The organism is Paenibacillus naphthalenovorans (assembly GCF_900099895.1).
Lineage (GTDB): Bacteria > Bacillota > Bacilli > Paenibacillales > NBRC-103111 > Paenibacillus_G > Paenibacillus_G naphthalenovorans.
Window position 1 is genome coordinate 109817 of record NZ_FNDY01000007.1, and the last position, 57671, is coordinate 167487.

Here is a 57671-nt window from a genome sequence, read left to right on the forward strand (position 1 = left end):
GGCGTTTCTCGCGGCGGTCTTCGCTTTTGCCGATCTTGAGATTTCCCGGTCGCTTGCCGATCCGCGATCAGGCTGGGCTTATTTTTTCGAGGCGTTCGGCGAACACCCGGCACTGCTCATTCTATTTGCAGGGACGAATTTTTTATGCCCTACAGCGCGAACGTATTCTCCCACGGTCCGGTTCGCAGTAACCGCCATCAGCGGGGCGGCCGCCATCCTGACAGGCTGTGTAATCGCTTATTTAACGGCTCATCGGTGGATGAACATAGAGCTTACCTTTCTCTCATCCTTGATGATCCTGCTCATTGCCGGCCTGGCGATGGCCGCCGTTCAACTGCTGCTCCATCGCATCCCGCAGCAAAAGCTGCTGGAGCATCGGAAAGCCGTCTGGATCACCCTTGCGCTCATCATCGGCGAGCTGCTGCTTGTCCATACGCTTAAGCTGTCTTGGGGAAGAATCCGGTTCCGGGATTTACTGCCCGATTATTCGAACTTCATGGCATGGTATGCTCCGCAAGGCGCCGAGGGACACCGGTCGTTTCCATCGGGGCATGCGGCTAATGGATGGGTGCCGTTATCCCTCATGTTCTTCGTCCCGCTGCACCGGAAGTTTTGGCGAACCGCGGCTCTGACCGTCGCTCTTGGATGGGGTTTCCTAACCGCCTACAGCCGGATCGTGATCGGGGCTCATTACGCTTCCGACGTTCTCTTTGGAAGCTGCTTAACCCTCAGCTTGTTTTATATTTTGTACCGGCGATCGTTCTCCCCGCTAAAGCACGACAAGCCGGCATGAGGCTCCCTGTGCCCGGACATGCTATGCATCGCATACGGCGATGACAAGTGAACGGCTCCGCTAACCGTTTGCAGCTTTACGCCGCGGCTTGCCGATGACGCCCACCAGGGACGGCAATCTTGTCTTGATATGTCGATGGGATTATAATCGTAACGAGCATGGCCTCCTCGTCAGTAGGATTCGGTGGCCCGTGCTTCAGTGATGGACAACATCTGGAAGAAGATTGCTTGGAGGGGTTTCTGTGTCCTTTGGCGCTCGAGTATTAAAAACGGGTATCGCCGTTACCCTGTCTTTATTTCTTAGCGGTTTATTTGACATTACGCCACCGGTGATTGCTGCGGTAGCGGCTATTTTTGCCATGCAGCCCTCCATCTACCGGTCATGGCGTCATTTATTGGAGCAGCTTCAAACCAATACGCTCGGGGCGGCGCTCGCCCTGCTGGCAGGCATGTTCTTCTCCAGCGAACCGATTGCCATCGGACTTGTCTGCATCGCGGTCATCATGATTTGCTTAAAAATGAAAATGGAAGAAAGCATCGGGCTGACCCTGGTTACCGTCGTTGCGGTCATGGAGGCTTCGGGACATTGGGACTTCGCGCTCAACCGGTTCCTGCTCATTTTAATTGGGATCGGCTCGGCGTCTCTGATCAATATCATCTTTTTCCCTCCCAAGCCCAGAGAGCAGTTCCTGAATCAAATGCAATCCGTATTTTCGAAAATGTCGCTTCTTTTAAGAACCGCGATCTCCGATGAAATCAAGGAGAATGTGTTCCGCGATGAGAAACAAGAGCTGGAAAAAGCCATGAAATCGCTGTCGGACAAGTACCAGCTTTTTGAGGAAGAACTGAAGAAGCTGCGGCGCGCAAAATACAGCCAAACACGCAATCTGGTCATTTACAAGCAGATGCTGTATACTCTGCATAAAGGGATGGAAGTTTTGGATGCGGTGGAAGAGCACTATTTCCCCGCTGCCCGGACGCCGGAGACCGATCAAGCCTTCGACCAGCACCTGGAACGTTTGATTAAATATCATGAGCACGTACTGCTGAAATTCGACGATAAATTGAAGCCCGAGAGTCTTGACGGCTCCCGGTTCGAAGAGGAAAACGACCGGTTCATGAACACGCTGTTGGAACGCGGCTCGGAGTATCGGGAAGGCAAGCTCCGATTGTCCGTTGTAGCGGGAGCCATGTACGATTACGGTTATCAGACGGGCAGGCTGGATAAGCTGCTGGAACAGTATAACCGGAGCAGCGACGATAAAGAACCGCTGGAGACGCTGACCTCCTGGATCAAGAAGTAGCTCTTTAGGCTTTTTGCTTCAGCGTTTACAATAAGACACGCCGGTCCGGCTTTCTTTCCATTTTTCGCATATAAAATGACTTTATATCTCATATTATAAATAAAGGCAACGGGGGACCGGGGACTATCCAGTAACTTCACATATGAAATCTCTGCACCGAACTCCCTCATTAAGAACTGTCCTGCAGGGCAGTTCTTTTCTGTTCAACTCTATGACGCTAAGGAGGAACCATCATGTATTTTTCCAAACGGGACATTGAGCCTCTGCAACAGGAGGAAACTGCGGTTTGGGCGTGCAGCAAAGAAGAGTGCAGTTGTTGGATGAGAGACGATTTCTCCTTTGAGGAGGAGCCTTCCTGCCCGATTTGCTCTTCCTTTATGATTCGCGGCACCAGGATGCTTCCGGTCCTCGTCAACATCTATAAAAGGTAAGAAAAAAGAACAGCTTTCCGGGACAATCGGAAGCTGTTCTTTTTGGTCCCGCGCCATTTTCCTACCCTTTTTCCAGCCGTTTCATGAAATCTTCTGCGGCGCTGTAGCCCTGCTGGCGAAGATACCAGTTATTGGCCGCCGCCTCCACCAGTCCCGCGACATCTCTTCCCGGCTGAAGCTGAATTTCGATATGCGGAATTCGAATGTCCATATACTCGGTGTACTTCGGCTCCAGCTCCAGTTCATTATTCAACGCATGCTCTTGCCACTTCGTCAATTCGATATCAAGTACAATGCGTGTCTCATCCTGGAACGCTTTTCTTCCGTAAAGACGGGAAACATTGATCAACCCGATACTGCGAAGGGCCAGAAGCTCCCGCGTTTTGCCGTCATGGGTGCCAAGGATCGTCTCCGGGCCGATTTTTTTCAAAACGACGATATCATCGGCTACCAGCCGGTGCCCGCGCCGAATCAGCGTATGAGCGGTTTCGCTTTTACCGACGCCGGATTTGCCGCGAAGCAATATACCGATTCCGGACACATTGACACAAACGCCATGGACGGCAATTTGCGGCGCCAGCGCTTTCGCCAGGTACGCATCCACCAGTTCAAGAAACCGGAATGTAGGCTCGTGCGTGCGAAGCAGCGGAATCCCCTCTTCTTCGCAATATTTCAGCAAATACTTCAGCCCTTCCTGATTTCGGGTCACTACAAAACAAGGCGGGTGATACTTCACGATGTTCCCGATGCGATGATTTCGTTCCTCTTCACTCAGCGTATGTAAATAATTGATTTCTTTTCTGCCCAACACTTGTACATGAGCATGAGAAAAGAAATCAAAATATCCGACAAATTCAAGCCCCGGGCGATATGCCCTCGGTTTGGGTATCGTTCGATGCATATGCGATTCCCCGACCAGCACTTCTAATGAGAAGCGGTCCACTAAATCTTTTACTGTGACAGACTTCATTTTTTAAATCTTCCTCTCGCACCTTCTTCAATCTTCTACAGGTCAACAGATGAACTCTTTTTTGTGTATGACCATGCCATATTAATTCTACACAACGCCCTGTTTCCCTTTTGCAGATACCGATATAGAAGTGACGAATCGGGTAAAAATGACTTGGATTAAATGACAGGAAATGGGTTACGGAACGCACTTTACAAGGTTTTGAAATGAATCTCTTATTGTATTCATTATTATCCATTTAAACATTTATGATCCTAAAAGATCTAACCGCAAAAAAAGCAGTCATCACAAAGGCGTCCTCCGTCTTCTGCGATTACCGCTTTCCATGGTTGAATGTATAATTAAGTACCCTTACAAGAGGATATCTTAACCAGTGTTCTGCCTTGGGCCTGGCCTTTGAGAATACTTTGAACGACGCCGGGAATTTGCTCCAAAGCGATTTCCGTGTACATGCTGTTCAACATAGCGGGCTTTAATTCCGAAGTCAACCGGTTCCAGATGCGGACCCGTTTTTCCATAGAAGCCATGACGGAATCGATTCCTATCAGCCGTATTCCGCGGAGAATAAAGGGAAATACGGTCGTTGCCAGCTCTGCGCCTCCCGTTAAACCGCTAATGGCTACCGTCCCGCCATATCGCGTGCTGCTTAAAATATACGACAGCGATTTCCCGCCGACACAATCGACGGCGCCGGCCCAGAGCTGTTTGTCCAACGCCCGGACTTTTTCAGGAACCAGTTCGTCCCGCGAGATGACCCGCGCGGCTCCCAATTTCATCAAATGCTCCTTCTGTTCGGCTTTCCCTGTGCTCGCCACGACTTCGTACCCCAGTTTGGCAAGCATAGCTACAGCCATACTCCCTACACCGCCTGTGGCTCCTGTCACCAGAATCGGACCTTGGTCAGCGTTCACGCCGCCATCTTGTAATTCCTGCACCGATAAAGCGGCCGTGAAGCCCGCGGTGCCGAATATCATCGCTTCTTTCATGGAAAGTCCCTCCGGCAATTTTACCGCCCATTGGGACGATACCCTGGCATATTCGCTAAAACCGCCATAATGGCTCACACCCAGCTCATATCCCGTAATCAGCACTTCGTCTCCCTCATGAAACCGACCATCTGTGCTTGACTTCACGATCCCTGCAAGATCGATACCGGGAATAAATGGATATGTTTTGACAACGTTTCCATTTGCGATGCAGGCCAATGCGTCCTTATAGTTGACACTGGAGTAGACGACTTGGATCAGCAGCTCGCCTGACGGCAAATCTTCTATCGTCATCTCCCGGATGCCGCTTGTTACATCGTTTCCCGATTGCTCCACAACCAATGCTTTGAACGCTTTGATAAGAATCACTCCTTAGACGACGGATGTTCCTTTATTATAAATCCTACGGCCCGCAAAGAAAAACTAAACTTTCAACCCGGCGAGGACGGCTAATGGCGTTTAAGACAGAACCCATCCGGAAAAGAGCTCATGTCCCTTTCTTCGCCGTGGCTTTCATTAGACGGATATGCAAAAAGCCGGCCTGACGGGGCCGGCTAATCCATTTATTTGGCTTGAGCCAAATCCTGTATTCCCGTGTTCGCTTTGACTAATATCTCGTCATACTTCACATCATCCTGCTTCGAGGACAGGAAGGTTCCGAGGAAAGCCCCCAGGAAGCCGAGCGGAATGGAAATGATCCCCGGGTTCGTAAGGGAGATGAGCGGGGTACCGACGAAGATCGCTTTCCCTGCTACCGGATCCCAAACGTTAGGACTGACCGCTACAAGAATGAGCGCGCTGAGAACGCCGACAATCATACCTGTAATTGCTCCTGCCGTATTAAACCTTTTCCAGAATACGGTGAACAAAAGAACAGGCAGGTTCGCGCTGGCGGCTACGGCAAAAGCCAGGGCTACAAGAAACGCAACATTCAGCTTCTGCGCAAACAGAGCAAGGATGATCGAGATGATCGCTACACCGACGGAAGCCAGTTTCGCCGCTTTAATCTGCTCTTTTTCATGAGCCTTCCCTCGCCGAATAATATGGGTATAGAAATCGTGGGCGAAGGCGGAAGCGGCGGAAAGCACAAGACCCGCAACAACAGCCAGAATGGTGGCAAAGGCTACAGCCGATACAAAGGCGAACAGGAATTCTCCGCCAAGGACTCTGGCAAGGAGAGGCGCAGCCATATTGCCAGCGGCGTTAGCGCTTACAATGGCATCATGGCCTACGAATGCCGCTGCACCGAAGCCGAGGAACACCGTCATGACGTAGAACAAGCCGATGATCCAAGTGGCTACAACGACCGATTTACGTGCCGTGGGGGCGTCTTTTACCGTGAAGAATCGGATCAGAATGTGCGGTAATCCGGCTGTGCCAAGAACAAGAGCAAGGTTAAGGGAAATCGTATCGAGTCCGTTCGAAAATTTGTTGCCAGGATTCAAGAACGCTTCCTTCAGCGGAGTTACAGACCGCATCTGCTCAAACATATGCCCGACGCTGAAATCGAATTTGGCAAAAACAATGAGCGAAATAATAAACGTACCGGCGATCAGCAGCACACATTTAATAATTTGCACCCAACTTGTCGCCGTCATGCCGCCGAAAACAACATACACTGTCATGAGAACGCCGACGATGAGCACGGAGGTCGTGTAATCAAGACTTGGGATAAGAAGGGCAATGAGTCCCCCGGCGCCAACCAGTTGGGCGATCATGTAGAAGATCGAAATCACGATCGAATTGATTGCCGCCACGCCGCGAATCTTCTTATGATCAAAACGGGCGGCGATCATATCCGCCATAGTATATTTGCCTAAATTTCGAAGCGGTTCCGCTACGAGATACAATACGACAAGATAGGCGACAAGGAACCCGATGCTGTAGAAAAATCCGTCAAAGCCGAACAATGCGACCATTCCTGCGATACCCAAAAACGATGCCGCCGACATATAGTCGCCCGCAATGGCCAGCCCGTTCTGCCAACCGGTCAATCCTCCGCCGGCGGTATAAAATTCGCTGGTCGTTTTTGTTTTTTTGGAAGCGTAATAGGTAATGACAAGGGTACCGAGCACGATCACAAGAAAAAGAAGGAAGGCCGTATTCATGGATTATCCCGCCTTTCTTTGTTCAGCATGCATTTGATCTTTGATTTCTTCGCAAATCGCGTCGAATGTTACGGATTTCTTGGAATACAGGGAACACAGAACCCATGTCATAATAAATTGAGCGAAAGCAAAGACCCACGCCCAAGTAATCGAGCCGACGGCAGGTGTATTCAACACATTGGAGAAAGCAGTAAGAAACGGAAGGGTAAAATAAAATGCACAAAAGAAGAGCGTCATCGGAATAATAAATCGTTTTTTCTTATCCATCAGCTTGCGGAAAAGCTCAGAATGGGCAATATCGCTGTAAGTCAACTGGTTCTTTTTCATACGCGAATCCCTCCATAATATGGGCTTCACCTGATGCATACAGGCACAGCCGGCAAATGTAAGCGCTTTTATAATTATTATAGCGTCTCTTTTTTAATGCAGTTCGGTTTCGGTATGAAACGTCGAAATTCGTTCCTTAATTGCAGAAAAACAGTCCTCAACGGACTGTTCATTAGGATGATGCTTATTGCCCCTGCAAAAGCCGAATCAAATCTTTTGCCGCAATCCGGGAAACCGGCAGCTTCGTCCGTTTGGCATCCTTGAGAATGGCATTGTACGCACCGTTAAACCAAGGCTCGATCTCTTGAATATAATCCAGATTCACCAGATAGCTCCGGTGAGGCCGGAAGAACGTGGCGCCAAGCCTTTCCTCAAGCTCCTGCAGCGTCTGCTTCGTTGCATAGGAACGACCGTCGGCCATATGGATATGAGTTACCTTCTCCTCCTTGACCGCGTAGAGAAAAAGCTCCGCCTCGAGCACAACCATCCGGTCACCGTCATCGATCAAAAGCTTGTTTCTTTTGAAAGCGGGGGCTGTCGGCGCTTCCGTCTGCTTATGGGCTTCCGAACCGCCTCCGGCTTCCGTCTTTCTCGCGCGGATGCGATCCAACGTCCGCCTAAACCGCTCTTCATCATAGGGCTTGAGCAGATAATCCACCGCCTCGAGTTGAAACGCTTCCAACGCATACTGATCATAAGCCGTCGTGAAGACAATAAACGGCCGGGGATCCAGCTCATGCAGACGATAAGCCGCCTGAATGCCATTCATCTCAGGCATCTCGATGTCCAGAAAAACGGCGTCCGGTTTATGCTTTTGCGCAATCTCCAGGGCCTCAGCACCGCTTGCGGCCGATGGGAGCACTACGATGTCCGGCTCCTTCGACAGCAAATAGACGAGCTCTTCTCTTGCCAGCCGTTCATCTTCGGCGACCATGACACGAAGTTTCATTTGGGTGTCCCCCTTCATTCCCCATTCGTATAAGGTATGGCTAACGTTACTCGCGCCCCGCCCTCCGCCCGGTTCTCGAACGAAAGCGCAGAGTCGGGACCGAGCAAGCTGATTAAACGCTGATTTACATTGTGCACGCCAAGACCGGTGCTCCCGCTCCCGCTCATCGGAGTCGTGCCCAGCTTATCCAGAAAATCCTCCCGAATCCCCGATCCGTTGTCCTCGACAACAATCCGTACGATCTTGTCTTTGCGTTCCATGGCGATTCGCACCCAGCCGCCGTTCGTTCTCTTCTTCAGCCCGTGCTGGATGCTGTTTTCCACGAGCGGCTGCAGCGTCGACGGCGGAATCGGCACCATTTCCAGCCCCCGTTCCACTTTCCACTCCACTTTGAGCTGATCGGCGAACCGAACCCGAATGATCTCCAAATAAGCATTCACATGCTCCACTTCCTGATAAAGGGGAATGAGCAGCGATTGGGTGATCTTCAGGCTCATGCGCATGAATTGGCCCAACTGCACCGTCACATGGCGCGCCTGATCCGGATCGATCCGGATCAACGTCACGATGGAATTCAACGTGTTGAACAGAAAATGCGGATTGATCTGCGCCTGCAAAGCTTTGAGCTCGGCATCCTTCATCAGCGCTTCCAGCTTCTCCGCCAACGCGATCGTCAGTTGACTGGAGATCAGCTTGCTGAAGCCGTACGCAAACTCCACCTCCACTTTCCGAATCTGTTTCGGGCTGCGGAAATAAATCTTGGTCAATCCCGCCGTCCGGCCCGATTGGTTGAACGGTACGATCAGAGCCGCGCCCAAAGCTTCATGATGAGGCTGAATTTGATCGCGGTGCATGGCGATTTGAATTTTGCCGGTTCGGATCGCCTGTTTGGACAATTCCGTTAACAAGGGTTCCCCGGGAACGTGCCGGGAGGTGCCGACACCCACATGAGCAAGGATCCGCTGCGTATCCGTCACGGCAACCGCATCGGCTTGCAATTCACGCATCAGTATAGATGCGGTAGCCTCTGCTGTCGTGTAGGTCAATCCTTCCTTCAGATGGGGAAGCACCATTTCCGCAATCGTTAATGCCCGCTGCGTCTCATGCGCGGCCGCACGTTCTTCCTCTTTGAACGCAACCTGAATCATCGCGACGAAAATGGCGATCCCGATACTATTGGCGATCACCATCGGAACGCCGACACGATTGACCAGCTCAATGGCCGTTTCCGAGGAGGTCGTATACACCAACAGAATGCCCATTTGCAAAATAGGGGCGAATACTCCGATAAACATGGCCTTGATGGGAGCGATGATCCTCTCTTCATAAAAAAAACGGGCAATAAGCCCCGCCAGAAGCCCGATCAAAGGAGTGGAAACCGCATGCGAAGGACCTGCAAGACCCCCGAGCAGCAAGGAGTGCAGACCGGTCAAAAATCCCGCTCCCGCGCCCACGTAAGCGCCGCCAAGCAAACCTGCCAGCACTACCCCGATGAGCGCGGAATGGGCCATGATCTCATCCGGGCCGAGAGCGGACACCCAGAACGTCGAATCGATTCCCTCCGGGCTCACTATGGCACCCGAATACGTCCCTGCAATCCCGATCAAACCAAACAGCAGGGCAAATACCGTTCCCGTCCGGGCATCAACCTCCCGATCCAATATATTTCGAAACAGGGGGATACGTGTCAATGTAAACATCAGGATCAGAAGCATTCCCATTCGTTCGAACAATACCAGTAAGAGCTCTTTCAAAAGCATTCCTCCCGCCGTTCAGGCAGAAAGCCCCATAATTATAAATTGTTAACTATCGGTCTCTCACCTATTCAGAATAATCAATTGTTTTCATTCACGCAATCGGTTTTCCAATTTCAAGACATGCAGAACGGCCCGCAGAATATATCGGCTAAGCGTGAAATATGCCCTCTCATGGTCTTGAGCATATTTCCTATTCTCCAAATATAGTATATTATACAATGAATATCATCTACATATAGTGTGGGGTGGACCATATGAAATCAATCTGTGTTTTTGCCGGATCCAATGCGGGAGAGCATCGCGACTATCCAATGAAAGCGGCCGAGCTTGGACAGGTTATGGCTCAAAAAAAGATTCGATTAATTTACGGCGGATCCAGGATCGGCTTAATGGGTGAAATCGCCAACGCCGTTCTGAAGGGCGGAGGCGAAGTGATCGGGATCATGCCCAGAGGATTGTTTAACGGGGAAATGGTACACCGGGAGCTTACCCGGTTCATAGAAGTTGAAAATATGCATGAGCGCAAAGCTCAAATGGCGGAGCTTGCGGATGGATTTATTGCTCTGCCCGGCGGGTTCGGAACATATGAAGAGCTTTTCGAGGCCTTGTGCTGGTCACAAATCGGCATTCATCGAAAACCCGTCGGCATTCTCAATATCAGAAACTATTTTGATCCCTTCATGAATCTGATTCATCACAGCATCAGCGAAGGTTTCTCCAATACATCGCATCTCCGGCTGATTCTGAACTCCAGTGAACCTGCGGAGCTGATCCATCTCATGGAAAGCTATGTTCCTCCTATGCTTGAGCGAAAGTGGAAGCAGTTGGATTAGTTCCGAAAGGCTCTTTGATATAAATAAAAAGCATACGGCTGATCCCGGTTTCAGACCGGCCGCATGCTTTTTCCCAAACCCAATCTATTTCGTCAAACGCTTGATTTCCTGATGGTAACGCACGAATCCCCAAACATACATTCCTATAGACCAAGCCTGCAGGAAGCAGCCGTTGAGAGGCTCCGGCTTATTGGCGCGGTACAGCTCCGCCGCCATTCCCATCTCATCCAAAATCCGGGAAGCGATCATGCGCAAGAAGGCGACGCCTTGTTCCGCACGCCCGGCTTTGAATTCGGCCATGGCTGTCCAGCCCGTGGTCAAATTCCAGACCGCCCCTTCCTGATAGCTGGACGGATCGTACCCCTTCCCTTCATCCTTGCTGCTGCGGGTGCGAAGGCCAAAAGGCGTGGTCATCTCCTCGGATTCCAATCGTTCCAGGGAAGACTTCACCCTCTCAGCATCGGCCAGCGTAGAGAACATGAGATTGACGGCATAATTGGGACGCAGCGTCGGGTCCGGCGTTCCGTCTTCCAGCAGCCGGTCGTAATAATAACCACCGTCCTCAAACCAAAACTCCTCCTCATATTTACGCTCTACGATGTCCGCCTTCCTGCTCCATTCGCGGGCAAACTCCGGCTCCCCGACCAGCCCGGCTACATCGGCCGCCGCACGCAGCGCGTGCCAATACAATCCCTGCACATCGTTGCTGCTCTTTCTGCGGTCGATATGATCCATCCACTGCGTATCCGGAATGGTGAAGGCCTGCGACGTGGAGACATCACCGACAATACCGTGCTCCAGGAAGCCGTCTCCGTCACGGTCACACCGCTGCGCCCAAGCCATCGATTTTTGAATACTGGAAAAATGGGCTTTGGCGAATTCCGTATCCTGAGCGGCATAAACATACTCGCGGAATAATATCGTCTGGAGCAGCACCCCTTCTGCGGACCCTCCCCAGGAAGTCTGATGCATAAAGCCCGGTCCGCTGATGACCGTCGGCATATCCCCGGCGAATGCTCCCGGACGATCCTCTTCCAACTGTAGAGAAATGAAGTTCAGAAGCACTTCCTTGACGAATTCCATATCCCCGATCGCAAGATAGGCGAATGCCGTCCAAGCCGAATCCCTGCTCCAATAATTGGGAAACCGGGGGAAGCCGGCGCAAATGCCTGCACCGATCTCGGGGTGATTGAATTTAAGATTTTTCAGCGCCAGCTTGGCAAAGTCAAACGCCTGGTCCAGCTCCGCATCCCCTGTTCTAACGGCGATAGTGTTCTCCAGGTATTCACGATGAGAGGAAACCGCTTGAGCGAATTGTTCTTCGGCGTTTTGCAGCGACCGGGAAGCGATATGCACAGCCCGTTCTTTGCTTTCCGGATCCCCGGACAGCACAACCGTAACGGTCACGGAAGCATGAGGCTCGACTTTTACCGGAATCCGGAAATGAAAGCCGGGATCCGCACCTTCATAGGAGGTGCCGAAAGAAGCTGTCATATCCGCGTCACAGGCGATGACACCGACATAAGGCAGCTGCGGGTTCTCCATCACAATGCTTCTTGGCGTTGCCCTGAACTTGAATTGCTTAGCTTTCACTCCAAGCAGGCCATACGGTACCAGCATCGCTTCCGTATTTCCGATCAGTTCAACCTCTCCCGCTTCGTCCCCGTCGTTAGATAAGATAAACCGGGTGAACACCGCAGCGTCATCCACCGACATAAATACTTTCCGCTGAACCGTCAATGAGCCGAAACGGCTGTATGCTTCCAGCCTTCCCGGCAGATGGTCCGCTCTATCCGTATAACGGACGAGAGGATACGACCCGGCTGCTCCCCTCTCCGCAAGTTCCCATTTCAGATGCCGGATGTATCTTGCCGGCGGACTGTACAAGCCTCCGTTATCGGTGACCAGGCCCCACCAGTTCCAATCGGCGGACAAATCTCCGGCCCAGTTGATCACAGCGAACGATGCATCATTGGATAAGGCGAGCGGACGATGGAAAGGGCCGGTCGACATCAAGCACGGCTCCTGGATATCCGATACCTCGTCTTGAATCGTGAATCGGGAATAAATTTTGCCGAAGGCATACTGCTCCGTCACAATGACGATCGAATGCTCGCCCGAGGCCAAGCCTCCCGGCAGCAGAACGGTCCACTCCGTCGGAGCGCCGACTTCAAACGTATACGGTCTTGTCTCGGAGATGGTTCCCGCGTTCCGTCCCTGATATCCCTGCCGGATCCAAACCAGAGAAGGATCGACCTCGCTGCCGTCCAGCAGCAGTTTGAAGTCGATCGCCACACCGCCGAGCGCCAACGGCGGGTTGTCCAGATTAAAGCGGAAGCCGATCCGCTCGCCGCCTGAATAGGCATTGCGCAGGCTGCCCTTCACATAAGTCATTAAGTAGAAAATATCGCCCAATTGTTTGGCTTGAATTGTATTCAATGGTTTCTCCCCGCTTTTCATTGAACTTACCCCTTCACGGCCCCCGCCATAAGCCCTTTCACAAACTGCTTCTGCACGCTCAGGAACAAGATCAGCACCGGAATCAGCGAAAGCACATTCGCCGCCAGAATCCTTGACCACGGAATGGCGATATTCTCCTGAGCCAAGAGCGCGAGCCGGAGCGGAATCGTGAACTTGTCTTCGCTTTGCAGCAGGACAAGCGGCATCGTAAAGGAATTCCAGTTATGCACAAACTCGATAATGGTTAACGTCGTGATCGCCGGTTTAATGAGCGGAAGGACGATCTGGAAAAACAGGCGGAATTCCCCGCTGCCGTCGATCCTTGCCGCTTCGAGCATTTCCGTCGGAACATCGTCGATATACTGCTTGGTGAAGAAAATACCGAACACGGTGACCCCAAACGGCAGGATCAAGCTGGCCAGACTATCGTATAACCCTATTTTGGTGATGATAAAGTAAATCGGCAGCAGCAGCACGGTCGGCGGCACGGTCATCGTGGCGATCAGAAGAATAAACAGAGCGTTTTTGCCCATGAATTGCTTCTTGGAGAAGGCATAGCCCGCCATGCTGGAAAAAACCACTACCAAGGCGGTGCAGCTCACCGATACAATAATCGAATTTGTAAATGTAGTACTAAACTTTAGTGCTTCCCAAATTTTCGGGTAGTTGCTCCATTCCAGCGTATGCGGCCAAAAGGTTGGAGGAAACTGGGTGATTTCCAAATCGCTTTTCAAGCTGGAAGCAAAAAGCCAGTACAGCGGCAGGAAAAAGACCAAGCCTATGGCCCAAAGGATAATCGTTGGAATCCATTTTTTGTTCATCGTTTCCTCCCCCTATCCTAACCGTTTATCCACTAGTTTTTTCTGAATGATGGTAATAATGACGACTAAGAAGAATAAAATGTACGACATCGCAGCCGATGTTCCGATACGGTAATATTTGAACGCCTCATTAAAGATAAGGAACGGTACCGTCGTAGTGGAATCGGCAGGACCTCCGCCGGTCATAATATAAATTTCCTGGAATACGTTCAATGAATCAATGAGCAAGAGTATAAATACGACAAGCGAAATCCGGCCGAGCAGCGGCCATGTGATCAGCCTCAGCTTCTGAAAGGGAGTAACCCCATCCACATCGGCGGCTTCATACAAATCCTTGGGAATGTTCTGCAAACCCGCAAGATAAATGAGCATGAAATAGCCGACTTTCTTCCAAACAGTCATGATGGCAATGACCGGCATGGCCCACACGGAGCTCGCAAGCCAGTTGGGACCGGTAACACCAAACAAATTCAGGAGCGCATTGATCAAACCGCGATCGCCGTTGAACAAAAACATAAAGATCAAGCTTGCGCTTACAACGGATAAAATATAAGGAACAAAAAAGATCGTACGAACCAGGTTCACCCCTTTAAGCTTTTGATTCAGCAGAAGCGCAAGGCCTGCGGAAGCAAACATCGTAATGGGGATGAAAATGACGCCGAAATAAATCGTATTGAAGATGGCTTTCAGAAATAGTTCGTTTTGCAGCACTCTGGCGTATTGCTCCAGTCCGACGAATGCGCCCGGGATTTCGAATAAACCCGAATTTCTTAGCGCTATGGGCTTGATATCCTTAAAGCTGGCGACAAACGACCAGACGACCGGATAAACCAAGAAAAGTCCGAGTATGATGACCGAGGGCAAAATGAACACATAGCTGGTCCAATCACCGATCACGCTGCGGATTTTTTTCTTCATAATTTGCCTCCCAACAAGCAGAGCACCTGGGTTAGGTGCTCTGTTTTTTACCCGGATATTAGTTTTGCTTCAAAATGGCATTCCCTTTTTCTTCAAGTATTTTCAAGCCTTGCTCCGCAGACATGGAACCGGAAACCACTTGGTTCAGAACGCTTTGATAGACTTCGGCTTCCACTTGAGACCACTGCGGTACAGGAGTGGAGATACTTGGATACTCTAACCCTTTGATAAAGACGAGGAATTCCGGATGCTCCTTGAAGTATGGCATGTCTGCAAGGTCTTTACGAATAGGCACGCGGTACGGATAGAAGTTGCCGTCATCGGATTTTTCACCCTTCATGACCAATTCTTGTCCTTCCTTGGAGCCCAGGAATTTGATCAGCCTGATCGCAGCATTCAATTTGTCGCCTTCAACGCCGGATGGAATGCACAGCATGTTCGGTCCGATATCCGCCGCTTTGCCTGCAGGTCCGGCCGGCACTTCAGCCGCTGCCACTTCGAACTTGTTGGTCGCCTTCCAGGCATCCGACACTCCCCATGGCCCCTGGAACTGCATGGCTACCACTTGGTTGCGGAAATCCGCCATCACCGCGCCGCCGTCTTTGTTTACCGTATCCGGAGGCGTCACCTCTTTAACAAGCTTGGTGTAGAACTCCAGCGCCTGCTTACCTTCCGGAGAGTTCAATCCAACCTGATAACCGCCTTTGCCGTCTTCTTTTACAATCTTGGCTCCAGCCTGGTTCATAAACATGTTGACCATCCAGGTGATATCGTACACTTGCTTGCCCACGAGACCAAGGCCGAATTGATCCGGCTTGCCGTCTCCATTGGTATCGATCGTCAATTTCTTGGCCGTTTCATACAGCTCTTCCCATGTGGTCGGCGGATGCTGGATGCCGGCCTTATCAAAGAGCGTTTTGTTATATACCAGCTGTACGGAATGTCCAAGCCATGGGTAGCCGTATAGCTTGCCATCCCATGTACCTAAGTCCCAGAGCTGCTCATAGTAATTGTCTTTTTCACTATTGAATTCTTCGGACAGGTCGACATAAGCTCCCTGCGGCGCCAGTCCGCGCACATCACGGTAAGGAATTTGCATCACTTCCGGCGCGTCCCCGCTGAGGATTTGCGTCAGCAGCTTCTGGCCGTTCTGGGCGCTTCCCAGCAATTCTACTTTGACATCCGGATTTTTCTTTTCGAATTCGTCCACAATCTCACGGATCGCTTTCCCCCGCGGGGAATCGCTCGCCCATGTGATTTGCATCCGGATGGAAGTCGTCTTGCCCGGCTCCGATGCCTTTTCCCCGGCGGACCCGTTATTTTCCTGCGCAGCTCCACAAGCGGTAAGAGATACCGCCATCATACCCGCGAACAATGCTCTTGGCCACTTTTTCATGTTAGGTAAGAACCTCCCTCAATCATTTCTTGATATAAAAATCCTACGTATGCATTATTGCTAACGTTGGCATTTTTAGCGAAAAAAATTAGATCGACTGCCTTTCACAAATCGTCGGCGAAATGAGTACCCGAGTTCCGGCTCTGGCACCCGTGTCCAATTGCTTGGTCAGCACCTGCAGCGCGGATTGGGCCATAGATGGAATCGACTGGTCAATCGTCGTAATCGGCGGGTGGTAATACTCGCCCATGTCGAGCTTATCAATACCCAATACCGCTACATCCTCCGGTATCCGAAGTCCACGCTCGTAAATCGCACGGTATACCCCGATCGCTCTTTCATCCCCTGAAATAAAAATAGCATCTGGCCGCTGAGGCGACCCAAGAGCCTCCTTGGTACGGAGATAAGCCGATCCAATGTCGGATACGTCGTATAGAATGCTCCACCGGTCTGCGGACACATGACGGTCTGCGAAAAAGCGGCGGATCCCCTCCGATCGATCCTTGTTGACAATGTAGTTTGGATTGCCAAGCAGAAACAGCATGCGGCTGCGCTGCTTGGAATACAAGTACTGCGCCGCCAGGTACCCTGCGGCCACATTATCAAGATCCACATACGAGGTATCAAAATGATCAAGGTCTTTACCCAGAATAACAAACGGAATCTGCTTTTCCCGTAAATATTCAACGCGCCGGTCATTTTCGATCATATCGAACATCACCGCGCCGTCGGCCATTCCGTGCTTCAGCAAATAAAATCCGTCGTTCTCATTGTCCTCGTAGCTGTCGGCAGAAGAAGAGGAAATCACCATCCGATATCCCAGTCGGTGCGCTTCCTTCATCATTTCATGCAAAATTTTGTTATGAAATGCACCCCAAAAGCGGCCCCGGTGCTGATCTACAAAAGCAATCAAGGTGTTCGTTTTTTTCTCTCTAAGGCTTTTGGCCAGCAGATTTGCTTTAAACCCCGTCTCAGCCACCACTTTGAGAATCCTCTCTCGGGTCTCGGCTTTTACATTCGGATCATCGTTGATCACCCGGGAAACGGTTCGGATCGAAACTCCGGCCAACCTAGCTACATCTTTGATTGTTTGCGTTTTCATGTGCATTCCCTATTCTTTCAGACCGTTTCATTATTGCCATCGTTGGCATAATTATTGTATCCGTTTTCCGACAGGGTGTCAATACCAGGATGTAGGATCGCGTTTAAAATAATGATGCCAGCATTTTTTTCAGAGCTTCGTAGGACAAATGTTCCTTTCCCAGTTCGAAGTTGTGCTCCATACAAGCGCTGCGGAACTCCCCATCCAGCAAATATCTAATGACTTCCTGACCAGCCTTTGCCATGAGTTCTCCGTCAATATGAACCAATCCCTCCGCGTCGACCCGATGCTCATTTCCAAGAGAAACGATATGGAAGCCATAAGGTTTAATATCCGTGCCAAATACCGGGTATTCATATACGGCCATCGGTTTTTTGGCGTACAATCCTTCCAAAAACTGATTTCCCCAGCCTTCCAGCACACTCGGATAAGTGACGAAATCCGCATGGACATAGGCATCCCATAAGGAATATATTTTTTTGCCGTCTTTGGTGACACGAGTCGCTTCGATCCATTCATTGACGTAAAGCAGCTTGACGTTCTGCGCCGCAGCCCGCTGGTTCAACCCCTCGATGTATTTGGGGGAAGCCTCTTGAAGCCCCGCCAGCACCAGCACAATTTCACCGTCCTCACCCATGATTCGGCCGTCATATAACGGCCGCTCCTTGAGCCGCTTCAGGTTCTCAGGCTTACCGATTTCCGCCGCCAGATCAATGGCCAGCTCGATCGCCTTTCGTTCGGCAATACGCGTAGCCTGCAGCAAAAGAATGTCGTTCTCCTTCACGCCGATCACTTGGCGGAAATCGCCGTTATAATCGTCAATCGTCCAAGCCGGAGCCGAGAAGTCGAACACGTTCGGAACGACGGTTGATTGCTGCCCCGTCCGCCGAAGCAGCTCCTGCTGGGCAATTTTATTAATCACCACCTGCTTGACATTCGCGAGCTTCGGCGGGAAGTACTCCGTCAACCAGCCACTGACATAGCGGTTTGTAGGACGGCTGTATTTGATGCGTTCCCAATGAAAATCATGATTGTGCGCTACACAAGCGATGTTTTTTTTGCGCACAACTTCCGCGAACGCGAGTCCCGCGGGCAACCCCCATCCCAACGACCAAATGTTATTGGGAACGATCACATCGAGCTCGTATTCATCGATGATCCTGCAAAGCGCTTCTTCAATCCTGGCAGCGAAGGCCAGTACATCATCCCGGAAAGCTTCGGCATCGGGATAATCCGTAAGCTGTTCGTAAGCGTTAGCCACGAATCGGTTATTCACCGGATGCTGATAGTGCAGTTCTTCGATCACGATCCCTTCTTCTTCCCCTAAACTACCTGCCAATAAATAGACACGATGTCCCAATTCCTCAAGGACCTTCTTCCATTTCTCCATTTCTAAGGAGACGCCATCGGTTTCTCCTGCGCGAAAATGGCATAATGCGATTTTCATGGTGCTTCCTCCTAAACCCATTGAGTGGATACGCTACAAAATATTTTTGCCAACGTTGGCAAAAGCAAAGACATTATGATTCTAAAATAATTTCTTTTAAATTACAACTGATTTTTCAGGAGCTTCCGCTGCATCAGTTAAACGCCTTCACGTTCTTGAAAAAATCTTAATCTCTGGGCCAACTCCCGCATATAATGTTAAAGAATACGGTCGGGCAGGGGAGGGGGGCATTGTCTACGGTTATTAATATTTTCTCCATGAAAATCAACAGCATCTCCAACAATGGTTCCGTCAACATTGGAGAGTCGTTTCACAACAGCCATACCGCCAATTCCAAAACAACAGGCGAAAATTCCTCATACGGCGATCATGCACCGCCCACTGCAACCATGAAAAATATTTACGTGGATCCCGACGTCAATGATCAGAATGAAGTCGGGAACGTAGATAAGGTGAATGCCAAACAAATCTAGGAGGACTTGTGCATGCCTTTTCTCATAAATATCGCTAATATGAAAACAAACGGTGTAACGCAGAACGGCAATATTGATATTGGTGCAACTGTGCATAACAGCCATACTGCAAACACCAAAATGATCGGAGCCAACTTTGCTCTGGGCGATATCTCCCTGACGGTCTCGAACATGTTTAACGCTGTTATAGATCCGGATATCAGCGATCAGGATCAAATCGCTAACCCTTCGGCTCCGGTGACCAATCAGTTTTAAGTCCTTCCTTCGGGAGTGAGCGGAATGAATATGAAGAAAGTAAAAGAATGGATGGAATTGGCGAATCAATGCGCCACCGGTGACTTTTGGGGGACCATCATGGATTCCAATGATCAAGACGACCCCCTGTCCACAACCCCCGAGAGCTGGAGCCCGCCGGTGGACATCTTCAGTACGAGCGACGAAACCTTCATTCTTGTGGAGCTGCCCGGAATCCGTAAGGAAGAATTGGATCTAACGATGATTGGCGATTCGCTAATTATCAAAGGAATGAAAAATAACAGAATACCCATCGAGGATTCCATCCTGTCGGAGCGATATACGGGTACCTTCGAGCGCAGCATCCGCCTTCCTTACCCGGTACAATGGAATACGGTATCCGCCAAATTAGCAGAGGGGATGCTCGTCCTCAGATTCCCTCTCCCCTTGTACAGGGAAGCCAAAATATCGGTTGAATAAGCTCTCCGCCAAAACCATATCGCTCATCTCCAAAAAGAAGCTTTCCTTAGAGGGCTTTTGGCATAGTATAGTGCGATAACACGATCAAATGGTAAAGGAAGGAAACTCATGCTGAATTATGTTGTTCAACGAGGCGATACCCTTTATCTGATTGCCGGACGGTTTGGAGTCGCTATAGAGGTGCTCATGAAAGCAAACCACCTGACTGCACCCGGTTTGTACGTCGGACAAACGTTAACCATTCCGGTATCCGTGCCGTTTGAATATGTCGTGCAGCCCGGCGATTCGCTTTACTCGATTGCACTGAGATTTAATACGACGATAGAAGCGATCATGATGCTTAACAGGCTGACATCGGCCGCGCTCCGGCCGGGTCAGCGGCTGCGTATTCCCATCTACACGGAGGCCGTCGTCGATGCGGATACCGCCAATGTACGCGGCAGCGCGGGGACGGCTTTTCCGGTCATCGCCCGAATGGATCGCGGTGCCCGCCTTCCGCTGACCGGCATCGCCGGGGATTGGGTTCAGGTTCGCCTGTACAATGGACGGACGGGCTGGATTTTCCGCGATATCGTCAATCTGGTCCCTCACGACGGAGAACGGCCGATCCAGGAAATATTCGGTTATTATACGGAGGAAGAAGGTCCGACATTACCCAGCTCTTACAAGGTCTTCTCGGAAAATACAGACAGGCTGTCCAATATCGGCATGTTCCATTTCCGTATAGACAGGGAAAACCCGGAGCAAATCGAGAAGTTTCCTTTATTTGAGGATGCTTATATGCGGGAGGTCGTGGGGCTAGGCCACCGCCACAATATTAAAATGCTCGCTACCATCCATAATCTGCTGTATGAACGGGGAAAACAGGAGGTCAATAAAGAAGTGATCCGGCGGATGCTGACCAATCCCGACACCCGCAAAGCGTTTATTCAAAATATCATCGCGCTCCTGCAAAACTATAACTTTGACGGTGTAAATATCGATTTCGAAGATGTCCACTATGAAGACCGCGAGCTGCTTAACTCTTTCTACAGAGAATTAGGACGGGAATTAAAAAGCAGGGGGTATTATTATTCCGTCGCCACCCCGTCACGAACCTCGGACGCTCCTACAAATCCTTTTTCCGCTCCCTTCAATTATGCGGTCATCGGGGCGGCCGTCGACGAATTTGTCGTCATGCTGTACAACGAGCACGGTTGGCCCGGCAGCGGCCCCGGACCGGTGGTTTCCATCGGATGGATGGAGAACGTCGTCAAATATGCGTTAACCAAAATGCCGGGCAGAAAAATTACGGCGGCCGTTTCCGTATTCGGTTTTGATTTCAATTTAACGACCAACCGGAACACGTATGTGACTTACGACATGGCGATGGAACGTGCCAAAAAATATAATAAAACGGTCGTTTTCGATCAGAAAACGCAGACGCCCATGTTTGCATATACAGACGAAGCCGGAAATCAGCATGAGGTATGGTTTGAGAATGCTGCAAGCATTCGCGCCAAGCTGCAGCTGGCCCACCGTTTGGGTATCCGCGGGATTGCCCTTTGGCGTTTAGGGATGGAGGATCCCGAAATATGGACAATGCTCGCCGATGAATTTGTCATTGCCAAAAGTGTTACTTAACATCCGCTATTCCATGCTCAAGACTCCGCTATATGGACACCTTGCCCTATATACCGGAGTCTTTTGACGACTAGCGGATCTTTATGCGGAGTCCGTCATGGCTTGGCGGGAGACGAATCCCCATCCTCGACGATCTGCGCATCCACATCGATGATATCCGGATGTTGATCGGCATCTTCGCCAAAGAAATCCTTTAATTTATTTTTCGCCTTCAGCTTCACAGCTTCATCAATATTCATAGCGACGGTTCCAACAGCCAACATCAGCGCCCCTAAATCATCTACGTACCCAAGTACAGGGAGCAGATCGGGCACAATATCCAAAGGGAGTATGAAATAGCCCAACGCTCCATAGATTTGCACCTTGGTCTTTAAAGGGATGTTGGGACTCTCCAGCGCATAAAAAAGCAGCAAGCCGCAGTACACCACTTTCATTCCCGCATCCTTGGCATACCTGCCCAGCTTTGACCACAGTCCCGTCTCCGAGTAATGCTTTTCGTACTTGGAATTGCCCATATCTGAATCCCTCCTCTCCGTAACATATACAAATTTCGATAGATGATGTATATTTCCTTTAACCCCCACACAAAAAAAGCCGGCCAAGCGGCCAGCTCGTCATACGCCTGTGAAGGCACTTTCTTTTCTTACCCTGTTTGCAGCATTTTGTGGAGCATAGTCCCGGTCTGCGCGAAATTCGTATGCCAGGAAAATGCCTTTTCCAGGACATGAGGGGTTTGCCCTCCCCTTGTCAGGGCTTCATTATAATATTCCTTCAGCTGCTCGCGGTACATCGGATGCGCACACCGTTCAATAATAAGCTCCGCACGCTCTCTCGGCGCCAATCCGCGCAAATCGGCATAGCCTTGCTCGGTGACCACCACATCCACATCGTGCTCCGTATGATCCACATGAGAAACAAACGGCACGATACTCGATATATTTCCGTCTTTGGCGGTGGATTTCGTTACAAAAATCGCCAGACGGGCGTTTCGGGCAAAATCCCCCGAGCCTCCAATACCATTCATCATGTTCGTTCCCATCACATGTGTCGAGTTCACGTTGCCGTAAATATCGAACTCTAACGCCGTGTTGATCGCGATGATTCCCATACGGCGAATCACTTCAGGGTGATTGGAGAGCTCCTGCGGCCTTAAAATGAGCCGATCGCGGTATTTATCCAAGTTAGGGAACACACGTTCCATGGCGGGGGCGGACAGCGTTATCGAGCAACAGGAAGCAAAGCTGACTTTACCCGCATCCATTAAATCGAAGACGGCATCCTGCAATACTTCGGAGTAAACTTCCAGATCCGTAAATTCCGATTTCAGAAAACCATGAAGGACCGCATTGGAGACCGATCCGATCCCGGACTGTAAAGGGGCAAGCCGCTTCGTTAAGCGACCCGCCTCAACTTCCTTACGCAGAAAGGAAATCAGGTGCTGAGCGATCGTATCCGTCTCCTTGTCCGGCACAGAGATGGTGGATGGAGAATCGGACTGGTTCGTGAAGACGATCCCCCGGATTTTACCCATGTCCACCGGTATTCCCACGGACCCGATCCGGTCATCCGGCTTCGTGATAGGGATAGGCAAACGTTCCCCTTGCCTGCCAGGCTCATATAAATCATGGAGCCCTTCCAGCGCCTGCGACTGCGCCATGTTGATTTCAACGATAATGGACTTCGCATGCTGTGCGAAGACCATCGAATTGCCTACGGAAGTCGACGGAATAATCATCCCGTCCTCCGTGATTGCAATCGCTTCCACAATAGCGAAATCAATCGGCTCCAGTACTTGGCCGCGAACCATTTCAGACGTTTTCGATAAATGCTGATCTATAAAGTAAAATTCTCCCTGATTAATCTTTTTTCGCATCGTAGGGTCCGCTTGGAAAGGAAGACGTTTATGCAGCAAGCCGACTTCAGCGAATAATTTATCAATATCCGATCCCAGCGATGCGCCGGTGTACACATTCACTTTCAATCTTTCGGTTTTGGCGCGTTCCGCCAACGCCATGGGAACCGCTTTCGCATCTCCTGCACGTGTAAAGCCGCTCAGCCCCAGTGTCATACCGTCTTTAATCCAGGAAGCAGCTTCTTCCGCAGAAACGACTTTGTATTGCAGGTGTTGGTTTCTGATTCGATGATAAACGCTTTCCAAAAGGCTCTCCCCCAATCGACTAGTCTTTGCATTTATTTTAAACGATGGCCGTCAAGGGAGAGGATTTTTCGGATGAAATGGATTAAAATCGGGATAGAGCACAAAGATCGGCTGATGAAACAGAGATTTTTTTCAGAACGCGAGCAATTTCCTGAAATAACTGGTGTACGATTGACTGACCGTGATTTTGGTTTGGTTTTTCATGATGAGCACAAGCGTCGAATGAGTATCAGGATAAATTTCCTTGATGTGGTTTACATTTACGATATAGGAGCGATGGCAGCGCACAAAGTAATCCTTCGGCAAAAAGAAATCAAATTCGTTCAGCGTATATTTATGCGTACCGGACAGCTTCTCGGTCACCACATAGGTTTTGCGGTCGCTGGCCTCCAAATACATTACTTCCGGAAAAGGGATCGGAACCCATCCGTCGTGATATTTTACGGTCACTACCGATTTTCCGGTCGTCAAGGTCGGGAATATCGCAGAAACACACCCCGTTAAAACGCCTTCTTGAATGATAGGCACCGCCATGCCGTAATAAGGTACGCCAAATATATCCCGGTCAATAAACTCGGAGATTTTTTGCCGGGCGGTTAACGCTTTATGCGTAATGGTCCCCTCTTTAATCGGGTCGCCGGGCTTGATTTTAAGATTGATCCTTTTGCTTGGCCGGTAATACACATATTCCTCAGTGTTTGAAACGACAATAGAGGTTTCGTCCGAGAACAGCTCCCCTATCGCCTCAAAGATTGAATCCATTGTAAAATGTTCCATGTCACGCACCTTCTTCAACACGATCATACGATATCGAGAGGAACTTTTCTGGAAGGGCCGGGAAATGCTTCGTCCAGTTTCTTTATATCTTCTTCCGTTAATTCGATGCGTCCTGCCGCGGCATTGGCTGTAACATGTTCTTCTGTCGATGCCTTAGGTATGGCGATGACGTCACCGCTTCTTATGCACCATGCCAAAAGAAGCTGAAAAGGTGTAATCCCATGCCGTTCGGCAATCTCCCTGACGACCGGGTTTTCTACCAGCCCTCTTCTTAAAGAGCCTGCCTGCGCTATAGGACAGTAGGCCATAATCGGCATGCGGCGTTCTCTTTGCCAGGGAAGCAGGTCATACTCTATACCGCGGGACCCCAAATGATAAAGCACCTGATTGGTCACACAATGCGTTCCTTTATCCAGACGGACCAGCTCTTTCATATCGTCTGTATCCAGATTCGAAACGCCCCATCGCAAAATTTTCCCCGCTTTAACCAAGCGCTCCATGCCTTCGATCATTTCGCTTAAAGGAACGCTCCCTCTCCAATGCAGCAGATAAAGGTCAAGCCTGTCCGTCTTCAACCTCCTCAGGCTGTCCTCACAGCTTCGGGCTATACGGTTCAGTCCCGAGTTATGCGGGTACACCTTGGATACCAGAAAAACTTCATCTCTTATCCCTTCCAGCGCTTCCCCGACCAGAGACTCCGATCTTCCCTCGCCGTACATTTCGGCCGTGTCGATCAGAGACATTCCGAGCTCCACGCCGAGTCTCAAGGTTCGGATCTCCTCTTTTCTCTTCGCCGGGTCATCCCCGATATGCCAGGTTCCCTGACCCAGTCTAGGTACGAAAGTTCCGTCTGAAAGCCGGACTTTACGTTGATCATTAACCGCTTTGATCTGTTGAATTTGATCCTGGTTGAGTGCAGCCATATTCTCCCCCTCCTTCGATTTTTATCGGATGGTATTATTCCCTGATGAACCGGATTATAACATGATATGATCTTCATCGACAGCAGCGAAAAAGCTCTGCGAATCCTTTGGTTCAATAGACATCCCGTCCGGTAAACGCTGCAAAAGAAATCACCAGCGCCGCGGCGCCCCAGACCGAAAGCACCAGCAGCGAGGAGCCCAGCGACATGCCGGCGATCGGCGGAGCCGCATCTTCCAGGTAATCGATAAGCTGCAGATTGACCATAAACAGATATTTGGCCGATTCCCAGGAAGCGACCATCGCATTCAGAATCGTCCCGGCAATAAGACAAGCCAGCATGATCCCCATGACGGCGGCGGTGCTCCGAACCAGGACAGAGAGCATAAACGTAATCGTAGCGACCACCACCGAGACAAACCACGCCAGACCGAGCGCCATCAGGATAAACTGCCACTGGGGTACCATTCGCACACCCGAGGAATCCAGCTGCCCCCCGCTGACTGAGAATCCGGTAAGAACCGGCGCTGTCCAGCCCTGAAAGCCGAACACCAGCCCGGATATGACGGTCGACAGCAAGCCGAACAGCGTAATAATGAACGACACCGATAAAAGCAGCGCCAAATATTTGCTGAGCAAAATTCGCCATCTTCTTACAGGTCGCGTCAACAGCACCTTCATCGTTCCGGAGCTATGCTCCGAGGATACCAGATCCGCAGCAACCACCATCACCATTAAGGGCAGAAGGAGGTTGATGCTGTTCTCCACAAAGCCCCTTGCGAACGTCGGAGCTCCCGGCTCGGACGGATTAATGTCATGATCCAAATAATACCGCTGCTGCGCGATGCGAATCTCCAAACTTTGGCGCGATTCCTCCGTCGTCCGGGGGTTGGTTAACCGGTTCTCCCAATTGGCGATGCGCTGTTCCAAAGCCGTACGCCAATCGATATCGCCGAATCGTTTGCGGTTTTCTTCCGCCTGCCGATACTGTGCATATGTAAACAGGGAGATCAGAATCCCGATAATCAGCGTAACGACCAGAAGTCTTCTTTTTCCGGTCAGCTTCACCATTTCATTGTAAATCAGGTTAATCAATGCTTTGCCCTCCCGTCAGTTCTATGAATAGATCCTCAAGAGAGGGAAGCTTGCGGCTCATCTCCGTCACGGTTACTCCCGCTTCCACCAGCGCTTGATTCCACCTGCCGACTTCCTGTTCGATATAGGGGGTAATCACAGCATCCCCCTCCATCTGTATCGAACCGGCCAGCCCCTGCAAAACCCGGATCCCCTTCGATATAGGAGCTAGCCGCCAGATGACCCGTTCCTGCCGAGCCAGAAGGCTGTGTACCGTGCCTACTTGAACGACCCGTCCTTTAGAAATAATCGCAACGCGGTCGCACATCATTTGAATTTCACTTAACAAATGACTGGACACCAGCACGCTTAAGCCTTCTTTTTCCGCCAGATAGCGTATGAACTCCCTCATCTCCCGAATGCCGGAGGGGTCGAGCCCATTGGTCGGTTCATCCAAAATCAGTACTTTCGGTCTCCCCAGCAAAGCCTGAGCGATGCCAAGCCTTTGGCGCATACCCAGCGAATAAGTCTTCACCTTATCGTGGATTCTTGCGCCGAGCCCGACCAACTGAACCACTTCCGAAATCCTTGTTTCGTCAATCCCATCCATCATTCGGGCAAAATACTGCAGATTACTCCATCCGCTCAAGTAGGAGTACAGCTCCGGATTTTCAACAATACAGCCCAGATTCTTCATCGCCTCGGGGAACTGCTTATCGATATCATAGCCGCATATGCGAATGAAACCCGCCGTAGGCTTAATCAGCCCTACCAGCATTCGAATGGTTGTCGTTTTCCCGGCGCCGTTCGGCCCTAAAAAACCAAACACCTCGCCGCGCTTTAACTCCAAATCGAGGCCTTGAATGATTTCCCGCTTCCCAATGACCTTTCTCAGGCCCTGCACCGACAATGTAATATCGCTCATGCGCCCACCTCCTACCAAGTAATTAACGAAGCGACCCTTTCCCCGATTAAGCGGTACCCGTCTGCATTAGGGTGGAACAAGTCCCTCGCCAAATAATCCTGCACCTTCAATTGAAACAAGTCGAAGGTCGGAACCAGGACGGTTTGCGGATACCGGGACGCGACCTCGGCGGCTTTATAGTTCCAGTCTCTTACGATCCTGCTTGTGATTTCCGTTTCCTGCAGTTCAATGAACGGATTGTACAACCCGATCAGAAAAATGCGTGCGGCGGCGTTTTCCTCGCGAAGCTGCTTCAGAATTCCATCCAGTTCGCGCAAATAGGCAGACTCGATTTCCTGAATCTTCACCGGATCCAGGTGCCCCAGTGTTTCACCGCCCCGGAACAAGTCATTCCCGCCTATACTGATGACAATGACGTCAGCGGCTTTCACTTGAGCCTGCAGTTCTCTTTCCCGAAGGAGCGAAGCCAATTGGCCGGAGGTTTGTCCGTTTACCCCGTAATTCTCAACCACAATCTCTTGCTCCGACTTCTCCTTGAGGCGATCCAGCATATAGCCGACATAGCCTTTTCCTTCCGGGTCTCCCGTCCCTCTGGTCAAAGAATCGCCAAGCGCAAGCACCCGGAAGCTCCCGTCCTCCACCACGGGTGTATACGGCTCGTCCTGGGCTGCAGGAGCCCTCGCTATAGGAGCGGGCGCTGCATCGCTGAAATAATGCTGCAGTGTCCACGCCAATCCTCCCATCCAGACCAGAAAAGATACGGCCGACACGGCCATAAGCCATTGAATCGATCTCTCTTTCATCTCGCTCCCTTCCCCCATCTCACTTTCCCTTTTTTTCCGAGCATAGCACACAAAGCTGAAAAGAAGCTGAAATAAGCTATGCGGTCTGCAACCGCTACGGCATCGTATACGGTTCGAACAAGTTCGCGTCTCCCTTTGCCAAAACCAAACCCCGAACCTATGCGTTCGGGGTAACCTATACGTTGGGGTTTATCATATATCCATCCCTGTGCGTTTCATCATGCTCCTCAGCCGATCGATATCCACTTCAATTCCCTGTGCCGCTCGGCTTACTTCTCTAACCTTGTTATATTCAAACAAGCTTTTCGACGGCTGCATTTTATTCCCGATGAAATAATAATAATCAAGTCCGGCATGGTTGCTCATGATCCAATAGATCGTATTGATGTAATATGGCGAAAAGATCTCAATGACTTTTGTCCCCCGTTTACAGAATACAAGATTGGTCAGGTTCGCGCCATGCGGGGCAATAATGATTTCTGCGGATGAGAAGATTCGGATCTGCTGCTCTACTGACAATTTGCTGAGGACGACCTTTTGAAAACGGTATTTGCCGAGCAGGTCCATCACTTGGTCTTCATTCGTGATTTTTCGGTAGTTCGCGTCCTCCCGGCTGATATAAAGCCTCTTGTATTCGTTGGCATCGCCCGCCCCGGAATACTTCGAGAACGCATCTCGAAGAAAATCGACGGCCCATCGGGGATAATTGGAATGATACCCGACCAACGACGACACTAGAAGCTTGGCCTGCAGATGGACATTAACCGTTCCGATCGTTAGTCTTGCGCCGGGGGGAATGCCGAGCATGTCTAAAGTTTCCGTGTGGAAGGAAGGGGGAGGATTGTAGTTGGTATTGAAGACAAATTTATCTATGGCTATACCGGTTTTTCTCAGCAATGCTATACGGGGCAGTACGTCCAGCATCCAGTGAAAATAGGAATCGCTCGCCGTATAAGTGAGAACGCCTAACGTTTCGGAGCAGTGTTCAACAGGCGGTAAGCCGGCTTGTTGAAAAACGGAGTGCTGCTCGGGAGAAGATCCCCAAAATTCCAGGGAGACATCCCACAGCAGTTTATTGTCCGGCGTGATGACCGCGCCTCTCGGTCCCCATAGCCTGCCGCCGGGGATAACGGCCACAAATGCGCTGTGATGAAGACGCTGGTGATATTCCCGGGGAGTGAACGCTTCATCCAGCCCTTTAGGTGTACTAAATTGACTGTCATGTTCAGAAAAAAAATCCAGCTTGTTTCCTTCCGTCGGGTTGTCATTCGATTGACACGCCGAGAACCATTCCTCTACGGTCCGATAATAGCCTGCCGGAGGAAGAAGCCTCCCATCTGGTCTGGTCAATGGATTTCCCTCCGTTTCTTATTCTTTCCATAACGACTTTTGTTCATTTGCCGGGCCGTCTCGTATGCCTCTGCCGTCCGATCAATCATGATTTGCGGATGCCAATATTTGCGTGCCCATTGTTTACCCATTTCTGCCAATCGAACCCGCAGAGACGGATCGTTCATCAGTTTTACTATCGCTTCATACAGCTCTTCCGGATTGCGCGGTTCAACCAGCAGCCCCGTATGGTCCGGAATAATTAATTCCGCATTTCCTCCCACACGCGTTGTGATCACGGGAAGACCTACAATCTGAGCCTCCATCACGGCCAATGAATGGTTCTCGATCAGGGTTGGCAGGACAAAGATATCCGCCTGTTTATACAAGTGAATCATATCCTGCTGGTTGCCTAAAAATTGCACGTGTTTTGTTAAACGGAATTGATCCGCCATAGGAACCAGCTCTTCCATTGCAGGACCGTCACCGGCAAATTGACAGATGAAATCATCCCTTTCGTGCAAAAGCTTGCCAATCGCTTCGATTAAATATGACTGTCCCTTATAAGAAACTAATCTCGCCGGGCAAATGATTACCATTTTACCGTTCATCCGGTTTTCACGCGGATTCCCGTTCGCTTGGGCGACAATGGAAGCGGTATCCAGCCCATAAGGAATGACGGCAAGATGATTGCTTGAAACAAAAAACCGGTTCGTATATTCTCTCCGGAGCCATTCGCTGGAAAATATCGTGATATCTGCGGAGGATGCTCCCATATGTTCCTCAATAAAGCTGTATTGCCAGCTCGAAGACCCGGTATCCGCGATTTCCTTGGTCAAAAAAAACTCTTCATTCAGCAGCCCGTGAATGGTGGCGACATGGGCAGCTTGTACAGGTTTAACCCGGGAAATCGCTCTGGTGGAAATGACGTCATGCGTATGAATCAAATCATATTGATCCAGGCCGATCAAGGCCGATGCCATTTCAAACACATATCGCTCAATCTCCCGAAAGCGGGCCCAAGGCTCCAATTCCGGAAGCTCCTGGTTAAAATAGTCCATCATGATGTCGTGCACAGGAAACAAAATGGGATTTTTTTCTATCGTGAGCTGATCACTCAATCGATAAATTTTATTCATATCCGGATGATGGGCCAGTATGTCCACCTGATGTCCGAGTTTTTCCAAGCCTTGTTTCAGCACGTTTAAGTACGTATTGACTCCACCTATATGAGGAACAAACCAGTAGGTGACAAGCAAGATTTTCATAAATGAAACCTCCTTATCGGTACCCCAGCTGTCAAGAGCCTGTTTGTTATGAATGCGGCAGCATGGGAATATGGATTACCTTAGAAAAGCCATCCATATGAACCCTAATGATCTGATCACCATATCGACTGGATTGGCCTACCACTTGGTATGCTCCGGCCGGCAGCCCCTTACACTGATAGTACCCCTTCTTATTAATCCCTATTTTCCTGACCAGGATTTGGTCTTTGTTGAATATCTGAACCGTCCCCTCCGTTAAAAACCGTCCCGTAAATTTGTCATACACCATACCGCTTATAGAGGATAGGCTGTCAGACCTCTTGTCCCACCACAAACTGTTCTTAAATGGATGCAGCATTTCTTTATCGGGAATTTTATACGTATCGGCAAGAATGAAGGATAACCGGTCCCATAGGGGTTCGTCTGTGCAGTTAAAAATGTTTCTTGGCTTGAAATCGAGCAGATCATGATACGGTTCCATCGCATCAGGCAGTTCGGGAATGACGATATCATCAAGCAAAAAGGAGAGTTTCCTTGTATCTTCGCTGATCCCTTTATCCTTCGGTACAAAAACAGAGCTGGAGATAATCAGCAGCTTTCCCTGCATTACGGGTTTCATTTTCGTTTGCATGGTGAAATGGCCTTCTTGGATCTCTGCCTGATCCATCAGTTCACCATTGATATAAACGGAGATCGTGAGTTGTTCAGGCCATGGGTGTCTGCGTCCGGAAATGATTAAAGCTGTTGTTCTCCTGATAGGAGGCAATGGAATGACAAAATACTTGGAAAGCCATCCATCAGGATAACGGTCCGTAAATATAGCGCTCATCAACATCCCTCCGTTTTTTTGATTTTGTTGTTGCCACCCTTTGATGGACGAACAGATCGTGGTCAAACCCGGAAGGTGCGTAAGCTCCCCGGACTTTATATCAAAATATGTGATAGAAAAATATATTGAAACGGCAATAGACTACGTCTTTCATTTTTAAGATCGCCGGGGTCCGGGCGGCTCTATCTACTCGAATCTGTATGCATAGAAAAAAGACAGCCCGAATGAAAATATCATTCGGACTGCCCTTGTTAACCATCGGGTGGATCGGTCATCTCTCAAGCATGCTTCTTTCCACCCAGATACGCGTCTTTCACCCTATCATTGTGAAGTAAATCCTGCGCTTCGCCGCTCAGAACGATTTGTCCGGATTCGAGAACATAACCGTAATCGGCTATCTTGAGCACCTGCCGAACGTTCTGCTCCACGATCAGCACCGTCGTTCCTTCTTGATTGATCTGCCGGATGACCTTAAAGATATCGGAAACAATGATCGGAGCCAATCCCATAGAAGGCTCATCGAGCAGCAGCAGCTTCGGACGGGACATCAGCGCACGCGCGATGGCAAGCATTTGCTGCTGTCCGCCGGACATCGTTCCGGCAAGCTGGTCCACCCGCTCTTTCAGAATCGGAAACCAGGCGAACATCTTCTCGATATCCTGTTGAATACCTTGGCGATCGTTGCGCTGGTAAGCGCCAAGCTCCAGGTTCTCGAGTACGGTCATCGGAGCCAGCACCTGACGGCCTTCCGGAACCAAAGCCAGCCCTTCCTTGACCAATTGGTGAGGCTTCATTCCCTGCACCTGCTTACCGTTAAGGGTGATGGAACCGCTCCGCGGCGTAAGCACACCAGCTACCGTCTTCATCAGCGTCGTCTTCCCGGCCCCGTTAGCGCCGATCAGAGAAACGATTTTCCCTTCGGGCACTTCAAGCGAAATGCCCTTTAATGCGCGAATATTGCCATAGTACGTTTCGAGATTTTGGATCGCAAGCATCACTCATCCTCCTTCCCGAGGTAAGCCTCGATGACATCAGGATGGTTTTGGATTTCCTCAGGTGAGCCTTCGGCAATTTTCACGCCGAAATTGATGCACACCACTCTATCGCACAGGGTCATGACCAGCGGCATATCATGCTCGACGAGCAGGACCGTCGTACCGTTGTCCCGGATTTTACGGATCAGGTTCATGAGCTCATGCGTCTCGCTTTCGATCATTCCCGCCGCCGGTTCATCAAGCAAAAGCAGCTTCGGATTCGTCGCCAGCGCCCGGGCGATTTCGAGTCTGCGCTGCTGTCCATACGCCAGCGTATCGGATCGGATGTCTGCGACGTCCTTCAGGCCGACGAATTCAAGCAGTTTCATCGAACGCTCCTGTACATGGGCTTCTTCTTTCTTTTGGCCGGGCAGATGCAGCAGAGAAGCCCAGTAACCGGATTTGGTTACCGTATGCATCCCGACCTTAATGTTTTCCAAAGCGCTCATATGGCCGAACAAACGGATGTTTTGAAAGGTACGGGCGATGCCAAGCTCCGTAATTTTGTGCGGAGGCAGCTGCAGCAGATTCGTTCCGTCAAAGACGATGCTTCCTATCGTCGGCGGAAAAATGCCCGTGATCATGTTGAAAATCGTCGTTTTTCCAGCCCCGTTCGGTCCGATCAAACCAAGGATCTGGCCTCTGTCCAGACTGAAATTCACATCCGACAGCGCCTTAATCCCGCCGAATGTTTTACCAATTTGCTTCAATTCGAGCAGCATGCTACAGCCCCCCTTTGCCGGAAGTTTTGCTTTTGCGTTGTTTCCATTTGGCAAATGTGCTGGCCGTGATCAAGCCATGCGGACGGAACGCCATAACGAGGATCAGCAAGGTGCCGTAGAAGATCATTTTGTATTCGGCCAGAACGCGCAAATACTCCGGCAATCCTGTTAACAACGCCGCCCCGAAGAGCGGACCGATAATGACTTCCGAACCGCCGACAACGGCAAACGATAATATTTCCACAGCCCGGTGATAATTGAAATCGTCCGGCGTGATGCTCGTCGTAATGTGGGCATAGAGGCCGCCGCCCAGCCCCGCGAGCATGGAACCGATCAAATAAGCCAGCATCTTGTAATACGTAATATTGATGCCCATGGCGCGGGCCGCTGTTTCATCCGCACGGATGGCGCTGAACGCCCGGCCGACCCGGGAACGGTCCAGACGAATTTGGCATAATAAAATAACGATAAATAAAAGCATCATCGCAATTAAGGTCGATAAGGCTTTCATTTGAGATACGGAAATCCCCAAAACGGATGCATCCAGTCCAATTAACTTCTCCAGCTCGTATAACCGCGTTCCGATCGATTGCAATCCGGTAAGACCCAGCGCACCGTTGGTGATTTCCAGGTTCAGCATAATGACCCGGACAACCTCGCCGAAACCAAGGGTAGCAATAGCCAGATACAGTCCATGAAGTCTTAATGTGGGATAACCGATAATTAAAGCCACAATCCCGGTAATGATCACTGCGAGAATTAACGCCACAATTAACGGCAAATCCGCCGATTTGGTAGCAATGGATGCGGTATACGCTCCAATACTCATAAACCCTGCATGTCCAAGCGAAAGCTGTCCCGTAGACAACGTAATATAAATACTGATAGCCAAAATCAAATTCAGGAACAAAAAGGTGAAAACCTGCAGCGTATAAGGATTTAAAAAGTCCATTTTCTTCTCATGATCCCCCTTTACGCCTTTTTCCCAAACAGACCTTGCGGCCGGATGAGGAGGATGACAATAATCATACCGAAGGCTACGGCATCCCTGTAAGAGGAATCACCATAAGCAACGGCCAATACTTCCGACATGCCGATCAGCACGCCGCACACCATGGCCCCGGGAATGCTGCCGACTCCGCCAAGGATAAGGGCAGCCAAGCCTTTGAAGCCCAGTGTCAGACCCATCGACGGGATTAATGCCGAATAAGCAATACCGATCAGCATGCCGGCGATGCCGCCCAGAGCCGAAGCAATCACCACGGTCATAATAATGACGGCGTTCGTATTGATGCCCAAAATCCCTGCGGTTTCCGTATTTTCCGCAGTTGCTCTGAGCGCCTTACCCATTTTGGTCTTTTGAATCCAATAATTCAGAATGACCATTAAACACAGTGAGATGCCGATGATGATCAGATCCGCCGCGCGCATCTGCACGGGTCCTATATGGAAAACGGCCGCTCCGACACTCGGCACCGACCGGGAATCCGCTCCAAAGAATACATGAGTCAATTCTTCGATCAGGATGGCGAAACCAATCGTGCTGATTAGAGGCGCCAGATGCGGTACGTTCTTTTTTCTTAGCGGCCGCAGCGCGGTGAATTCAAGCACAAGCCCCAAGATTCCCGATACGATGACCGCAACGGGAAATGCGACCATAAACGGCAATCCGGTATTAACCGTAAGACTCAATCCCACAAGCGAACCGAAAATAAAGATCTGACCATGTGCCATGTTGATAATGCGCAGCACACCGAAAATAAGCGTATAGCCGATAGCGATCAATGAATAGGTACTTCCTACGGTCAATCCGTTGAAGAGCTGCTGCCAAATCACGCTGTCTCCTCCTTTTTTCAAAATGGGCTTACGAAACAAGCAACCCGGGCAGCACCCGGGTAACTTGTTTGTTTCCCTAACTATTCAAACCTTCATTAACTTACACAAAGGGGGCCTAAAGATGGAGTGGATTATTCGAACGTTACAAACTTGCCGGCTTTCACCGTAACGACGACAGGCACACCGATCGGATTACGTTTTTCATCAAAGGAGAGCTTGCCCGATACGCCATTGAAGTCCTTCAGCTGGGCCAATTCGTCACGCAATGCGTTACGGTCACCGCCTTTATTCGTTTTCAAAAGGGACTGGGCCATAATATACATCCCGTCATACGCCTGAGCCGCGAATTGATCCGGTTTCTTGCCGTATTTCTCTTCATATTTTTTCACGAAATTTTGTACATTTTCGTCTTTTTTGTCCGGGCTGAACGGCGTGGCTACGATAAGACCTTCCGCCGCGTGGCCGGCAATTTCCAACACTTGCGGATTGTTAAAGCCGTTGCCGCCGATAATCGGTACATTCAGACCGATTTCGCGTGCTTTTTTCACAACAAGAGAACCTTCCTTATATAATGCCGAAACGAACAATGCATCCGGATTGGCTGCTTTGATTTTGGTCAGCTGTGCGGCGAAGTCTACATCCCCATTCGAGAACGTTTCTTCACCCAGGTTGGTTAGTCCCATCTTTTCCGCCGTAGCCTTCATGGTTTTAAACCCGGATACGGAGAAATCGTCGTTCTTCGCATAAATGAAAGCCGCTGTCTTGATCCCGTGCTTCTTCACAGCCACATCCATAGCGGCAGGAATCGCTACGGACTCAGGCAGGGAATTGCGGAATACATATTCGCCGATGTCGTTAATGCCCTCGGCAGTATTGGAGATTCCGAGAATCGGAGTTTCCGCTTCACTGGCTACCGGTCCAATCGCAAACATTTCGCCGGACAAGGTCGGACCGATGATCCCGACGACTTTATCCTGGTTAATCAATTTATTGGCCGCATTGATAGCGCTTTCTTTCTTTCCTCCCGAATCTTCGGTGATGAGCTCGATTTTTAATTTTCCTTTGTTCGCTTCATTTAACTCGGTTAAAGCAAGCTCTAAACCTTGTTTTTGGGCTTCGCCATAGGCCGCCCCGCTTCCGGAAAGGAATCCGATGTAACCGATTTTAGCCACCTGTTCGCCATTTCCGGCTTCCGCCCCGGATCCGCCGTTGGTTGCCGCAGGCTGCGCACCGCAGCCAGCCAATAAGGCCAAGCTCAATACAGCGGAAAGAACTGTACCCATGCCTTTTCTCTGTCTCATGTCGCATCTCCCTTTGAATAAGTATTAATAACAAAAAATGTAACAAATTTATTAACAAAGTGTCAATAACAAATCTCTTACTATTTCGACACTTTTCCTGCACGTTTCCAATTAATAAATAAGCAAAAAGCACCGACCCGAAGGTCCGTGCTTTTTAGATCACATTGACTTGTCAATGATTACCTTTAGTATCCGTTTTTCATCCGTTTCCCCCGCCTTAAAGACCACGCCGTTCCATTCCAGGACCGGTTTTTCGCCCAATTCGGGTATTCGGGCCAATTGGCCTATCAAAAACCCGCTTAACGTATCGTAGTCATCGGTCGGCAGTTCCATATCCAGCAATTTTTCCACATCGTCCAAACTGGTGTAGCCTTGTACCATAAATGTATTTTCACCGATGGCGATGACTTCCTTCTCTTCCTCATCATGCTCGTCGAAAATATTTCCGACGATTTCCTCAAGCAAATCCTCGATCGTCACAATACCCGCTGTTCCCCCATATTCATCAATGGCAACCGCCATATGGACCTTGTTCTTCTGCAGGTCCTTGAACAGTTCGTCGATCCGCTTGGCCGCCGGAACAAGATACGGTGCTCGTATGACATCCTTGATATCAAGAACATGCTCATGACGGCTTTCCAGACACAATATGATGTCCTTTACATGTAGAATTCCTACAATATTATCAATTCCCTTCTCAAAAACCGGGAATCTCGTATATTTCTCCATATGAATCAATTGCACGACTTCTTCGAGCGTCGCCGTGATCGGAATAGCCACGATATTCGTCCGGTAAGTCATAATATCGGAGACGACTTTATTGTCAAACTCAAAAATATTGTCGATCATCATTTTCTCGGTTTCCTGAATGGTTCCCCGCTCCTTGCCGATATCCACCATCATCCGGATTTCCTCTTCCGTCACCTGCTCGTCATTGGCATGGGGATCCACGCCGAATACACGAACGATCACATTGGTGGAGGCTGTCAGCAGCTTAACAAACGGAGACGCGATCACCGACAGCGCGGTCAAAGGCCGCACCACGATCATGGATATGGCTTCCGCTTTTTTCATGGCCAACCGCTTGGGCACCAATTCACCGAATACTAACGTGAAGTAGGACAGCACCAGCGTAATAAAGATCACGGATATCTTTTCCAATAAATTCTGCGAGATCGGCACTCCCATTTCATAAATGAAACGGGCCAAGCTCCCGGCAAAGCTATCTGCCGCAAAGGCACTCGCCAGAAATCCGGCCAGCGTGATTCCGATTTGTATCGTAGCCAGAAACCGATAATCTCCACGCTTGTTCATCCTCCGTTAATGGTACTTGTCCATCATATAAAAGCAAAGGCATCCTTCAAATTCACAACGGAGGGATCAATTGCCTTGATTCGCGTCTATTTCAATGGCCTGCTCCTGCTGCCCGAAACGATGAACATGATCTCCGGAAAAGTCGGCCATGGACTTCCCATCCCCAATTTATATTTACTAATAAATAACTTACATATCAAGTTTCTCGGACCATCCCTTAACAGAATTTCCCAAACCCTAAACGTTCATCCCGTTTTTTTTGAGAATATGATTGCCGCTGCGAGCCCAATCGATTTCTTTACCGCCGCAAGTCAACAAAGACCCGACTGCAATCGAGCATTGCCATCAGGTCATTGATGATTCGTTTACTTCAGCCATTCATGAGCCGGATCAAAATACGGCACTAACGTCCTGCCATCGTCTCCGGCCATCACCCACAAATAATAGATGGGATACCCTCCCGCCGCGCTAAGCGGATGATATCCTCTATCCACTGCGAAGCTGTCTCCATGTCTTACTACGTAGGCTTGATCGATGCTTTGATCCTCCGTGTAATGCATTTGGATGCCATACCCCTGCTCAGGATTGAATTGATAATAAAAAAGCGCTTCCAGATGCCGCTCATTTGAAGAAAATTTATGAGGGGGATAGCTTGACCAATGCCCGGGCTGGAGATAGGTCTCCCCCAGGATCATACGGTGGACGCGGCCTTCGCCATTGTCGCCGATAATATCATTGACTTCCCGCCGCCACGTTTCCTTGCCCCGGGGGTGGGCAACGACTTCGTTCGGCCTGACAACGAAAGGCGCATACTTGCTTTCCGCTTTAACCTTGCATACGGCGATTTGGACATCATTCGACTGCGCGGTCACTTGATAACCGGATTGGCATGGGATGTACACCGCAGTTGCTTTCCCTTTAAATACATTGTTCCTTTCTCCCAGGTCCGTCCACTTCTCATTCTCGCAAGCAACCGTCACCTTACCCGTCAAAAGGACTAAAGCCGTTTCATAACCGCCCGTCTGGCTGGAATAGTCTTCACCTTCAGCAGTTAAGGATATTTTTCCGAACGCAACATATTTTAAATCGTGGTCTTCGGTGATGATATCCTGATATCCTGCCGCTTCCTTTGCTTTGAATAAATAAGCCAATGCTGCCACTCCTTTTTTATTTGGAAATCATTGTATACATTGTGTATTTTATAATGTTATGTGATAAGCGCTTACATAGCAATAGTTTTTTGCTTAGGAAAATAAAGAAGAAGCCCCTCCAAGTAAACGGTTGTGCTCTTCTTGCACACTTGTCTATTTAAAGGGGATTCTTCGGATTGGAGAATCGCCAGGGCTTTTTATACGGATTCTCTTTTCATTAATCCTGAACCAAAGCGTATTTCTTGTCAATTTTGGCTACCAAAGAATAATAAGTGTCTACCATGTTGCCGACATGGAGCTTGCCGATTTGGGTTAGCGCCTGATAGGCCTCCCATTGATCCCAGCCGAGCTCTACCATCCAGTCAATTAATTCCGCGTAAGCGATGCGTGCCGCATCCTCCATCGGACGCGCGCTCCCTACGACCATAAGCTCCGTGGGACTTTCAATTCTGGGCCATTTAATGGCTTTCCCTTTGATTAATTCAAATTTCAGCGTGACCTTCGCCGTAATCTCCAAAGCCACACCGCATAATTCACCGTCGCCTTGACCTGCATGACAATCTCCTGTAAAGAAGTACGCTCCCGGCACCCGTACAGGCAAATAAACGGTGTTGCCCGGCTTCGTATCGGGTACGTCCATATTTCCCCCATGGTCTGCCGGAGTCAATGCGGATATCGCTTCAAGCTCCGGAGCCGTACCGATCGTACCTAAAAACGGACGCCAGGGAAATTTCAATCGCTTGTTGTAAGTTAACTCGTTATCCTCCAGTTTATAAATAAACACCTTCTCCGGAAGCGGTTCGTTCAAGGTGCGTGTGGTGTTCGTGGCCGTTAACCCGCCGAAGTTAGGCAGATGCGCGCTAACCGCCCAATCCCTGGTCGGCTCTATGTCCATAATGTGTACTGCCAGCGTATCGCCGGGCTCCGCCCCTTCGACAAAGATAGGCCCTGTTTGGGGATTTAAATAGTTGCCCAATATTTTTGACGGAATATCGGTATCCTTCGTAACCCGATCTTCAAAGGCGTCCCTCGTATAGATGGCTACGGTTTCCCCCGGATTCACTGTGGCTATAGGCTCCAGATAACGGCTGAATACGTAACTATGTGCTCCGGGTTGTCTGATTTCTTTCATTAGGTTCGACTCTCCTCATCCCATAAGATTTGATTTCATAACCGACGTTTTTCGGCTACACGGCCAAATAGCGTTTGATCTGATCGTAATCGGCCATCACTTCGGCCGTGAGTTCGCCTACAATACTCCCTTTATCCATCGCGTAGCAGCGGTCGGACATCTGTTGAATCAGTCCGATATGCTGCTCCACAAACAGGACGGTCAAGCCCCAGTCCCGATTAATCCGTTTGATGATATCGCTGATTTGCAAAATAATACTGGGCTGAATGCCTTCCGAAGGCTCATCCAATAAAAGCAGCTCCGGTTTGCCGACCAAAGCTCTGCTGATGGAGAGCATCGCCTGCTCGCCGCCGCTCAGCGTGCCCGCCTTCTGGGTTCGCCGCTCCCTTAATCTCGGAAAATAGTCATATAATATGCCGAAGTCGATATTGGCCTCCTTTTTATTAATTTGGCTACCCATTTTCAAATTTTCTTCCACCGTCAATTTCGGAAAAATCCCGTGTCCCTGGGGAACATAACCGATGCCAATCCGAGCTCTTTCATGCGATGCGCTGGATGAAATGTCCTGTCCTTTGAAATAAATCTTTCCTTCTTTGGCATGATTCAGGCCAATCAGCGTTTTCATAAAGGTGCTTTTACCTACACCGTTACGTCCGATGATCGACACGATTTCCCCTTGCCTTACGTGAATATTCACATCGCGAATGATCATGATCTTGCCGTATCCCGACACCAGCTTCTCTACCTTAATCATCCGGTTTCCCCCTTAAGCTCACAGTCTGCCCGAGCCGTCTGATGTCTTTAGCCGCAATGTTAAACCTTGCCCAAATAGATTCTGACGACTTCCTCATTCGCTTCAATTTCGCTCAACGTCCCTTCCGCAAAAGGCTTTCCGTAATGCAGTACCGTCACATTCTCGGCTATCCGCCGGACAAATTCCATATCGTGGTCAATAAACAAAATCGTGATGCCGGATTCATTCATCTTTTTCACCAATTGTGCGGTAAATTCCGTTTCCTCAGGCCCCATTCCGGCGGCCGGTTCGTCCAGCAGCAGGATGTCCGGTTTTGAAGCAAGCGCCATAGCGATTTCCAGCCATTGCTGCTGCCCATGAGACAAATTGCTGACCTGAGGGTTGCCTAATTGTTCAATGCCTACGAAAGAAAGCAGACGGTCAATCTCAGCTTCGACATCGCCCGGCTCGACGAAATTTTGAGTGGCGATCCGCATGTTATCCCGCAATGAAAGTTCTCCATATACACCGGGAACCTGCATTTTAATGCTGATTCCCATACGCGCCCTCTTCCAAGTATCGTATTTCGTAATGTCGTTTCCTTTGAACAGTATATGTCCCTGGGTTGGAGGATAGATCCCCATAATCAACTTAAACACGGTACTCTTGCCTGCACCGTTAGGACCAATCAGGCAGCGCAGCTCACCGCGCCTGACCGACATGTTGACGCCATCCACCGCCTTTAACCCGCCAAACTGCTTGACAACGTTCCGGAGTTCCAGCAGCGTTTCCTTCTGTGGGGGCTCCAAAACCGGCGAAATTTCAGATCGTAGATTTCCCATGGATACCCTCCTTCATCACTTGCATAGGATTCACGTCCTTTTTCCGGTTAAAAAATAGGCGGTCCAGTCCTTTGAAAAGCTCGACAATAATTCCTTCCGGAACGAACCTGACGACAAGCAGGAGCGAAACGCCGAGAATGACTAAGGCAAACTGATTTCCGCTTGAGGAAAGATATTGGGAAAACCAGGAATAAATCAGGGTGAAAACCATAGCCGCCGTTAAGTTCTTCCGTCCTCCGGCTGCCACAAGGACGACGGGCAGCGTCGCTGCAGCCAGACCCATGGTGGAGGGTGTCATATAGTTGCCCCATGCCGCATATAAAATGCCGCCTAATGAAGCTATCATGCCGCTTAACGTGAATACCATCGTCTGAATTTTGGGAACATTATACCCGAACATATGACTGCGTTCTCTGTTTTCCCGAATCGCGAGAAGCGCGTATCCCCACCTCGAAACGACCAGATAACGAAGCAGAAGGTATATGGCTATGAGCAAAAAGAGAACTAAATAGTAAAAGCTATTGCCGTTGAAAGTGAACAAGGCTTCCCCGAACCCGATGGAAACGGTAGGAATGCCGTTGATCCCGTTATAGCCTCCCAACAGCACGTCGCCGATTTTCCATTCAGAGCCCGCCGTCTGCGCCATGAAGGTTTCCAGAACGAGCGTAACGCACAACGTAATCAGCCCGACGAAAACGTCGTTCACTCCTCCGTAGAACATAAAATAACCGAGAATCCAGGCCACGACGCCTGCCGCCAATACGCCTGCGACAAGAGCAACGGGAGTAAAGGAAGGTTCGCCCACATTTAAATAAAGAATGCCGTAAACATAACCGCCGATACCGAAAAAGATCGTTTGACCGAAGCTGAAAATCCCGGTATAGCCCCAAATCAAAGCCAGACTTAATGACAGAAACACCGAAATCATGAAGTTAGCCACATTCAACACTTTATATGCGGATGCAAACAACGGGATCAAGATAAAGGCGGCAAAAAGCAAGACCGCTATGACATTCTCCGCATTCAACCGAAATTTCATTGCCCGTTACCTCCCCCGCATTAATTTTTTCTCGATCAGTCCTGAAAAACCAAGCGGGAATATTCGAATGAAAAGAATCGCTACGACCAAAAGACCCAATTTGCCGATCAGCGTGCCATAAAGCATGGACAGCACACTGTTCACTGCCGACAAGGCGCCTCCGGATAATAAAGTGCCCACCAGCGGATTCGCGCCGCCGACAATCACCGTAACAAAGCTCGGCATAATGAAGCTGGACCCGAACGTCGGCGAAATCGACATCGTCGGAGCATACAGGCCGCCTGTCAGCCCGGCGAATGCCGACCCCAGCATAAAGGTAATGGTATACATCCTGGAAGTATTGGTTCCCAAACTTTGCGCAACCGCGCGATTTTGCATCGTCGCTCTGGACCTTAGTCCAAACTCTGTATGCATAAACAACCAGTACATGAAAAACAGCAGAGCCAAAGCACAAACAAATAAAACCACCCTGTAGTAGGAATAGGATCCATCGCCTAAAGTAAAGGAACCGAGCGGAGTCGAGATGCCCTGTAAAGAAGGACCCATAAGAATAAGCATGCCCTGGCCCAAAATAAGACTGATCCCCCAGGTCGCTACTACCGAATCCAACGGACGGCCATACAGGTAACGAATAATTAATCGGTCAACAATGTAACCGAAGATCGCTACGAAAACTGTCGCCGCGACGACCGCCAACGGCAATGGAACACGGGAGTGCGCCAGCAATGTCGTAATATACGCTCCGAGCATGATAAACTCTCCATGAGCGAGATTGACGATGCCCATCATACCGAATATAATCGCCAAGCCTATCGCCGATATGATCAGGAAAGCAAAGCTGTCCATGAGCTGATAAGATACGTTGAAGATACTAAAGAGAAAATTCACCGGGCCGCCTCCTTTCCGAACTTCTACCCGATGCTTGCGAGGGCTGCCCTAAGCGATATCCGCACACCGGTATCCGCCAGGCCAAACCCAAAGCCGCATGTTGTATTTCTATTTATCCAAAGGTGTATATTGTTTGTTGTCCGCTTTCGTTGTCAAATCGACGCCCTTCTCTTTGGACAACCAGTCCGGCACCACATTCTCGAAGGTTTCGGGGAAGGTGATCTTATGATTCTCGTCCGCGTGCGCCAAATACACATTCTTAATCGCATGGTGCGTTTTTGGATCAATGGTTGTTTTTCCCGACGGGGAATCCACGCTAATCCCGCTTTCAAGCGCCTTGATTACCGCTTCCTTCTCTACGGTTCCCGCTTTTTTGACGGCCTCCGCCCATAAATAAACGCCTGTGTACTGGGCTTCCGCTTCCATCCCGATATACGGCTCATCCGGGAATTTCTCGCGCCATTTTTTCACAAAAGCCTTCGCCTCCGGCGTCTCCAACTCTTCCATAAAGGTTGCCGTGACATACATATTCGCCAAGGCCGGCGGTTTGAACCGCTTGTGCTCGTAGGCTTGAGCCATATTGACCGTCGTGGCCATCGGCAGACCCTTGATACCGGATTTGGACCACTGCTCATAGAAAGATGACTGGGGAACGCCTACCAGCAATGTCACCAGGACATCCGGTTTGGCCTGCTGAATCTTGCTGATGGTGCTGCTGAACTGAGATACGCTTAACGGGATGAATTCCTCGCCAATGATTTTGCCGCCGTTTTCTTCCGCCGTTTTCTTCACCCATTGAGCCGTAATTTGGCCGAAGTTGTAATCAGCCGCAATCGTGTAAATATTCGGTCCGTACTTCTTGATCATGGATTTGATCAGTGTCACGACTTGATGCTCCGGCACGGCGCCGGTAGCAAACGTATATTTGCTGGCAACGCCGCCTTCGTATTGATTGTTATAGAAGTAAAGCATTTTGTTTTGTTCCATAATCGGACGGATCGCCTCGCGGGATGCACTGGTATATCCGCCCATCACCACATCGACTTTGTCCTCGAGAATCAATTTGCGGGCCATTTCCTGATAACGCTGGTTGTCTGACTGCGTATCGGGAGCCACGATTTCAATTTGCCTGCCCAATAGCCCTCCGCTTTTATTGATTTCATCGACAGCCAGCTCGGCCGCATGATATTTTTGCATACCTACCAGAGCAAAATCGCCTGAGCGATCCTCTAATACTCCGAGCTTAATGGGAGAATTGCTTGCATCCGATCCGGAATCGGATGAGGACGGAGAAGAAGAACCGCAAGCGGCCAACATGGACATACACAAGACTAGAGCAGCGCTAATGAAGGTCTTAGGTTTTAACAATTTGCGATATGAATGGGTCATAAGATGTATGTACCTCCTGATCATTTTTTTAATTTCCGGCCTTACTTCATTCCTGATTGACCATCCCATTCTCTATGCCGAAATACGTGTCCCCCCCGTGTGATCATCTGAAGAAACTTGGTCAGACCAGAAGTGTGTAAAAAATTTTGTTATATTATATAACATGAAACTTGGTCTGACCAACTTCTTATGGGCTATTATAGCACTATACATTGTTTTTGAATAGTATTTATGTAATATTTATTTACACTAAATAAAAAATAAAGGCCTTTAAATTTTATAGTTAACATAATAAGTAATATATTTGCTCTCGTTACCTTAAAAAATGGATACAAAAAAAGGCCTGCAGCAGGCCTTGGGTAGCTGAGCATGATATGTTCTTCATCCATCGTTGGGCGTAGGATCGAGGGACTTGATCAACTGAATGGTGTAATCGATATGCCTTTCCATTTCTTCAGCGGCACGACGACCGTCCTTGTCGATAATGGCCTGCAGTATGGCCTGGTGCTGACGGGTAAATTCAGCGTTGGCTCCGCTGATCATCTGCGTTTGAACACGAACGGTATACAAGTTCGGCGTGACCAGATCCGAAACCAAAATCAATATATCCGATAGCGTATTATTATAAGCGGCTTTCGCAAGAAACAAATGAAAATCGATGTCCGCCTGGATCATGTTTTCCAGATCAGCAGCTGCAACCATCCGCTCCATGACGCCTTGCATTAAACGGATGTCGGCGTCTTTTCTGCGTTTTGCCGCCAGTTTAGCAATACCGCCCTCAAGCACCTTCCGGGATTCCAATAATTCAACGGATGTTTCCGTAGGAATCGTGAAAAACGGGAGCATATTGGTCAATATTTTGGGAATATGAGGAGTTTTAAGAACGGTGCCTTCACCCGGTTTAGAGTGAATCACGTCGAACATCTCCAATATTCGCAGCGCTTCTCTTACCGAAGACCTGCTCACCTGTAAAAATGAGGCCAACTCGCGTTCGGTCATTAATTTATCACCGGCAACCAAATTGCAGGAAGTAATATACTCACGAATTTGATGCAATACTTGTTCAAACATCCGATGATTTTTTTGGACTGTCGTCATTCCAATCACTTCCCGTCCTTGCGGTTATTATTGGCTTTTTGCAGGGGTTCTCCAAATCCGCACTCATCGTCTTCCATTCTCAAGAAGCGGTCACGGCATAATGCCGAACAAAATGTATGATCTCTTTCGGGAAATCCCGCAACATGAATGACCGGCTCCCCGACGATGAGTTTGGAACAAATCTCACATTGATCTTTAGTCATCTTATCACCACCTGTCCACTTAATCCAGACCTTCCTCTACCCGTCAGGCGCTTTTCCTCTATAGTAGGAAGGAGGTATCCAATGGGTCTCCCGGTCATACGGAAACTCGGTAAAATAATAAAAGCCTCTCGTGGCTGCAGTCAAAATAATATGCAGTACAGCGCCGACGATCATGGATAAAAAGGATGCATAATATATCGGATATAGCCCCAGCATGCCGAAAACCCCGACAGATACGCCAAATCCCAGAGAAATCAATCCCGTCGGATTCCACCGGTATAAGAAAGGCCTGCGGTATTCGATAAAATCGGTTGGCCCCAGTCTAAGCAGCTTACGGCATACATAATGATCGGCGAGCATGATAAAGATCCATGTATTCGTCAAAATCCCGGTAATGGCCAGCCAGTTTTCGAGGTACTGCACAATATTAAAAGAATAAAACACGCATCCCAATACATAAACTATGATCATCCAAAACTGGCGCCCGGGCTTAAATCGGAAGGCCAGCGAAAACGTATTGGAAAGAGCCAATGAACCGGAATACAAATTCATGACATTCACCCGAAACTGGGTAACCAGAACAAACAGCACTCCCCAGATTCCTATCACCTTCGGGAAAACATAGCCGGAATCCGCAGCCAGCATCTTAGCATCGCCACCTGTAATCGTGGGCATTAACGTGTAAGCAAACAACGGCCCGATGAGGATTGTAACAAACATCGGGACAAGCATGCCGATCATGGCCAGGAATCCTCCCCGATATCCCGAATTTTCTTTTGCAAAACGCCCGTAATCGGCAGCCATAAGACCTTGAAACACCATTTGCCCATTCGCCATCATGAATGCAATCCACATCGAGTGTTCCGGAAGCCACGGCAGCACCCACCGATCCGGTCCCGCAACCTGATAATGATGGGTCAATTGATATAAACAAAGTCCGAGCAATAAGGCGTATATCACGACTCCCCAGGTTTGAAAAATTTGCAGTGCCTTCATTCCATACCATACAAACAACAGCTTGACCAAACCTAATGCCCCAAATATCAAGGTCCCTTCTACCGCATCAAACTCCACATGAAAATATAAGGAAATAGCATGCGTTACAATCGTACCTTCAAATAAAAAATAAAATACATAGTTCATTCCGTAAATGAAAGAGGTAACGGCAGAACCCATATAACCGAAGCCCATGCCGCGCGTCATCAAATCTATGGTCAGCCCTTCTTTGCTGGCTAAACGGATCATCATCATACCGATGATCGTCGAGCCGATAAAAAAATAGCTAAGCGGCCACAGCATATCAGGCCACCCTACGACATAACTCAACTGCGCCCCGAAGGTGAAAAAAAACATGGCCGTTGAGTTGCCGAGCAGAACGGCAATGATGGCCGGAATCGGCCAACGATAATACGAAGGAATCTTACGGATCGCATAATCTTCAATGTGTTCGGATCGAGTGGTTTGTGTCGGACCTTGGAACCATTTCATAGAAATACTCCCTCATAAACTTTCCAGCTTTCCAGCATATTGAATTCCGGGTTTGTCGTGTGGTTTGGAGCAAAATAGGGAGCACCCTACGAAATAACTTCATGTAATATAATATAACATAAAATAAATGAATTGTGGTTTCCTTTATGAATATGATCTAAACGGTGTTAGAGGGTATCGCTTCTTTCATAACTAATATTTTCCTGAGTTTTTGGTAAAAAATTGGAGATCGAGGTGGTAAAAATTTTTTAATAAAAAAATGACACAAAATCATGCAAAATGTACAAAATAGGTGTACAATAAGAAAAGTGGCTCGGATGCGTGCAATTCTGTGATCCATTCAATGTGAAGATTTTCACAACGGAAAATATAGTAAATTATGTTTATTATATATAACATCCATATTTGCAGCGACGAGCAAGGTACTATTTACACGAAATAAGGAGGAACGTAGCAAATGTTAGAAACAACCATTCAGAAATCGGAACAAGAAACTCCCGCGGTACAAGGGAAGCCGGATGTGCTGGATCAATTGTTAAAGCCTGAAGTGCAAGAATCCTTGACTGTGTTGGTGGATCAGCTTCCGAAGCTCACCGAAATGATGACGCTTCTAACGAAAACATATGATCTGGTGCAAAAAGTAGCTACAGACCGCGTGCTTATTCAAGATATGGTAGGCGGTATCCAGGAAGTGGTCAAACCGCTCGAGGAAAAGGCAAAAGCCATAGCGTCGGCCGCAATCGAAGCCAATGATCGTGCCGAGCAAAGCGATGCCACCATCGGCCTGTTCGGCATGCTGAAATTGCTTAAAGATCCGGAGCTGCAAAGAATGCTGCGTTTTGCGCAAGCGTATCTGGATATTATGAACGAAAGAAAACAACAAGCCTAATTGATGGAACTGAACGGGGGACTGAACGTGAAAAAGCAAATTTTAATTTTGGGTGGCGGCTACGGCGGCTTGTTAAGCGCCCTTTCCGCTCGTGCAAATTTATCGATAGAAGAAGCTTCGATTACTGTAATCAATCGCTTTGGGACGCATCAAATCATTACGGAGCTGCACCGTCTTGCTGCAGGTAACGTGGCGGAAAAAGCTGTTGCGCTGCCATTGGAAAAATTGTTTAAAGGCAAAGACATCCAATTAAAGGTCGGAACAATTGAACATATCGATTTGGAAGCGCGTAAAGTCTTAGTGGCCGACGGCACAACCTACAACTACGACGCATTGGTTCTAGCTCTTGGCAGCGAAACCAACTTCTTCGGCATTCCAGGTCTTCAAGAAAACAGCTTTACACTGAAATCCGTAAACGATGCCAACCGCATTTACATGCATGTGGAAGAACGGATTCGCGAATACAGCAAAACGAAAAATAAAGCGGACGCTACTTTCGTTATCGGCGGCGGCGGCCTCACAGGCGTCGAGCTGGTTGGAGAACTTGCGGACGAGCTGCCGGGCATTTGCCGCAAAAACGGTGTGAATTTTGAAGATGTATCGCTCTACCTGGTCGAAGCTATGCCAACCATTCTGCCGATTTTCTCTGCGGATTTGATCGAACGCGCGACAGCGAGCCTGGAAAAACGCGGTGTGCAGTTCTTGACAGGTTTGGCAATTACCGAAGTGAACGGCAACACCGTCAGCTTGAAAGACGGCAGAACCATCGAAACCAACACACTGGTTTGGACCGGCGGCGTACAAGGCAACTCGCTGGTAGCCAACTGCGGTATTGAAGTGAATCGCGGCCGCGCAACGGTGAATGAATTCCTGCAATCGGTATCCCACCCTGAAGTATTCCTCGCCGGCGACTGCGCGGTCGTCTTCGGTCCTGAAGGACGCCCGTACCCGCCAACAGCACAATTGGCATGGCAGATGGGTGAGCTTGTGGGCGCAAACATCGCGGCTTCCTTCAAGGGCGGCAAAATGGACGCGTTTGCTCCGGTCTTCTCCGGAACACTCGCCAGCCTGGGACGTAAAGACGCTATCGGTTCCATCGGCCAAAACGGCATCGAATTGAAAGGCGCACCGGCTTCCATCATGAAAAAAGCGAGCAACGCCCGCTACCTTTCCCACATCAACGGCTTGTTCGCACTTGCTTATTAAAAAAATAGTTTTCCTAAATAACAAGCCTTCGGGATTTCCCGAAGGCTTGTTTGTATAGATCTATGTCTGAACCTCCAAACCGATAGGAATGGCCGCTGAAGTCCCCTTCCCTAAGCCCTTTTTACTTGGCAGTACCCTGGCAAAGGTTAGACTACGCCCTGTTTTGATTTCGTGCATCTCAGTTTGTAGGTTCGCCCGTACCCTTTGGCATAGCGAATGATCCGGCGAATCATGCTCCTGTTTTTCAGTTTGGTAAACGGACAAGGATCGGGGTTCGTATTCACTTCGATAATCCACGGCTTAAGACGCCGGTCAAGGGCGATGTCCGCACCGATTTCCCGCATGCCCGGATAGGCGGCGCTTAGCTGCCTGGCGGCCTTAACCCCGATCTTCTTCATTTTTGACATCAAGGCCTTACGCTTCTCTTTACCGGTGTAAACTTTCAATAATACCTCAACCGGATAAATGGTTCCCCCCTGGCTCCCGTTTGTCACCACCTTGCGCGGATGCGCCACGCGGCCCACAATCCCTGTAGCCTTCCAGCGGCCCTTGGGATTTCGCTGCACCATGACACGGACATCGAACGGCCGGCCGGCGTGAACCAAAAGCCGGACCCCCTTTTGCACCAAATAGGGCCTTCCCCGGGTCTCTTTTAAGATGGCACGGTAAGTCTTTCTATAATTGGTAAATTGATGCACACGGACACCCGTCTGATAGCGGTATTTTATCCTCTTCTTCCGGTCTATGACGTCTATGCTGTCTTGGCTGTCATTGCCGCCGCTTTCGGGTATTCGTTCCACACGAATCACACCCTTCCCCTGAGAACCATTGCAAGGCTTGATGTACACCATGGTATACTTTTGCAGCATCGCATACAGCGCATCCCGGTCCATCCTTCTTGTTGCAAGAATGCGTCTTCGCAGCGACTTGTTTCCCCTCAGCACCCTCGTTTTCGTCAGCTTGTTGGAGACACGCCTTATTGCCCGTTTCATTCCGCTCTCCCCCCCCCATAATGCCACTAAATTACATTACGGGAAAGGTGGGACATTTGTTCGGGCATCCGCCCAATGGCAGAACCAAAGGGGAATTTTTACATATGATTTACTATAGGGGTTTGTTTCAGAGCTACAGATTGCAGCGAACGGGGAGACAACCATGATACCGTTGGAGAAATTGCAGGATAAAGTGCGAAAAACAACCAGGATATTTCCCTGGTACAAAGAGCTGATTGGCGGCGATGGCGATATAGCGAGCGGAATCAACCGTATACAGGAATTGCCTCTCATGACGGCGGACATTTTCGAAACTTATTATTATCACCGCCCGCATGATCCTTCCCTGGCCGTATACCGGACGTCGGGAACCGGCTCGGGCCGTCGAAAAGCCATCCTCTACTCTGAGGAAGACGATACGAACTACATTCAGATCAAGACGAAGCTGTTCGGCGAACTTACCGCAGGAAGCGGCTGCATCAAGGCTTTGGCGGATATGGGTACCGGCCATGCGGCGAATACGGCCCTGGACATATTTGAAAGGCTGGGAATGGAAGGGCGCTCCATTGCCTTCGAACTGCCGATCGAGCGGCACATTGAAGAGCTGCAGACGTTTCAACCCGACCTGCTGTACACGATGCCTTCCATTCTGGACCATATCGTATATGCTACCGAGAACCCGCGTGCGTTCGGGATCCGCAAAATCATGCTGGTCGGGGAAATCGCTCCGCCGGAGTGGCAGCGGAATATGGCCCGCCTGTTCGGTCTTGATCCAAGCGACATCATCGACACCTACGGCTCGATTGAAATCGGCACGATCGCTTATTATTCCCACGATCTGGGCAGATATATTCTTGTCGACGGCCTATTTGCGGAAGGAATCGGGGCGCAGGAATTGGATGAGGGACTCGAGCCGCTTGGAGATAACGAGAAGATCCTGGTGCTCACTTCATTCGTCCGAACCATGCTGCCGGCCATCCGCTTTGTAACCTACGACGTCGTCAGGGACTTCAGGCCCGTGATGGTCGACGGCGTAATGAAGCAGAGCTTTCAGTCCATTGTCAAACGGGTGGGGCGAGAACTAAAGCATGGGGAAAAAATCAGCCTGTACGATATCGAGCAGGCCGTATACCGGCATGTCGAAGATGCGATCATCCGGGTCAAGGTGCGAAACAATGTGTTGGCCGTGCAAATTAAAAGCAAATCGGAAATGGACTCCGTCCTTCCGGCCATCCGGGAGGAAATCAGGGCGTGCATTCCGGAAATCGGCATGATGATTCGGAACCGTTTGCTTGATGACATCGAAGTCATTGCAGTGGGGGAAGACCAACCGCTGGAGAACGGGAGGGTCAAAAACAAAAAGATCTATTACTAGATCAGCAAAGGTTGGGTTGTCATGGACATCAATGGCGGTATTTTGTCGGTCATCGGAAATACGCCTCTGGTTAAGCTGAGCAGCCTGTTCCGGGACCGCGATCTTGAAGTCTATGCGAAATTGGAGCTGATGAACCCCGGCGGAAGCGCGAAAGACCGCCCCGCCCTGCGGATGATCCGGGAAGCCTGGAAGGAAGGGAAGATTGGCCCGGGGACGGTTGTCGTCGAATCCAGTTCAGGTAATATGGCGATCAGCCTGGCAATGATTTGCAAATACCTGGGGATGCGCTTCATCAGCGTAATCGACCCGAAGACGACGGAGTATAACATCCGAATCCTGAAGGCTTCGGGCGCGGAAATCGACTATGTCGCCGAGCCCGATCCGGAATCCGGCGAGTTTCTTCCTGCAAGGCTGAAACGCGTGCAGCAGCTTTTGGCGGAAATCCCGGGCAGCTTCTGGCCGAACCAATATGCGAATACGAACAATTACTTGGCTCACTACCATACGACCATGAAAGAAATCGTGGATCAACTCGGCCGGGTGGATTATTTGTTTTGCGGCGTCAGCACGTGTGGAACGCTTCGGGGCTGCGCAGAATATGTAAAGGATCACGGGTTGGCAACCCATATCGTGGCCGTAGACGTAGAGGGCAGCGCCATTTTTAGTGCGAATAAGAGCAGACGGCGGTTCCCCGGGCTGGGCGCCGGTATCGTGCCGCCCTTCTGCAAAACGGATATCATCGACCGGATCGTGCATGTCTCGGACTGGGATATCGTCACCGGCTGCCGGGCATTGGCGCAAAAGGAATCGATCATGGCCGGGGCGTCCTCCGGAGGTGTCATCGCCGCCGTCAGGCATATGGAGCAAGAGCTTGTCCCGGGAGCGAAATGTGCGGTCATCCTGCATGACCGGGGCGAACGCTATCTCGATACCGTATATTCGGACGCATGGATCGAGAGCGAGTTCGGCCGGGGGCTTCCGGCAGGAGATGATTGATTGACGCTACCGATTACGAAGGGAGGAAGCGGCATGCTATATATCAACAACCGGGAAATCCGCGCGATCGGCATGGACTGGCAGGCTCTGGCCGAAATGGCGGATTCCACGGTACACATTGTCGATTCCGGGGATTTCGCGCAGCCGGTCAAGCCGTATTTGCGGTACAACAATCTCAAAAACCGGATCATTGCGATGCCCGCTTATGTCGGGGGAGACGTGAATGCCGCGGGAATCAAGTGGATTTCCAGCTTTCCGGATAATATCCGGATTGGCCTTCCCCGAGCGCATAGCGTCATCGTATTGAATGACCCCGACACGGGCCGCCCTTCCGCCATCCTGAACTCGCCGCTTCCCAGCATCGTGAGGACTGCGTCCGTCAGCGGGCTGATGATCCGGCATTTTCTGCAGGCGCGTTCACTCGAGCGGTTTCATCTCGGCATTATCGGTTGGGGGCCGGTTGGACAGTATCATGCCCAAATGGCCGAATCCTTATATGGGGACAAGATCGAACGCATCCGGGTGTATGATATCAGGGGAGTGGATTTGTCCGGAATCGCTTCTCCTTACCGGGACCGGATCACGGTCGAAAAGACGTGGGAGGACGTTTACCGGCCGTCCGATATTCTCATTACGTGTACCGTATCGGAGAACCGGTATATTGATAGTCCCCCTGGAAAAGGCAGCCTTTTGCTGAATGTTTCCCTGCGCGATTACAAGCCGGAAGCGTTAGCCTCGGTGAAAACCGTCATCGTCGACGATTGGGATGAAGTGTGCCGCGAGAACACCGATATCGAACGGCTCCATCTGGAACGGGGGCTGGCCCGCAGAGATGTCCAAACGCTTGCCGATGTCGTCTGCCGCGACAGCCTGGCGGAAATTGCCGACGACGAACCCGTCTTCTTCTGCCCGATGGGCATGTCCGTCTTCGATATCGCGACGGCAGTGTATTATATGAAGCTGGCGGAAGAAAGAGGGCTTGGGGTAGAATTGGACTGAGGCGGTGGGCATCCGGGGGCGGATATAACCGATCCCGGACGCCGCTGAACGCCGAAGACTTTTGAACGGGTAAGCTCAGATAAACATCCGCTGTAAAAACGAGCGTAGCTCATCCTTTTCCACCCTGCTCCCGGCCGTTCCTTTTCCCCAGTGGCAACCGATTTTCCCGAATGCTTCAAGCCGGTAAAAGATCCTTTTCTAAGGAACCATTTCTTTGACGTTCAAAGTCCCGGCCCGTTCTTTTTTGGAAGCCAAATAATCGTAAAGCTTCTGTTGTCCCGATACGATGCTGTCAAGGAAGGGAGCGGTGCCGTACGCTTTGCGCTCAAACGAGGAGAGCCACATCAAATGTTCAATGTCGGTATGCTCCGTTAAGATGTCGGCGGCATCGTGAATATTAGTCATCGTCCATTCCCCGTGACGCTGAATCATCTGCAATGCCGACTTGTAAATTTCCTCTCTTTGGGCATAACGGTCCGAGGCTGCGATGTAAATATCCCGAGTGCCTATTTTTCCGGTCGCATCGACAACAATACGTATCCCCTGAGGCTCCAATTGACTAATCAGGGGCTCCGAAATCACCCAAGCGTCAGCCTTGTGGCTGGAATAGGCATCCAGCAGCTCCTGGCCAAGCTCCGAGTTCGGTTTTATATCCTTCATGGACAACCCGGCCTCTTCCAACACCTGCAGCAATAATAAATGTTCATTCGTTTTAGGAGCGAACGCTACCTTCTTCCCTTTTAAGTCGCCGGCTTGGAAAATCGTTGAATCCAGCGGAACAATGACCGCATAAGCCGCCGGATTGCTTGGCTCCGCAGCCAGATAAACGATGGGTGTATCCGGGTCGTGAAGAAAAGCAGGAACCGCTTCTCCCACGGACCCAAGGTCCACTTGTCCTGCCTCAATGGCCTGAAACAAAGAAACATCGTCCTCATACAAAACCCATTCTAATCCGACATGATGTTTCTCCGTCAGTCTCGACTCCAAATCCCCTTTCTTCATGACAGCCAACAACATGCTGTTGGGGGTATAACCGATCCGAAACACATTTGGATCAACGGGAGGACGGGAAGAACCGCGAGGCGAGGAATTCTGAAAACAACCGGCCAGGAGCATGGCCATCATCAATAAAAGAAAAAAGGCCGGCCCATGTTTGCCGGCCTTGCGTACTGCATTACGCATTGACAGAGAGTCCTTTCTTCCATCTGGTGAAACGGGCCTCAATCACAGCGAGGATATAATTCAGTAATAATCCCAGAAATGCCAAAACAATAATGCCGGCATACATATCGGGAATTTGGAAAATTTCCTGCGAATTTAAAATGTAAAATCCAAGGCCTGCAGATGATCCGATCATCTCGGCAGCCACCAGCGCTGTAATACAATAGGCTCCGCCCAGGCGAATGCCTGTAAAGATGCTCGGCGCCGCAGCGGGAAGAATGACCCGGAAAAAGAGGAAGCTTTGCGAGCCACCCATGGATTTCGCAGAGTCAATCAATAGTTTGTCGACATATTTCACACCGCTTACGGTATTTAACAGGATCGGCCAGAAAGAAGCCCATAGAATAATCGCAGTTTTGGAAGTTTCCCCGATCCCGAGAAATAAAATAAATACGGGGAACAAGGCAAATGCCGATATTTGACGAAACAATTGAAGCAATGGATCGACAATCGCTTCGAATCGCTTAAACCAACCCAAAAATAATCCAAGCAGTGTGCCTGCTACGATGGCCAACAGCAGCCCCGACAACGAGCGTTGAAGACTGGCGAACACGTGAACCCATAAATTACCGGTCGAAAACAGCTTCGTAATGGAAACGACAACGCTGGACGGCGGGCTTAAGAAGGCTTTATTCACAATGCCGAGTGTCGGCAGTAATTCCCAAACCAGTAAGAAAAGAATGATGCCTAAACTTCGGTCGGCAGATGACCTGATGATCCTGATGAAACGTCCCATTTCATTCCCCCCTCAACTTTACTTTACGGTCACGGCGCTGGCGCTGGACGCTGCTTTCTCGGCAAACGGATTAAATTCGTTCGTGTAGACGTCTTTTACGCTTATCTTTCCTTTCGGAATCATGCCCTCGTTCTCAAGAATGTCGATATAATATTGAATCGGGGGCTCAGTAATGACGAGATCTTCCACATAAGCGAACCGATCAATGAATTCGACATCCATATCCAAACGCTTGGCGATAATTTTCCTGGCTTCTTCCGGATTTTCGTTAACCCAGTTCGCTGTTTTCGCAATGGTTGTTACGAAATCCTTCACCGCTTCGGGATGCTCTCTCATAAACTTCCCGTTGACGCTGTACGGAGCCATACCGCCGAGCCCCTTGTCAAGATCATAGTCGCTCCAAAGCTTCACAAGATCCTCGTTTTTCTCCGCTTTCCCCGACAGCGGAGCGTGCAGGATGGCCAAATCGATTCCGCCTTGAAGCAGCGTTTGTTCCATCTTTGTTTCCGGTACGACGAGGAAGTTGATCTTGCTTACATCCACGCCTTGTTCTCTAAACCATTTCTTCGACACGAATTCGGCGCAAGCTCCAAAGCTGTTAAATCCGATGGTCTTCCCTTCCAAATCCTTCGCTGTCGTAATCCCGCTGTCCTTCCGAACGAAATACTTCATATGAGGCGCTTCTTCCAGCGTTTTTCCTCCCGCGGAGATGACTTTAATATCCGCACCGCTGGAAATCGCGGAGATGACAAGAGGCACCATTCTTGTTCCAAAATCGATATCTCCTGTGCCCACCAGCGGGATAATTTGCGGAGAGGCAACGGCGCCGACATACTTCGGTCTCGTGCTGGTTCCTTCAAAATAACCGAGTTCATCCGCAAGATAGACCAAATCGAATCCCGGATTATCCGGATATTTAAACTCAACGATGGACTTTCCCGAAGAATCGACCGCCTGATTCGAACTGCCGCAGCCGGCCAGTACCCCCATCATGCCTATGATGACAGTAATAAACAACAGCTTTGCTTTCTTCATTTCACCTCTACCTCTTTTCGTCTGTTTTAGTAAGTGCTTTAAATGCATTCTCCAAGCGGGCCAGGTCCGTCTGACCGACAATCGTCTCCACCCGCCGGCCTTCCTGATTAAAAATCAGCGAGGACGGATAAGCGGTAATTCCATACTTTCTGGCCACCGTACCGGAATCGTCAAGAAGCACGGGCAGTAACAGCTGCTGCTCTTTAACAAACTCCGCAACGCGATCCAGGCTGAGCTCCGTAAACGTTAAGTTGGCCGTCAATACCTCGATATCGGGATGTGAAGACGCGAATTCGATAATCGCCGGCATCTCCTCCTTGCACGGCGGGCACCAACTGGCCCAGAAATTCAGCAGCACCGGCTTTCCCCGATAGTCCGATAGCCGAACCCACTCCCCCTCCAAAGACTCCAGAAAAAAATCTTCCGCAGCCGGTCGGTCCGGGGTTTCTTTCGTGTCTGCCCGAACATGGTTAACTATCGCAACGATCACAAGGATGATGATCACAAGAAGAGCGAACCGGTTTCGAGTCCGGTCCCCCCGCTCCGCTTCATAATGC

Annotated in this window: 57 protein-coding genes (2 of these 57 running past the window's edge); 14 read left to right on the plus strand and 43 right to left on the minus strand. The window is 49.9% G+C overall.

All coding sequences use genetic code 11. From position 1 onward, the window contains the following. From BLT35_RS09530 to BLT35_RS09540, 3 genes are all read left to right on the plus strand, one after another. Positions 1 to 793 carry the 3' portion of a phosphatase PAP2 family protein gene (locus BLT35_RS09530; protein ID WP_074727674.1) on the plus strand. The gene continues 47 nt to the left of window position 1, outside the view, so only the last 793 of its 840 coding nucleotides appear in the window; its start codon lies off the left edge, out of view; the stop codon is at positions 791 to 793. 241 nt (positions 794 to 1034) lie between these two features. Next, entirely contained in the window at positions 1035 to 2096 is a 1062-nt protein-coding gene (locus BLT35_RS09535; RefSeq protein WP_054818322.1) for an FUSC family protein, read from the plus strand. Positions 2097 to 2329: 233 nt separating this feature from the next. Further along, positions 2330 to 2527, plus strand: coding sequence for a cold-shock protein (locus BLT35_RS09540; RefSeq protein WP_062409993.1), 198 nt, complete (start codon positions 2330 to 2332; stop codon positions 2525 to 2527). A 61-nt stretch (positions 2528 to 2588) separates the two neighbouring features. Here the strand turns inward: BLT35_RS09540 and hprK are convergent, their stop codons facing one another. The 6 genes from hprK to BLT35_RS09570 all read right to left on the minus strand — a co-directional run bounded on the left by hprK (position 2589) and on the right by BLT35_RS09570 (position 9627). After that, a complete protein-coding gene (gene hprK, locus BLT35_RS09545) occupies positions 2589 to 3497 on the minus strand; it encodes an HPr(Ser) kinase/phosphatase (RefSeq protein WP_062409994.1) in 909 nt (302 codons plus the stop codon). 341 nt (positions 3498 to 3838) lie between these two features. Beyond that, positions 3839 to 4843, minus strand: a complete 1005-nt coding sequence (locus tag BLT35_RS09550) for an acrylyl-CoA reductase family protein (RefSeq protein WP_062411068.1) — start codon at positions 4841 to 4843, stop codon at positions 3839 to 3841. Between the two features lie 203 nt (positions 4844 to 5046). Beyond that, entirely contained in the window at positions 5047 to 6591 is a 1545-nt protein-coding gene (locus BLT35_RS09555) for a solute symporter family protein (RefSeq protein ID WP_062409995.1), read from the minus strand. Positions 6592 to 6594: 3 nt separating this feature from the next. Then, on the minus strand, positions 6595 to 6918 hold the full coding sequence (locus BLT35_RS09560) for a DUF485 domain-containing protein (protein WP_054818324.1): 324 nt from the start codon (positions 6916 to 6918) through the stop codon (positions 6595 to 6597). A gap of 184 nt (positions 6919 to 7102) precedes the next feature. Continuing rightward, the gene (locus BLT35_RS09565) at positions 7103 to 7867 is read right to left on the minus strand and encodes a LytR/AlgR family response regulator transcription factor (RefSeq protein WP_062409996.1); all 765 of its coding nucleotides are present in this window, start codon (positions 7865 to 7867) and stop codon (positions 7103 to 7105) included. 14 nt (positions 7868 to 7881) lie between these two features. After that, positions 7882 to 9627 carry a LytS/YhcK type 5TM receptor domain-containing protein gene (locus BLT35_RS09570; protein WP_082660890.1) on the minus strand — a complete coding sequence of 582 codons (1746 nt, stop codon included), beginning with the start codon at positions 9625 to 9627 and terminating at the stop codon, positions 7882 to 7884. A gap of 251 nt (positions 9628 to 9878) precedes the next feature. Here BLT35_RS09570 and BLT35_RS09575 point away from each other — a divergent pair, with 251 nt between their 5' ends. After that, positions 9879 to 10457, plus strand: a complete 579-nt coding sequence (locus BLT35_RS09575; RefSeq protein ID WP_062409998.1) for an LOG family protein — start codon at positions 9879 to 9881, stop codon at positions 10455 to 10457. Positions 10458 to 10541: 84 nt separating this feature from the next. On the opposite strand, the gene BLT35_RS09580 is transcribed toward BLT35_RS09575, so the two are convergent. The 6 genes from BLT35_RS09580 to BLT35_RS09605 all read right to left on the minus strand — a co-directional run bounded on the left by BLT35_RS09580 (position 10542) and on the right by BLT35_RS09605 (position 18601). Continuing rightward, on the minus strand, positions 10542 to 12896 hold the full coding sequence (locus tag BLT35_RS09580) for an amylo-alpha-1,6-glucosidase (RefSeq protein ID WP_175471969.1): 2355 nt from the start codon (positions 12894 to 12896) through the stop codon (positions 10542 to 10544). Between the two features lie 26 nt (positions 12897 to 12922). Further along, positions 12923 to 13738 (minus strand): carbohydrate ABC transporter permease, encoded by an 816-nt coding sequence (locus BLT35_RS09585; RefSeq protein WP_054818326.1) that lies wholly within the window; start codon positions 13736 to 13738, stop codon positions 12923 to 12925. Between the two features lie 12 nt (positions 13739 to 13750). After that, the gene (locus BLT35_RS09590; protein WP_062410000.1) at positions 13751 to 14656 is read right to left on the minus strand and encodes a carbohydrate ABC transporter permease; all 906 of its coding nucleotides are present in this window, start codon (positions 14654 to 14656) and stop codon (positions 13751 to 13753) included. A gap of 58 nt (positions 14657 to 14714) precedes the next feature. Next, on the minus strand, positions 14715 to 16052 hold the full coding sequence (locus BLT35_RS09595) for an ABC transporter substrate-binding protein (RefSeq protein WP_062410001.1): 1338 nt from the start codon (positions 16050 to 16052) through the stop codon (positions 14715 to 14717). An 88-nt stretch (positions 16053 to 16140) separates the two neighbouring features. Then, positions 16141 to 17154, minus strand: coding sequence for a LacI family DNA-binding transcriptional regulator (locus BLT35_RS09600; RefSeq protein WP_074727678.1), 1014 nt, complete (start codon positions 17152 to 17154; stop codon positions 16141 to 16143). 103 nt (positions 17155 to 17257) lie between these two features. After that, positions 17258 to 18601 (minus strand): glycosyltransferase family 4 protein, encoded by a 1344-nt coding sequence (locus tag BLT35_RS09605; RefSeq protein ID WP_074727680.1) that lies wholly within the window; start codon positions 18599 to 18601, stop codon positions 17258 to 17260. Positions 18602 to 18795: 194 nt separating this feature from the next. Here BLT35_RS09605 and BLT35_RS09610 point away from each other — a divergent pair, with 194 nt between their 5' ends. From BLT35_RS09610 to BLT35_RS09625, 4 genes are all read left to right on the plus strand, one after another. Continuing rightward, the gene (locus tag BLT35_RS09610) at positions 18796 to 19074 is read left to right on the plus strand and encodes a spore germination protein (RefSeq protein WP_054818334.1); all 279 of its coding nucleotides are present in this window, start codon (positions 18796 to 18798) and stop codon (positions 19072 to 19074) included. A gap of 12 nt (positions 19075 to 19086) precedes the next feature. Then, entirely contained in the window at positions 19087 to 19329 is a 243-nt protein-coding gene (locus tag BLT35_RS09615) for a spore germination protein (RefSeq protein WP_054818335.1), read from the plus strand. A 24-nt stretch (positions 19330 to 19353) separates the two neighbouring features. Further along, positions 19354 to 19788 (plus strand): Hsp20/alpha crystallin family protein, encoded by a 435-nt coding sequence (locus BLT35_RS09620; protein ID WP_054818336.1) that lies wholly within the window; start codon positions 19354 to 19356, stop codon positions 19786 to 19788. Between the two features lie 108 nt (positions 19789 to 19896). Continuing rightward, on the plus strand, positions 19897 to 21411 hold the full coding sequence (locus tag BLT35_RS09625) for a LysM peptidoglycan-binding domain-containing protein (protein WP_139170794.1): 1515 nt from the start codon (positions 19897 to 19899) through the stop codon (positions 21409 to 21411). A 95-nt stretch (positions 21412 to 21506) separates the two neighbouring features. Here BLT35_RS09625 and BLT35_RS09630 read toward each other — a convergent pair whose 3' ends face one another. The 16 genes from BLT35_RS09630 to BLT35_RS09705 form a co-directional block, all read right to left on the minus strand. Then, positions 21507 to 21926 (minus strand): YkvA family protein, encoded by a 420-nt coding sequence (locus BLT35_RS09630; RefSeq protein WP_054818337.1) that lies wholly within the window; start codon positions 21924 to 21926, stop codon positions 21507 to 21509. A gap of 128 nt (positions 21927 to 22054) precedes the next feature. Beyond that, a complete protein-coding gene (gene scpC / locus BLT35_RS09635; protein WP_074727682.1) occupies positions 22055 to 23569 on the minus strand; it encodes a succinyl-CoA:acetate CoA-transferase ScpC in 1515 nt (504 codons plus the stop codon). A gap of 132 nt (positions 23570 to 23701) precedes the next feature. Next, complete coding sequence (locus BLT35_RS09640; RefSeq protein ID WP_054818338.1) at positions 23702 to 24346, minus strand: LytTR family DNA-binding domain-containing protein; 645 nt, start codon at positions 24344 to 24346, stop codon at positions 23702 to 23704. A gap of 23 nt (positions 24347 to 24369) precedes the next feature. Continuing rightward, positions 24370 to 25269 (minus strand): aldo/keto reductase, encoded by a 900-nt coding sequence (locus BLT35_RS09645; RefSeq protein WP_054818339.1) that lies wholly within the window; start codon positions 25267 to 25269, stop codon positions 24370 to 24372. Positions 25270 to 25381: 112 nt separating this feature from the next. Then, positions 25382 to 26362, minus strand: a complete 981-nt coding sequence (locus BLT35_RS09650; RefSeq protein ID WP_062410006.1) for an ABC transporter permease — start codon at positions 26360 to 26362, stop codon at positions 25382 to 25384. Beyond that, positions 26355 to 27266, minus strand: coding sequence for an ABC transporter ATP-binding protein (locus tag BLT35_RS09655; RefSeq protein ID WP_062410007.1), 912 nt, complete (start codon positions 27264 to 27266; stop codon positions 26355 to 26357). The genes BLT35_RS09650 and BLT35_RS09655 overlap by 8 nt, the downstream gene beginning before the upstream one ends. 11 nt (positions 27267 to 27277) lie before the next feature. After that, the gene (locus BLT35_RS09660) at positions 27278 to 28069 is read right to left on the minus strand and encodes a GDSL-type esterase/lipase family protein (protein WP_074727756.1); all 792 of its coding nucleotides are present in this window, start codon (positions 28067 to 28069) and stop codon (positions 27278 to 27280) included. A gap of 192 nt (positions 28070 to 28261) precedes the next feature. Continuing rightward, the gene (locus BLT35_RS09665) at positions 28262 to 29419 is read right to left on the minus strand and encodes a glycosyltransferase family 61 protein (protein ID WP_074727684.1); all 1158 of its coding nucleotides are present in this window, start codon (positions 29417 to 29419) and stop codon (positions 28262 to 28264) included. Then, a complete protein-coding gene (locus BLT35_RS09670; RefSeq protein ID WP_074727686.1) occupies positions 29416 to 30666 on the minus strand; it encodes a glycosyltransferase family 4 protein in 1251 nt (416 codons plus the stop codon). Before BLT35_RS09670 ends, BLT35_RS09665 begins: the two co-directional genes overlap by 4 nt. A gap of 46 nt (positions 30667 to 30712) precedes the next feature. Further along, entirely contained in the window at positions 30713 to 31495 is a 783-nt protein-coding gene (locus BLT35_RS09675; RefSeq protein ID WP_054818344.1) for a carboxypeptidase-like regulatory domain-containing protein, read from the minus strand. Between the two features lie 278 nt (positions 31496 to 31773). Next, a complete protein-coding gene (locus BLT35_RS09680; protein WP_054818345.1) occupies positions 31774 to 32490 on the minus strand; it encodes an ABC transporter ATP-binding protein in 717 nt (238 codons plus the stop codon). Continuing rightward, positions 32490 to 33251, minus strand: a complete 762-nt coding sequence (locus tag BLT35_RS09685; RefSeq protein WP_054818346.1) for an ABC transporter ATP-binding protein — start codon at positions 33249 to 33251, stop codon at positions 32490 to 32492. Before BLT35_RS09685 ends, BLT35_RS09680 begins: the two co-directional genes overlap by 1 nt. Before the next feature lies 1 nt (position 33252). Next, positions 33253 to 34203 (minus strand): branched-chain amino acid ABC transporter permease, encoded by a 951-nt coding sequence (locus BLT35_RS09690; protein WP_062410011.1) that lies wholly within the window; start codon positions 34201 to 34203, stop codon positions 33253 to 33255. Between the two features lie 20 nt (positions 34204 to 34223). Next, the gene (locus BLT35_RS09695) at positions 34224 to 35087 is read right to left on the minus strand and encodes a branched-chain amino acid ABC transporter permease (protein ID WP_074727688.1); all 864 of its coding nucleotides are present in this window, start codon (positions 35085 to 35087) and stop codon (positions 34224 to 34226) included. A 131-nt stretch (positions 35088 to 35218) separates the two neighbouring features. After that, positions 35219 to 36388, minus strand: a complete 1170-nt coding sequence (locus BLT35_RS09700; protein ID WP_062410013.1) for an ABC transporter substrate-binding protein — start codon at positions 36386 to 36388, stop codon at positions 35219 to 35221. A 159-nt stretch (positions 36389 to 36547) separates the two neighbouring features. Continuing rightward, positions 36548 to 37702: a hemolysin family protein gene (locus tag BLT35_RS09705; protein ID WP_074727691.1), complete on the minus strand. Its 1155-nt coding sequence runs from the start codon at positions 37700 to 37702 to the stop codon at positions 36548 to 36550. Positions 37703 to 37777: 75 nt separating this feature from the next. Between BLT35_RS09705 and BLT35_RS26455 the strand changes: the two genes are divergently transcribed. Beyond that, on the plus strand, positions 37778 to 38059 hold the full coding sequence (locus BLT35_RS26455) for a hypothetical protein (RefSeq protein ID WP_139170796.1): 282 nt from the start codon (positions 37778 to 37780) through the stop codon (positions 38057 to 38059). Positions 38060 to 38067: 8 nt separating this feature from the next. Here BLT35_RS26455 and iolB read toward each other — a convergent pair whose 3' ends face one another. From iolB to BLT35_RS09755, 10 genes are all read right to left on the minus strand, one after another. Next, entirely contained in the window at positions 38068 to 38853 is a 786-nt protein-coding gene (iolB, locus tag BLT35_RS09710; protein ID WP_074727693.1) for a 5-deoxy-glucuronate isomerase, read from the minus strand. A 217-nt stretch (positions 38854 to 39070) separates the two neighbouring features. Further along, the gene (locus BLT35_RS09715) at positions 39071 to 39985 is read right to left on the minus strand and encodes an acetamidase/formamidase family protein (protein ID WP_074727695.1); all 915 of its coding nucleotides are present in this window, start codon (positions 39983 to 39985) and stop codon (positions 39071 to 39073) included. A 55-nt stretch (positions 39986 to 40040) separates the two neighbouring features. Further along, positions 40041 to 40739, minus strand: a complete 699-nt coding sequence (locus BLT35_RS09720; RefSeq protein ID WP_062410017.1) for an ABC transporter ATP-binding protein — start codon at positions 40737 to 40739, stop codon at positions 40041 to 40043. A gap of 59 nt (positions 40740 to 40798) precedes the next feature. Continuing rightward, positions 40799 to 41560: an ABC transporter ATP-binding protein gene (locus BLT35_RS09725; protein ID WP_074727697.1), complete on the minus strand. Its 762-nt coding sequence runs from the start codon at positions 41558 to 41560 to the stop codon at positions 40799 to 40801. Beyond that, on the minus strand, positions 41541 to 42599 hold the full coding sequence (locus tag BLT35_RS09730) for an ABC transporter permease subunit (RefSeq protein WP_062410018.1): 1059 nt from the start codon (positions 42597 to 42599) through the stop codon (positions 41541 to 41543). Before BLT35_RS09730 ends, BLT35_RS09725 begins: the two co-directional genes overlap by 20 nt. A 6-nt stretch (positions 42600 to 42605) precedes the next feature. Further along, positions 42606 to 43487 carry an ABC transporter permease subunit gene (locus BLT35_RS09735; RefSeq protein ID WP_235594176.1) on the minus strand — a complete coding sequence of 294 codons (882 nt, stop codon included), beginning with the start codon at positions 43485 to 43487 and terminating at the stop codon, positions 42606 to 42608. 108 nt (positions 43488 to 43595) lie between these two features. Next, positions 43596 to 44810, minus strand: coding sequence for an urea ABC transporter substrate-binding protein (locus BLT35_RS09740; protein WP_254777534.1), 1215 nt, complete (start codon positions 44808 to 44810; stop codon positions 43596 to 43598). A gap of 447 nt (positions 44811 to 45257) precedes the next feature. Beyond that, positions 45258 to 45974, minus strand: coding sequence for a FadR/GntR family transcriptional regulator (locus tag BLT35_RS09745; protein ID WP_062410019.1), 717 nt, complete (start codon positions 45972 to 45974; stop codon positions 45258 to 45260). Between the two features lie 5 nt (positions 45975 to 45979). Further along, positions 45980 to 46177 carry a hypothetical protein gene (locus BLT35_RS09750; protein WP_054818353.1) on the minus strand — a complete coding sequence of 66 codons (198 nt, stop codon included), beginning with the start codon at positions 46175 to 46177 and terminating at the stop codon, positions 45980 to 45982. A gap of 36 nt (positions 46178 to 46213) precedes the next feature. Next, the gene (locus BLT35_RS09755; protein ID WP_062410020.1) at positions 46214 to 47665 is read right to left on the minus strand and encodes a purine-cytosine permease family protein; all 1452 of its coding nucleotides are present in this window, start codon (positions 47663 to 47665) and stop codon (positions 46214 to 46216) included. Positions 47666 to 48122: 457 nt separating this feature from the next. Here BLT35_RS09755 and BLT35_RS09760 point away from each other — a divergent pair, with 457 nt between their 5' ends. Both BLT35_RS09760 and BLT35_RS09765 read left to right on the plus strand, forming a co-directional pair. After that, positions 48123 to 48554 carry a DUF1641 domain-containing protein gene (locus BLT35_RS09760; protein WP_054818354.1) on the plus strand — a complete coding sequence of 144 codons (432 nt, stop codon included), beginning with the start codon at positions 48123 to 48125 and terminating at the stop codon, positions 48552 to 48554. Positions 48555 to 48581: 27 nt separating this feature from the next. Further along, positions 48582 to 49760, plus strand: a complete 1179-nt coding sequence (locus tag BLT35_RS09765) for an NAD(P)/FAD-dependent oxidoreductase (RefSeq protein WP_074727758.1) — start codon at positions 48582 to 48584, stop codon at positions 49758 to 49760. A 146-nt stretch (positions 49761 to 49906) separates the two neighbouring features. Here BLT35_RS09765 and BLT35_RS09770 read toward each other — a convergent pair whose 3' ends face one another. After that, positions 49907 to 50752, minus strand: coding sequence for a YheC/YheD family protein (locus BLT35_RS09770; protein WP_074727699.1), 846 nt, complete (start codon positions 50750 to 50752; stop codon positions 49907 to 49909). 163 nt (positions 50753 to 50915) lie between these two features. Between BLT35_RS09770 and BLT35_RS09775 the strand changes: the two genes are divergently transcribed. Genes BLT35_RS09775 through BLT35_RS09785 form a run of 3 tightly spaced genes read left to right on the plus strand, consistent with a single transcriptional unit; the run spans position 50916 to position 54122 of the window. Beyond that, positions 50916 to 52127 carry a phenylacetate--CoA ligase family protein gene (locus tag BLT35_RS09775; protein WP_074727701.1) on the plus strand — a complete coding sequence of 404 codons (1212 nt, stop codon included), beginning with the start codon at positions 50916 to 50918 and terminating at the stop codon, positions 52125 to 52127. 21 nt (positions 52128 to 52148) lie between these two features. Next, positions 52149 to 53123 carry a 2,3-diaminopropionate biosynthesis protein SbnA gene (gene sbnA / locus BLT35_RS09780; protein WP_074727703.1) on the plus strand — a complete coding sequence of 325 codons (975 nt, stop codon included), beginning with the start codon at positions 52149 to 52151 and terminating at the stop codon, positions 53121 to 53123. Between the two features lie 33 nt (positions 53124 to 53156). After that, positions 53157 to 54122: a 2,3-diaminopropionate biosynthesis protein SbnB gene (locus BLT35_RS09785; protein WP_074727760.1), complete on the plus strand. Its 966-nt coding sequence runs from the start codon at positions 53157 to 53159 to the stop codon at positions 54120 to 54122. A 198-nt stretch (positions 54123 to 54320) separates the two neighbouring features. On the opposite strand, the gene BLT35_RS09790 is transcribed toward BLT35_RS09785, so the two are convergent. The 4 genes in view from BLT35_RS09790 to BLT35_RS09805 are tightly spaced (at most 18 nt apart) and all read right to left on the minus strand, a layout consistent with a single transcriptional unit that may run on beyond the window. Next, positions 54321 to 55304 (minus strand): ABC transporter substrate-binding protein, encoded by a 984-nt coding sequence (locus BLT35_RS09790; protein ID WP_062410024.1) that lies wholly within the window; start codon positions 55302 to 55304, stop codon positions 54321 to 54323. Beyond that, positions 55297 to 56079 carry an ABC transporter permease gene (locus BLT35_RS09795; RefSeq protein WP_062410025.1) on the minus strand — a complete coding sequence of 261 codons (783 nt, stop codon included), beginning with the start codon at positions 56077 to 56079 and terminating at the stop codon, positions 55297 to 55299. The genes BLT35_RS09790 and BLT35_RS09795 overlap by 8 nt, the downstream gene beginning before the upstream one ends. Positions 56080 to 56097: 18 nt before the next feature. Continuing rightward, the gene (locus tag BLT35_RS09800) at positions 56098 to 57114 is read right to left on the minus strand and encodes an ABC transporter substrate-binding protein (protein ID WP_062410026.1); all 1017 of its coding nucleotides are present in this window, start codon (positions 57112 to 57114) and stop codon (positions 56098 to 56100) included. 7 nt (positions 57115 to 57121) lie between these two features. After that, positions 57122 to 57671, minus strand: the 3' portion of a protein-coding gene (locus tag BLT35_RS09805; RefSeq protein ID WP_062410027.1) for a TlpA family protein disulfide reductase. The gene runs 11 nt beyond the window's last position; 550 of the gene's 561 nt are visible here — the last part of the coding sequence; its start codon lies beyond the right edge, outside the window — the gene reads right to left on this strand; it ends in the stop codon at positions 57122 to 57124.

Bases quoted from the DNA above. Each gene is read 5' to 3' on its own strand.
- BLT35_RS09720 (WP_062410017.1), bottom strand. From the start codon at position 40,739: ATGATTAAGGTAGAGAAGCTGGTGTCGGGATACGGCAAGATCATGATC.
- BLT35_RS09725 (WP_074727697.1), bottom strand. From the start codon at position 41,560: ATGGGAAATCTACGATCTGAAATTTCGCCGGTTTTGGAGCCCCCACAG.
- BLT35_RS09670 (WP_074727686.1), bottom strand. From the start codon at position 30,666: ATGAAAATCTTGCTTGTCACCTACTGGTTTGTTCCTCATATAGGTGGA.
- BLT35_RS09675 (WP_054818344.1), bottom strand. From the start codon at position 31,495: ATGAGCGCTATATTTACGGACCGTTATCCTGATGGATGGCTTTCCAAG.
- BLT35_RS09560 (WP_054818324.1), bottom strand. From the start codon at position 6,918: ATGAAAAAGAACCAGTTGACTTACAGCGATATTGCCCATTCTGAGCTT.
- BLT35_RS09685 (WP_054818346.1), bottom strand. From the start codon at position 33,251: ATGCTGCTCGAATTGAAGCAAATTGGTAAAACATTCGGCGGGATTAAG.
- BLT35_RS09615 (WP_054818335.1), top strand. From the start codon at position 19,087: ATGCCTTTTCTCATAAATATCGCTAATATGAAAACAAACGGTGTAACG.
- BLT35_RS09575 (WP_062409998.1), top strand. From the start codon at position 9,879: ATGAAATCAATCTGTGTTTTTGCCGGATCCAATGCGGGAGAGCATCGC.
- BLT35_RS09625 (WP_139170794.1), top strand. From the start codon at position 19,897: ATGCTGAATTATGTTGTTCAACGAGGCGATACCCTTTATCTGATTGCC.
- BLT35_RS09565 (WP_062409996.1), bottom strand. From the start codon at position 7,867: ATGAAACTTCGTGTCATGGTCGCCGAAGATGAACGGCTGGCAAGAGAA.
- BLT35_RS09680 (WP_054818345.1), bottom strand. From the start codon at position 32,490: ATGCTTGCGATCCAAAATCTCGAAACGTACTATGGCAATATTCGCGCA.
- BLT35_RS09730 (WP_062410018.1), bottom strand. From the start codon at position 42,599: ATGAAATTTCGGTTGAATGCGGAGAATGTCATAGCGGTCTTGCTTTTT.
- BLT35_RS09570 (WP_082660890.1), bottom strand. From the start codon at position 9,627: ATGCTTTTGAAAGAGCTCTTACTGGTATTGTTCGAACGAATGGGAATG.
- BLT35_RS09660 (WP_074727756.1), bottom strand. From the start codon at position 28,069: ATGAAAGAGAGATCGATTCAATGGCTTATGGCCGTGTCGGCCGTATCT.
- BLT35_RS09630 (WP_054818337.1), bottom strand. From the start codon at position 21,926: ATGGGCAATTCCAAGTACGAAAAGCATTACTCGGAGACGGGACTGTGG.
- BLT35_RS09795 (WP_062410025.1), bottom strand. From the start codon at position 56,079: ATGGGACGTTTCATCAGGATCATCAGGTCATCTGCCGACCGAAGTTTA.
- BLT35_RS09540 (WP_062409993.1), top strand. From the start codon at position 2,330: ATGTATTTTTCCAAACGGGACATTGAGCCTCTGCAACAGGAGGAAACT.
- BLT35_RS09620 (WP_054818336.1), top strand. From the start codon at position 19,354: ATGAATATGAAGAAAGTAAAAGAATGGATGGAATTGGCGAATCAATGC.
- BLT35_RS09785 (WP_074727760.1), top strand. From the start codon at position 53,157: ATGCTATATATCAACAACCGGGAAATCCGCGCGATCGGCATGGACTGG.
- BLT35_RS09655 (WP_062410007.1), bottom strand. From the start codon at position 27,266: ATGAGCGATATTACATTGTCGGTGCAGGGCCTGAGAAAGGTCATTGGG.
- BLT35_RS09770 (WP_074727699.1), bottom strand. From the start codon at position 50,752: ATGAAACGGGCAATAAGGCGTGTCTCCAACAAGCTGACGAAAACGAGG.
- BLT35_RS09775 (WP_074727701.1), top strand. From the start codon at position 50,916: ATGATACCGTTGGAGAAATTGCAGGATAAAGTGCGAAAAACAACCAGG.
- BLT35_RS09700 (WP_062410013.1), bottom strand. From the start codon at position 36,388: ATGAGACAGAGAAAAGGCATGGGTACAGTTCTTTCCGCTGTATTGAGC.
- BLT35_RS09595 (WP_062410001.1), bottom strand. From the start codon at position 16,052: ATGAAAAAGTGGCCAAGAGCATTGTTCGCGGGTATGATGGCGGTATCT.
- BLT35_RS09760 (WP_054818354.1), top strand. From the start codon at position 48,123: ATGTTAGAAACAACCATTCAGAAATCGGAACAAGAAACTCCCGCGGTA.
- BLT35_RS09640 (WP_054818338.1), bottom strand. From the start codon at position 24,346: ATGGAACATTTTACAATGGATTCAATCTTTGAGGCGATAGGGGAGCTG.
- sbnA (WP_074727703.1), top strand. From the start codon at position 52,149: ATGGACATCAATGGCGGTATTTTGTCGGTCATCGGAAATACGCCTCTG.
- BLT35_RS09745 (WP_062410019.1), bottom strand. From the start codon at position 45,974: ATGACGACAGTCCAAAAAAATCATCGGATGTTTGAACAAGTATTGCAT.
- BLT35_RS09645 (WP_054818339.1), bottom strand. From the start codon at position 25,269: ATGGCTGCACTCAACCAGGATCAAATTCAACAGATCAAAGCGGTTAAT.
- BLT35_RS09590 (WP_062410000.1), bottom strand. From the start codon at position 14,656: ATGAAGAAAAAAATCCGCAGCGTGATCGGTGATTGGACCAGCTATGTG.
- BLT35_RS09800 (WP_062410026.1), bottom strand. From the start codon at position 57,114: ATGAAGAAAGCAAAGCTGTTGTTTATTACTGTCATCATAGGCATGATG.
- BLT35_RS09600 (WP_074727678.1), bottom strand. From the start codon at position 17,154: ATGAAAACGCAAACAATCAAAGATGTAGCTAGGTTGGCCGGAGTTTCG.
- BLT35_RS09705 (WP_074727691.1), bottom strand. From the start codon at position 37,702: ATGAACAAGCGTGGAGATTATCGGTTTCTGGCTACGATACAAATCGGA.
- BLT35_RS09715 (WP_074727695.1), bottom strand. From the start codon at position 39,985: ATGAAAGAAATCAGACAACCCGGAGCACATAGTTACGTATTCAGCCGT.
- BLT35_RS09740 (WP_254777534.1), bottom strand. From the start codon at position 44,810: ATGTCCATGTTGGCCGCTTGCGGTTCTTCTTCTCCGTCCTCATCCGAT.
- BLT35_RS09790 (WP_062410024.1), bottom strand. From the start codon at position 55,304: ATGCGTAATGCAGTACGCAAGGCCGGCAAACATGGGCCGGCCTTTTTT.
- BLT35_RS09605 (WP_074727680.1), bottom strand. From the start codon at position 18,601: ATGAAAATCGCATTATGCCATTTTCGCGCAGGAGAAACCGATGGCGTC.
- BLT35_RS09555 (WP_062409995.1), bottom strand. From the start codon at position 6,591: ATGAATACGGCCTTCCTTCTTTTTCTTGTGATCGTGCTCGGTACCCTT.
- hprK (WP_062409994.1), bottom strand. From the start codon at position 3,497: ATGAAGTCTGTCACAGTAAAAGATTTAGTGGACCGCTTCTCATTAGAA.
- BLT35_RS09750 (WP_054818353.1), bottom strand. From the start codon at position 46,177: ATGACTAAAGATCAATGTGAGATTTGTTCCAAACTCATCGTCGGGGAG.
- BLT35_RS09690 (WP_062410011.1), bottom strand. From the start codon at position 34,203: ATGGACTTTTTAAATCCTTATACGCTGCAGGTTTTCACCTTTTTGTTC.
- BLT35_RS09755 (WP_062410020.1), bottom strand. From the start codon at position 47,665: ATGAAATGGTTCCAAGGTCCGACACAAACCACTCGATCCGAACACATT.
- BLT35_RS09610 (WP_054818334.1), top strand. From the start codon at position 18,796: ATGTTAAAGAATACGGTCGGGCAGGGGAGGGGGGCATTGTCTACGGTT.
- BLT35_RS09585 (WP_054818326.1), bottom strand. From the start codon at position 13,738: ATGAACAAAAAATGGATTCCAACGATTATCCTTTGGGCCATAGGCTTG.